Source organism: Roseofilum reptotaenium CS-1145 (genome assembly GCF_028330985.1).
GTDB lineage: Bacteria > Cyanobacteriota > Cyanobacteriia > Cyanobacteriales > Desertifilaceae > Roseofilum > Roseofilum reptotaenium.
On the sequence record NZ_JAQMUE010000098.1, the window covers coordinates 57,672 to 115,342 of the forward strand.

A 57,671-nucleotide genomic window follows, 5' to 3' on the forward strand; every position below is an offset into this window, starting at 1 on the left:
TGTTGTTTGAGAAAATACACCCGTTTAGGATTAGCAACCTCAGCAGCTTGGGCAATTTGGCGATCATCACGTTCTCCGCTCTCAACCATCAATTTAACCCATAACCACGTGCGAAACTGACCCACTAAGGTAGCAACAATCCTTAAAGCGGGTTCATTTCTGTGTAATAAACCCTCAATCAAAGTTAAACTCCGATCTACCTGGCCTTTAGCGATCGCCTGCGCCAATTCTAAACTCGTTTGCGTATTGGAGACCACCAACTGCTCCACATCCTGGTCATTCAAAACCTCACCATCTGGATGATATAACACCAACTTCTGCAACTCATTTACCAACCGACGAGTATCATTACCTACAGACTGACTCAAAACTTCCGCTCCTCGTTTGGTTAATTTCACCCCCTGTTGACTCGCCACTTCCTCAACCCGTTGCAAGAGTAAATCAGTCTTCCAAGGTGGAATTAAAGAAAATTCCCGGAATTCAGCATACTTTTGCATCAGCTTCGTCACTTTCAATCGTTGATCGAGTTTTCCGGCTACCGTTAGTAATAGCACTGATGAGGTTAACAGAACCGGTAAAGTCCGCTCTAACTCAGCCAATAGACTACCAGATGCCTGCTGAAATAGACCTGTATTCACCAACCAAACCAACCGATTTCCAGAACCAAATGGAGGAGTCATCGCTTCGTTTAAAGCTTCCATAACACTCCCCGGCTGATCCGGTAAGACCTCAGTATAATTAAACGAAATCCAATTGGGATCGAGGAGGCGATCGCGTAACTGCTTAACCCCCTGCTGCATAGCAAACTCATCATCTCCCCAATACACATAAATTGGCATTAACCTAAACCATGAAACGTCGAAACCTACTCCATAAAATCGCCTTAGGCGCAGCCAGCACCTATAGTATCACCGCCTGTCAATCCCCGAACCCTCCTCAACCTAACCCCGAACCCACTCCCAGCCAACCCCTCATTCGCTGGCGCATGGCCACCAGTTGGCCCAAATCCCTAGATATCATCTTTGGAGCCGCAGAAATCCTTTGTCGGCGCGTCGAACAAATGACTGAAGGTCGCTTCACGATTACCCCCTATCCTGCCAATGAAATTATTTCTCCCCTACAAATTCTCGATGGTGTAATTGCAGGAACCGTAGAATGTGGCCATAGCAATCTTCTCTTTTCCTTTGAGCGAAATCCGGCTCTGGGACTCCTTTCGGGTGTCCCTTTTGGCATGAACACTCAACAGCATAATGCCTGGTTTTATTATGGGGGAGGACTAGAGGCCATGGAAAAAATTTATCAAGATTTTGGCGTGAATGTGTTTCCCGCTGGTAACACTGGACTACAAATGGGCGGATGGTTTAGTCGCCAGATTAATAGCATCAATGACCTCAAAGGCCTAAAAATGCGAATTCCTGGACTGGGCGGTAAGATACTGGAACGACTCGGCTGTGAAGTCCAAGTTTTGCCTGGGGATCAAATTTTTCCAGCATTGGAACAAGGTACAATAGATGCTGCTGAGTGGATTGGGCCCTATGATGATGAAAAGCTTGGACTCAACCGCATTGCTCCTTATTATTACTATCCGGGTTGGTGGGAACCTTCATCTGTACTGATTGCCTTAGTTAATCGAAGGCAATGGGATCAGCTTCCCAAAACATACCAAGAAATTTTTCGTTCTGCTGCTCTTGAAGCTTATTTTTTAACCATCAGTCGATATGATGCCGCTAATGGAGAAGCCTTAGAGCGAATGATGTTAAGTGGTACCGAGTTACGTCCCTACAGCCAAGACATTTTACAAAATGCCTACCAAGTGGCCTTAGAACTCTATGAAGAGTATGCCTCAGAAAGTGATGACTTTGCTAGAATCTATCAACAAGGGAAACAGTTTCAATCTCGTATTTATAAATGGTATCCAATTAATGACCTAACTTATTCTGATTTTATCTCTGGAATTTCCCCAATCAATTAACTATCTATACCTTCTTATTTTTAGGAAAATTCTGAATGAGCAGTATAAAATAGATACAATCAGGTACATTGCCATCCCCTTCAATCGATCATGTTTAATCCAATTGTCCGATCTATCAATTTATCAATATCCAATATCCTGAAGATTACAAAAAACAGGAAAATTACCATCAAAAACAAGCTGAACTTAGCTTTTGGTAGTTTGATTGGAGTTACCTTTTTAATTATGGGAGTTAATTATTGGAGTAGTGTCCAAGCCACTTTGAATATTAATCGGACTGAAGAATTGCGAATGCCGATCGCTCTATCGTCTTCAGAAGCACAAAGCAATTTGCTAAAAATGCTCTCTAATGTACGCGGTTATTTGGTAACGGGAGATGCTGTATTTCGACAACAATATCAGGAATCTCGACATGCTTTTGAAGAAAATCTTCATGAAATGGAGCAGCTATTTCAACAATGGAACGTGCCGATACAACTAGAACAGTTGAAAAACTTGCGCCGATTTTATGAAATTTGGTCAGAGTTGCCTCCCTACCTCTTTGACTTAAAAGATGATCGCCTGAAGAGTGAGCCAGGATTTCGTCTTTGGGAACAAGAAGGAGAACTATTAGCGATTCATATTTTAGCCAATATTGATAAAATAAGCCAAGAGCAAAATCCGAGATTGTTATCAGATCTTGAGTTATTCCAAGAGACGATTAATCTTAAAAGTTTATTTTCCTTATTGGTAGCTGATATGAGGAATTACATTAGTACACGAGAGGATAAATATCGCTTCGATTATACAGCACATTATCGGAAGAGTAAAGCTAGCTTAGAAAATATTCAATCTAGGTTGTATTCCTTGACCCAAAGTCAGCAAGAAGCTTTGAATGATATTATTGAAGATTTTGCTGAAATAGAAATTATTATAGAAAATACTGTTGAAATTATCGAGAGCGATCGCTATCGAGAAGATCTGCATATATATCAAAGCAAAGCTGAACCGATTGCCAAAGAAATGCTGATTATATTAAATTATATTGTCGAGACGCAAAAACAACAATTTAGATCCGAATTAACATCCGGTGTCTCCAGATTGAATTCGGCTCAACTACAAACCTTAATAGGTTCCCTATTGATCCTAATTTTAGGGTGTATTATGACTCTAGTATTGCAACGTAAAATCTCCGATCCGATCCAAAGATTAACAGAAGTGACAAATTCAGTAATATCGGGAAATCTTGAAGTCAAATCTTCAGTGGAGTCTGGGGACGAAATTGGGATTTTAGCCCAGACATTTAATGAGATGACGGATTCTCTTAAGCTTTCTCTAGACACATTAGAAATGTATAACAAAAACCTGGAATCACTGGTAGCAGAAAGAACTGAAGAACTCCACGTAAAAAACAAAGAGCTGCAATTAACTTTGCATAACTTGAAACAAACTCAGTCCCATCTCATTCAAGCAGAAAAAATGTCAAGCCTGGGACAAATGGTGGCTGGAATTGCCCATGAAATTAATAATCCCATTAGTTTTATTCAATGCAACCTTTCTCCCTTGACTACCTATTGTCAAGATTTACTCGATTTAGTGCAATCTTATCAAGAATTGTATCCAGATGATATGAATATGGCTAAAAAGATAGAGGAGATTGATTTAGAATACATTGAGGAAGATTTGCCGAAGCTAGTTGAATCTATGGATATGGGGGCTAATCGGATTTATAACATTGTCTTATCTTTGAAGAATTTTTCGAGAAGCGATCAAGCAAACTTAAAAGAAGCGGATATTCATGAAGGTGTTGAAAGCACATTGTTGATTTTACAACATCGCTTAAAATCAGCTAGCAATCAAGGAAGAACAATTCAGATCAACAAAGAATATGGTGATTTACCTTTGGTGGAATGTTACCCAGGGGAACTCAATCAAGTCTTTATGAATATTTTAGCTAATGGCATAGATATTTTAGAGTCTATGGTGGAAGGAGACAATAGGAATGCAGACTTGGAGGATGGAGTCTTAACAATTCATACTGAATATCAGGCAGAAACGGACAGGATATCCATTCAAATTCAGGATAATGGCCCAGGTATAGATGCCGAAATTACAAATAAAATTTTCGATCCTTTTTTCACAACTAAACCTGTGGGTGAAGGAACTGGTTTGGGACTATCGATTAGTTATAAAATCATTACAGAGCATCATCAGGGGATGTTAAAATGTTATTCAAAACCGGGTGAAGGCGCTAGGTTTGAAATTGAAATTCCAGCTCATCAAAGCTGGACATCATTACCCCATGAAGATCAGAGATTGAGTGCATGAAGCCTAGCTGAAAAGGGTTATAGAGAATAGAGGATTAAGATTTAAGTTTATGGTTACTTTTCTCTCAAGAACAACTCCTGAACAGCCGGTTTCCGATCGCTTGCAAACCGGATTAAACTCGATCCGCAACCAGTTACGAGACGGGCAAAGACAGATGGCGGACTGGGAAGGGGGAGAGTTGGCGGTTTCGGCTGTGCCGGGATCGGGGAAGTCTACGGGGATGGCAGGTGCAGCGGCGATCGCCATTGCCCAAAATCGTCTCCATATCCATCATCAACTGGTGGTGGTGACGTTTACTCGTTCGGCTGCGGCGAGTCTGAAGGGCAAAATTCGCCGCCATCTGCAAACCCTGGGTTTACCGTCCACGGGTTTTGTGGTGCATACGCTCCATGGGTTGGCTCTACAAATTGCAACGCGCCATCCAGAGTTGTCCACCTTGAGTTTAGATGCACTCACACTGATTTCTCCCAACCGATCGCACCAACTGCTGCGCCAAAGTGTCGAACACTGGGCTAATAGCCACCCCAGACTGTACAAAAGACTCTTGGAGGGCAACCAGTCGGACGGAGAAGAAACGGAACGGTTGCGCCGTCAAGGCGTGCTGCGTACTGAAGTTTTACCCCACTTAGGTTATACGGCGATCCACGAAGCTAAAAGCTCTGGTTTATTGCCCTCCGATCTCTTTGAACTAGCACAAATTCAAGAGAGTCAAACGTCTGGAGAGCATTACCCGATTTTACGCATTGCGGCGGGACTCTACGAAACCTATCAACAGCAACTGCGATCGCGCTCTTTGATCGACTATGATGACATGATCCTCGGAGCCTTGCGGGTTCTGGAGGATGTGGGCGCAAGACGGTTATGGCAAAATCAAGTCTTTGCCGTCTTTGAAGATGAAGCCCAGGACTCGAGTCCCCTACAGGCGAAATTGCTAGAAATTTTAGCCCAAAAGGAGCAGGATTCTGTAGGGGCGGGTTTACCCAGCTCTGGGCTGATAGACAAAAATTTCGATAAACCCGCCCCTAACTCTGACAAAAATGCCAATAAATCCACCATCAACCTGATCCGAGTGGGAGATCCCAACCAAGCCATTAACTCCACCTTTACCCCAGCCGACCCCATTTATTTTCGTCAATTTTGCGATCGCCTGCGAACCCAAAACCAACTGATCTCCCTTGACTGTGCCGGGCGCTCTAGTCCCATTATTCTCCAAGCAGCTAATTTCATGCTGCAATGGGTAAACCGGCATATTCAACAGCAAAATCAACCCGCCCCCTTACCCTTCAGCGTGCAACGGATTAAACCTGTACCTTCGGAAGACCCGCAACCGGACGCAAATCCAGCCCCAGAAGGTAACGGTTTAGAACTCTATGCTCCCCGTGATGTCTTCCAAAGTGTAGACTTAATTGGCGATCGCATTAAAACCCTATTTACCCAAGACCCCTATCGCAGTGCCGCTGTCCTAGTACGCACGAACGATCAAGGGCGATTTGTTGCCCATCAACTGCGGGAGAAATACGGAACCGAAATTAACCTATTTGAAGTCGCAGAAAGCGATCGCCACTCCCACGTTCCCGCCGAAATTCTCAACCTGCTCAACTTCCTCGAACGTCCCCATTCTCCTGACGCTCTCAAAGCAGCCCTCACCGTTCTCGCCAACCGCCGCCTCATTCCTCCCCAAGACCTCAACGCCCTTGCCAGCTTACCCGAAGTTTTCCTCTATCCCGGGCCTCTGGACTCTCCTGGAAGCCAAACCAGCAAAAGCGCCCAGCGTTACTGTCGCGCCCTCCTGCGGGCTAGATTAGATCTACCCCCTTACCAACTCATTCCCTTTCTCGGTCTTGCCCTACGCTATACGCAAAACGAACTCGCTACGGCTGATAAATTAGCAGAACGAGTCACCCAGCAAACCCTAGGCGACTCGTCCCTGTCGGCTCTGTTGAGAGTTCTAACTGAAATTGTACAATCAGAACGATTTGAGCCAGTTCAAGTAGATACTGCCGATGATTCCCCTTATATGCGGCTCAATCAGCTTACCATTATTACCATGCATAAAGCCAAGGGATTGGACTGGGATTATGTCTTTTTGCCGTTTTTACACAAAAATATGATTCCTGGGAGTTTTTGGACTCCTCCCCAAACCCGATTTCTAGGAGAATTTAGTTTAGCGGAAGTCGCTCGTGCCCAAATTCGCGCTTATTTACACGACGATCCGATTCCAGAGGGCGATGAAGCTTGGCAAGAAGCCGAACAGTTAAAAACCGCTGAAGAATATCGCCTACTCTATGTGGCCATGACTCGTGCTAAACGCCTCTTATGGATGTCTGCTGCCAACAAAGCGCCGTTTACTTGGAGTAAGTTTAATGTCAATCGCCAGATGACGCTTCAATCTCAATCTGTCTGTCCTGTTTTTCCTGCCTTAAAACGTCAATTCCCTGAATCCGCGATCTCAATTAGAGGTTGTGAAAATTAAGGGCATTATAAGGAGTGCGCCTTATAATGAAGCGCTATAATAACTGTTATTTAGAATAAGTGCCATGGTAGAAAAGCAAGACTTTTTCAGAGCTGATGTCAACAAAGGATATTTTAAACGCGGATTTCAAGACTGATTTAATCAGACAGGGAGCAATATTTTGATGACCCATCTTTAAATATTTTTAAAATATTTTTTCTCTATTGAGTCGGAAAATGTGCTAGAATTTCGTTCGCTACTCTAGAGAGCGAAACCCTTCTTCACTGGTTCGCTTTCGATAAAAACTCACGGTTTCTGTGCAACCTACTTGACGGGCGATCGCACCAATCAAATAATCCGCAAAATCTGCTCTTCCTTGTTTATAGCGTTGTATGGCTTGAGCGATCGTAGAACGGTTTTCAAATTCAAAAGCTGCACTGTGTAACATGGATTCTAGAGCCTGAATAATCTCATCCTTAGTTAACCCATAGTTTTGTCCCCTCAGAACCCAAACCAATTCGCAAAGAACAATGTTAGCAATAAAGCAAGGCTGGTTTTGCCCAATAAGTTCAACGGCTTTTTGCCACTGTTTTTCATCATCTTTAGTGAGATAGCGAACCAGGATATTGGTATCAAGTCCAATCATTAGCTCCCTCAGAAATTGCCCTATCCATTTCTTCAAGGGTTGTTTTTTTCATCCCTGGCCGGTGCAACATTCCTGAGAGTTCTTCCACTGGCACATTGAGGGGAAAAAGTTTGACCTGACCCTCTTCATCAATGATAAAACTAATTTGACTGCCACTGACAAGTTTTAGGCGATCGCGGATTTCTTGAGGAAGAGTAATTTGTCCGGTATCGGTGACGGTTGCACTAAACATAGCTTTTTTGTTTACTAGATCGACACTACCTCTATTTTACAGGGGCGCTTGAGAAAGGGCGATCGCCTGACTGTTTTGGGGTTTTATTGAGCCGGAAAACGGGCTAAGACTTCCTCACGGGATAATTGTAAAAGAAGAGGGGTAAATTCTTCAGGGGGCAGGGAGGCGATCGCCTCTACTCGACTAGCCAGGTCTTCATCTAACGTGCCAAAGCGCGATCGCAGTAAGGTTTCTACAAAATGACGAGTGGCTCGTTGTTCTGCTTCAGCTTTGGCTTGTTCGCGATCTTCGCTCATTGCTTCTTCATACATTTCCATCAGATTCATAATTAACTCCCCATCTTCTGGTTCTATATCCTGTTCTCGATTTTGTCGTTTATTTAAGAGGGCGACAAGTGCTTTTACTAATTTTAGGACATTTTTTCGCTGGGGGTTGTCTCTGGGTAAGGCTTCTAATTCTTGAATCGCTTGCTTTTGCACTTGTCCTCGCCCTAGTAATCTCAGCCACAGAGTTTCTGGAGTTTGGGGGAGTTGATGAATAACAATCACAGCCGTTTTAAAAGTGTCTGGGCAAAAATACAGGCCACTCCCCCAGTTTTCTTCATCCGAAGTGGCATGACAACTGTTGAGAAAATCAACTGAGGCTGTGGGGGTTAATATCCACAGATGAGGTAGGTCACTTTCCTTATAGTTCTGCCGTTCCCATTGTGCTTGCAGGGTAAACAGTTTGATCATGCAGGTGCGGAGTTCGCTTTTGTTAATGGGGTTGCGGAAGGGTTCAATTAAGGCAGTTGTGGCGATCAGTCGTCCGAGGAGTCCTAAGTTTTCCCGTTCTGGATTTGCATCTGAGGCAGGAATAAACAAGAGATCGATATAGCGAACTTGGGAGGCGATTTCTTTATTTGTTTCTACCGTTCCCAAGGGAGAGAGAAGTTCAGTGAGATATTGTTTGGCAAATTGGTCGTGGATAAAACGGGTCACGGTTAATCTTTGAGGAGGAATGCGGTTATTTTATCAAACGAAATTCCTTTTTGCTCGTCAGCTTTGTTGACTAGAATCTCGACACTACCTCTATTTTACAGAAGCGCTTGAGAAAGGGCGATCGCCTCTACTCGACTAGCAAGACGTTCTAGATCATCCGCGATAACATGGTAAACTCCCTAGTCAAGGGGAGAGTCAAGACCAGGATTAAAGCCTATGTTGTCATCCCAATCTAAGCACTTGTTGATTGGACAAGTGAAAGCCCAAAGCGGGGTTCCGATCAAGACTATTCGCTATTATGAACAGTTGGGATTGATTGCAGCAGTCGATCGCACAGAGGGAGGATTTCGCCTATTTTCGCCCCAGGTTCTATCTCGGTTGGCATTTATCCGGCGATCGCAACACTTAGGCTTTAGTCTTCAAGAAATTAAGCAGATTTTACAGATTCATGACCAAGGTGAACTGCCCTGCAAGCAAGTACGGCAGAATATCGATCTCAAAGTCGCCGAGATTGACCGTCGCATTGCCGAGTTAACGCAGTTAAAACAAGAATTACTCGATTTAGTCCAAACCTCTCCCCACGTCAATCCATCAGAAGAGCCAATTATTTGCCCCATTATCCAACAATCCCATCTGACATCTGGCTAAGACTCATGACTCATTTCAAGGTCGCTGAATATGGATTAAATTCGACATATTTTCAAACGTATCATCATGGCTAATCACAAACAATTGCCGGAACGATTTGAGATTGCCAATAGCCTCCGCTAACTGTTGTCGTCGTAGGCGATCCATGTTCGTCGTCGGTTCATCAAAAAAGGCAATATCTAAATCCGATAACGTCCGCAAAATCGCCAATCTCACCGCCAGAGCTGCACACATTTGCTCCCCTCCTGACAAACTCTTAAAGTTGCGCTTATAGCCATCTTCTTGCACCACAATATCATAATCTTCGGTCCATTCTAGTGCCACATTTTGCCGGTTCATCAGTTCCCGAAAAATCGAATCTGCTTCTTGGGAAATCTCGGCTAAATAGAACTTCGTAATTCGGGGTGAAGCTTGATTAAAGAAAAATCGAGCATCTTTAATAAATTGCCCGTTTCGTTTGGCTCTTTGTAATTCGACTACGGTTTGCTCTCGTTTCTTAGCAATTTCTCCTTTTTTGACTAAGGATTGACAAATTTCGGTTAATTCTTTGCGCTGGAATGAAAGGGTCGCTTCCAGTTGTGCCAAGCGATTATTCATATTTTGTAGCTCTTGCTCGACTTGTTGGATTTCTGCTAAACTATAGGTAGAATTAAGCCGATTCAACTCAGTTTGTTGTTTCTGTTTAGAGATTTCCAGTTCTTCCAACTTTGCCCTAGTTTCCGCCAGTTTTTGTTGTCGCTCTTCTAGGGTTTGTGCTTCTTTTTGCGATTGCAGATAGAGCAAATAGCCAGCAGAATGCTCTTGTTTTAGCTGTTCTACTTGGGCGATCTCTGCTTCAAGGGTTTCAAAATTAGCCAGTTGCGCCTTGAGTCCATCAATAGCGTGCTGAATCTCTTGTTTTTGCTCTGTCAATTTCTGCCATTGCTGTTCAAAATTGGGGGAATTTGCAAGTTGTTGTTCGAGAATATGACGTTGCGCTCTAGGGTTGGCAAGCTCTTGCAGGCGATCGCCAATTTCATGTGATTCTACATTTAACGCTTCTTCCCCGTCCATTTTACCCTCTAAGGCGATTAAGCGCGATCGCAGTTCCTGCCCTTCCTCCTTCAGTTCCTCTTCCTGTTTGCGCTTATGGGGTAAATTTTTGACTTCAGCCCGACATTGATACGCCAGTTCCAACTGCAATCTTAACTGCTCGCACATTGCCGTTAATTCCTGCTCGTTCACCTGTTGCTTTAAGTCAGCACTCATCTGATGAAGGCGCTCTAAACTCTGATCCTGGCAATGTTTCCCCGCATCAATTAGGGTTTGCACGTCTGGATCTAGGGAGGATAAAATGGGCTGAAGTTGCTGATAATACGATTGCTGTTGTTCCCCTAAATCGATTAACGTCTCAATTTCCTGGGCAAACTGCTCGGCAGCCGCCACCCTACTGAGTTGAGCTTGATACTTTTGCAACCGTGCCTCTAACTGCGGAATTTGAGCCACAGAAGGTTCTAAGGCTTCCAGGCGATCGCCTTCCTGTTTCACCTCATTTAACCGCTCTAAACACTCATATAACTGCCGCTCCGTGCCCTCTTGCTCCCGCCTCCAATCCCGTATCGCTTGCAGTTGAGTGTTCAGGTTTTCCTGTTTCTCTTCTAATCGACTTTGCTCTTCTACCGCAGGCACTAACTCTTCAATTTTCCGTTCGGCAACCTGACAACTCTCCCGTTGCATCTCCACTTTCGTTAACTGAGTCTGGACTTTGTGCAAACCTTGTCCTTGTTTCTCTTTGTCTCGCAACAGTTTCTGTTGCAGTTTCTGCGTTTTAACCCGTTCCTTTAACTGAGCTTCTGCTTGTTCATAAGCGCGATAATTGGCTTGATTTTCCTCACATTTTTGGGCGCTCTCTTGGGCTTGCTGATAAGCTTTTTCTCGATGATAGCAATCTTGATTGATCCCTTGATACTCTGCCTCTAACTGTTGGAGATCCCGTGTACAGTGTTCCACCTGTTGCTGATGTTGCTTAAACTCGCGTTGTTGTTGCTCTAGAGTTTTCAGTCGCTTAATAACTGTCTCTTTCTCTGCGTCCCCTTGTTCTAGCCATTCATTGATCTCTTGATGGCGATCTTGGAGTGTTTGCCAATCTTCCAATTGCAGATCGAATCGCTCTAAATGCTGTTCGCAGGTTGTAACTTCATCCTGTGCAAATTGTTCTAAATCCCGCGAAGCTTGATAAGCCTTTTTGTACTCTTCAACTCGTAAAATAGGATCAAATACAGTTTTTCGCTCTCCTGGATTTTTGAGAAAATCACTGGTAAACGTTCCTTGGGGAATCCCAATTGCTTCTGAAAAGAGTTTTGCTAAATCCGTATCTTTCGGAACGCCCAAATGGTCCTGTAACCAGAGCAGCACATCATTCACTTTAGTCGGATCGAGCTTACAGTCAATCTGTGGATCGTAAAGCTCATATCCGCGACGGGTACAGCGTTTTACTTGATAGGTTCTGCCATCGCGATTAGAAATGAAGTGTACCGTTGCTTGGGCACTTTTAGCTCCTTTGCGAATCAACTCTTCTCGCTGATATTGACAAGAGTTAAATAGTACCCAAGCAATCGCTTCTAAAATCGACGTTTTCCCTGCGCCATTTTCTCCACAAATAGCATTACTTCCCACTTCAAACTCTAAATAGAGATCGGCGTGGGACTTAAAGTTTTTCAGACTGACAGATAGAATTTCCATGGATAATTTATTTAACTTAAGTTGGGTTAGCAATAACCCAACCACAATCATCAGTCAAAATTGGGTATATCTAAACGTCTTCAGCCGCTTGCAGGAATAATTTACGAGCAACGGTTTGAATTCCGGTATGGCGATAATAGTCTGTCGATTGGTCAAGAAAAGCCCCGACTAAATCTAAAGCATCATCCGAGAAGTCAATAAATCCTCCGATGTGGTCAAAAACGCTTTCAGGGGTTAAGCCAACGGAACCAACTAAATTCCCCATCCATCCTTCAACAGCACCAAACGTCTCGTTAATAAACCCTAATTTATCATCACCCGGAATGAAGTTAGCAATGGCTCCAAAAACCGGATTCCTGGTCAAAACACTGCCACCTTGCTCATCTAAGGTTGAGTGAACTTTTTGTAAGAAATTTGGTCCCAAAGGGAGTAAACCATCGACGGAGACTAATGCTGCCATCCGCATGAGGGATGCTCCGTGATAATGTTCCGTCAGTTCAGTAACAAATTGACCTGGATTGAGAACAGGCAGTCCATTCAGCTTGCTGTACGCAATCAATTCTGTGACTAATTTTAAGCATAAATCCACCGATTGGGTCGTATCGGCTTTGGGAGTTAATCGATTTAAAAATCCTAATAAGCCAATTTTTTCGCCCACTTTATTCGCCATGGCAGCCGCACCGAGTGCTTTGTCTGCATTATCGATGGTTTTATAAAACCAAATAGCCCCTTGATAGCCATTATTGGTATCATTGTACAGCTCGATCGCCCGATTGCGGATATCCCGGATGCGATCGCTGTCTGTTTCCCCGGTTACGACTTCAATCGTGCGATCGCATCCGACCACATTTTCCCACTCTCCAGGGACGACAAAATCCAGAGCGTTGAGCATCTTTACCGTCAGATTATCCGACGGTAATTCATCAAGTAACTCAATAATTGAATCAGCCATCTTTAGTTCCTAACTTGAAGACTTTCTCTATTCTGAAGTCTATCCCTACGATGCGTCAATATAGGACTACGGGCTAGGCAAGAGGCAATTCTAACGACAAGAACTTATAACTTTTGCAAAGGAACCACTTTCGGATTCAGAATTTTGCGCCCTAAACCAGTAAATTGAACCGCTACAGATTGCTGTTCTCCCTTGCCAAAAACATGGGTCACTTGTCCAACTCCAAAACTGCGATGAAGGACGCGATCTCCAACTTGCCAACCCTTATTTTTTCCCTTAGGAGTTTTAGCCTTTGTTGCCACCTTAGCTTCAGATTTCTTAACCGGCTTTTTCACCGTTTTCTGGGGTGCGGGACTTGGGGAAGTTACTCTTGCCTGATATTGGGTCGTCCCCTTTAATAACTCGCGGGGTAATTCGCCTAAAAACTGAGAGGCAGTTGCCGGTTCCCGGTTGCCCCATAACCGTCTTTCTTGGGCATGGGTTAAAAACAATTGTTCCTGAGCGCGGGTAATACCCACATAACATAAGCGTCGCTCTTCTTCCAAGGCTGCAGGGTCATCCATACTGCGGAAATTAGGAAATAAACCATCTTCTAATCCCACTAAAAACACAATTGGAAATTCTAAGCCTTTCGCTGCATGAAGGGTCATCAAGGTAACGGCATTTTCTCCTTCTTCCAGCTTATCTAACTCCGATTGTAAGGGGGCATAATTGAGATAACTGGATAAATGGGTATCGCCAGTTTCTTCTTCATATTGGATAATGGCACTAAATAACTCTTGCAGGTTTTGTAAGCGGTTTTCAGATTCATCAGTTCCTTGATATTTTAAATCTTTGAGATATTCAGAGTCGGTTAAAATCCCTTGGGCAATGGTAGAAGCTTTTTCCGTTTCGAGACGTTCTTGCCAACGAGTAATCAGCTTATAAAAGCCCATCACTGCTTTAGTTGAGCGTCCGGCTAATGTACGCACGGAAGTTTCATCACTGATAATTTCCCATAGGGGAATCCCCAGTTCTGAGGATGCACCTAGCAGCCGATCTAAGGTGGATTTGCCAATACCACGACGAGGAACATTAATAATGCGTAATAAACTGACGGTATCAGCCGGATTGATCAATAATCTGAGATAACAAATGGCATCTTTTATTTCCTTGCGATCGTAAAACTTTAATCCCCCAACCATCCGATATTTAATATTTTGTCTTACCAATACTTCCTCAAAGGCACGAGACTGGGCATTGGTACGATACAAAATGGAAAAGCTGCCCCAATTGACATCCGGATACTTTTGTTCCAGTTGGCGCATCTGACGGATCACAAACTCCGCCTCGTCAATTTCATTATCAGCTTGGTAACAAGTAATTGGCACTCCAGAATCACGAGTGGGGCGTAATACCTTATCAATTCGCTCTTTATTATTTTGAATCAACTCATTCGCTGCTTGTAGAATATTTTCTCGCGAGCGATAGTTTTCTTCTAATTTAATCATGGTCTCGCTTTTCTGGTCTGATAAACCATCGCCAAAATCTTGTTGAAAATCCATCAAAATGGTAAAGTCAGCCATGCGGAAGCTATAAATCGATTGATCGGCATCTCCAACGACAAAAATGGAGCGACTTTGCCAATCTTTGTAGTCACGGCTTTGGACTCCTCCCGTGGCTAACAAACGAATTAAATCATATTGGGTGCGGTTTGTATCTTGATATTCATCGACTAAGATATGATGAAAGCGGTTATGCCAATAGGCTAATACTTGCTCGTTTTTTCGTAGCAAGTTCACCGGGACTAAAATTAAGTCATCAAAATCGAGGGCATTATTTTCAGCTAACCGCTTTTGATAGAGTTCATAAACTTCGGAAATTACCCGTCCCCGATAATTCGGTTGTTCTCGCTGAAAATCTTGGGGCGATAATCCCTGATTTTTGGCATTGCTAATGGCGTAACGAACGGACTTGTGATTAAACTTTTTGTCATCTAGATTTAAGTCTTTGGTGACAATTTCTTTCACCAGTCCCTGTACATCCGATTCATCAAAGATAGAAAACTGTTTATCCCATTTTCTGCCTGCTTCATCCTGATATTTATCGATGTCGTAGCGTAAAATTCGAGCGCAGGACGCGTGAAATGTTCCCACCCATAGGGGCTTAATATAATCTTGATAGATGCGCGATCGCAACCGCATCTGTTCGGCATCCCCCAAATCATCCCAATCTCGACCCGTAGAACTCGGAGCTAACTGCTGGGCAAACAAGCTCTCAATGCGCTCCTTCATTTCCCGCGCCGCCTTATTCGTAAACGTGACCGCCAGAATCTGTTCTGGATTCACCCGATGCTGTAGAATCAGATTAGCAATCCGATAGGTAAGGGCACGAGTCTTCCCGGAACCTGCACCTGCAACCACCAACATCGGGCCGCACAGATGCTCCACCGCCTTTCGTTGCGAAGGGTTGAGAACACTGAGAAAATCTGAAGTTTGGGTCATGAGTTGGAACAAGGCTGAATCTACGGCAAATCAAAGAGGACATTATAACATTACTTGTGTGACCCAGGGAAATCAGAACTAAATTAGAGTGTGAATTATTTGTAATAAGTCAGTTGAGTTTTGATGTGTTCTCTTGAAGTAATGTGAAGTTCGCGATCGCCTGTTTCTTCGCTGTATATTGGCAAAATCTATACCTTGTGCTATCATCAATTGCGGTATTCAGAGATGAAGGGAGATCTAGACCGTCTCAGATTATCCAGATTGTTCTCTACCGCTTCAAATTCACTCTTTAAACACTCCTAATGTTTACCAATATTCGTCTTTTATTGGAAGCTTGTAACTCCTTAAACCTGGATTATGAGATCGTTCATCCTAACGAAAATGTAATCCAAGTTAATCTCGATAAGCCCCATTTGTTTGTCAATGGATTTACTCCGATTTTAACTGGGGCTATCCTAAAAGTAGTAAAAGATAAAGACTATACTTATCATTTGCTCAAAGATTGGGTATTAATGCCGAAAACTGTTGCCTATGTTGATCCCTATGTTTCTACTTATGAAAACTATTCTATCCATAAGAGTATTCCAGAAATAGTTGCGGCAATTGAAGACACGTTTAGCTTACCGGTAATTGTCAAGAAAAACACTGGATCGGGGGGAGACAATGTATTTCTCTGTGATAAAACAGCTCAGATTGAAGAGTCCTTACAGACTATTTTTAATCTGCATGACAAAGATTATGACTATATGGCCTTAGCCCAAGAAGTGATTGAAATTGAGAGGGAATATCGGGCTATTTTTCTGAATCAATCTTTGGTCTTACTCTACGAAAAAAACATCCAAAATGCAACCTTTACAGGCAATTTAAGTCCTCTCCATTGGGATGGTGCTCAAGCCATTCATGTGACGGATGAAGATACGATCAGCAAACTAGAAGAGTTTATTCAACCTATCTTTGAGCGATTACCGATTGAGTATGGAGGATTTGATATTGCGGTGGATAAGTCTGGACAGTTATGGTTAATAGAAATCAACTCTAATCCAAATTATAAGATTTTCATTCGCGATAATCCAGAGAGGCTTGCTGTAGAAGTATTTGAGAAGCTTTTAAAATCTCTGATGAAGTCAGATTAAAGGACATAAATTATGCCATTACCCTATACTCGAACGGTTCGCTTTTCAGAAACAGACGCTGCTGGAGTTGTGTATTTCGCCAATCTATTTCAGTTTTGTCATGAAGCCTATGAAGCCTCTTTAGATGAGGCAGGAATTGATTTAAAAGAATTCTTTTGTCAGCCGAAAATAGCTTTTCCCATTATTCATAGTGAAGCCGATTTTTATCGACCTCTAACTTGTGGAGATTGTTTTGATATTGAGTTAGTGCCGATACTTTTATCATCCAATCAATATGAAATAAACTATCAAATTAAACTAGGAGATCTTCTTGCGGCTAAAGCCATGACTCGTCATATCTGTATCGATGCTCACCAGCGCACCAAGCAACCTCTACCAAAAGTTTTGCTGAACTGGCTTCATCAATGGTCTAACGAATCACTGCAAAGATGATTTTAGTGGGTAGGGTGGGGAGGAGAATTAAGCCATGTTTTTCAACTTCTATAGCAGTGAAAGAGGTGATTAGGACAGTGAGGTTATGGTTTAAGGCAATAGGCACGAATCGCAATAGAAAATGTCCTAACTCTCCCTTTCTCTGCTATAGAACTCCAGCTCAATACTGAAACCTAGCCCCCATAACCTATTCCCTAGCGCGTAGCGCTATAGCTTATCGCAACTTCAGAATCTGGGCAGTTACAGCCAAACTTTCCTCGTATAAAACATCTCGTCCCCAGCGTTGTAGCTGTTGACTCATCATTTCTTCTGCCTTTTGATCGGAAACCGCAGTCACCTGTTCAGTGCGACTATTACTGGCACTTCCTCCTGCTTCCATCCGCATACATCCGGTGGTTTCTGAACATAAAATCGTACAACAATTAGCCTCAGGATTGCTCGAATTCAGCAAAACCCCGACTAAATCCCCTGGAATTTCTCCCCAGTCCGCAGTCGGAATGCCAGCTAATTCAGCCTGAATTGTTTTATTTTCGGGGCCAGAAAATTCAATCCGTTTAATATCATAATCTCCCCCTTCATCCTGATAACCAATCGGTTGCCAACCGAGACGACTGGCTAACCATCCCAAAAACATAAAGGCTTGAGCATCATTGCCTTTTTCATAGTCAATTGTGACCTGATCAATATCGCCTAGGGAATCTCGACGTTCTGGGGGATCGAAGGTGGCGGCAGTTAATTCTTGCCAGGGATACAAGCGATGCCAATTGAGATCGGCAATATAGGTTTCTGACTCAATAAGATCGTGAATTTTCAGAAGTTCCGAATCCGGGTCACTAAAATAGCAGGAATCGACGACAATACAATTGGCTTGTTGAGCTAAATGTTGAAACAATAATTGTTCGGGATTGGGAGTGGCTTTCCACCAAACAAACTTGGGTAAATCGGGGATTAATAGGGAAGAAATTAGGTCTTTGACTCGCTCTAGGGCTTCCTTTGTCCCTCGCAGAGTAATGTATTCACAACAGATGAGGGTGCTGTTGCTACTGCTTTTTTGAATGGGACAATAGGCAGAAACTTGGGCGCTTACCCCTCGATCTTCGCCTAAAACAGGACAAAGGGTAATCACTCTACAAGGATTTTGGGAGGCGATCGCCTCACTGACACTCGATCCCCTCAAATCTACATTACTAATATCAGCAACTTGGGAAGGCGAGATCTTCCCATAATTCTCCCGCAAACCGTGCAGCGTCTGCCCATCAATGCGTCCCGTAATCCTCAGACCATAACTCATCTGAGCCTCACGAACCGCCTCCTTCATCATCGGGCCATTAATACCATCAATGCAGCCACTATAGAAGCCCAAACCAGCCAACAACTGTTGGAATTCTTCCGGCTCATAAATCACCATACTAAACGTCGCCGCTCGCGTGGCCACTGGGCTAGCCTTGCCCGTATTTTGGCTCAACCAAATCTTATTCAGTTCCGCCTCAATCTCACCTAAAGAGATATCCTTCGGCTTTTGTAATGCAACAATAGGAGTAGTAGTCATGACGAGTAATGAGTAATAGGGAATAGGGAATAGGGAATAGGGAATAGGGAATAGGGAATAGGGAATAGGGAATAGGGAATTTCTCCGTGTCTCCGCGTCTCCGTGTCCCCCTCTCCCCGCGTCAAAGCCTCCGCCAGCGGCGACCATCTCGATTCAGTAACAACTCTGCCTCAACCGGTTCCCAGGTTCCCGCCTCATAGAGAGGAATCACCTCTGGAGGAGCAGGGGCATCCCAAACATCCAACACTGGGGTTAATACTTGCCAAGAGGCTTCCACCTCATCCCCACGGGTAAACAGAGTTTGGTCGCCTAACATACAATCAATCAACAACCGGCTATAGGCATCCGTATTCGCTTGACCGAAGGCGCGATCGTAGCGAAAATCCATATCAACCGATCGCGTCCGCAAAGAACTCCCTGGCGTTTTCACCTCAAACCGCATCGAAATCCCCTCATTCGGCTGAATTCGCATCGCCAGCACATTCGGGTTCGCCTGTTTCGCCGCCGACTGGAACATCAAATACGGCACTTCCTTAAACTGAATCGCAATCTCCGAAACCTTTTTCGGCATCCGTTTCCCCGTCCTCAAATAGAACGGAACCCCCTTCCAGCGCCAATTATCAATATTCAACTTCAGCGCCGCATAGGTCGGCGTAACCGACTCCGGACTCGCACCCTCCTCATCTCGGTATCCCGGAACCTGCTTACCCTTACTCCAGCCCGACGTATATTGACCCCGAACCGCACATCGATCCAAATTGCTCAAATCCGCCAAATGGGTCGCCTGCACCACCTTTACCTTCTCATTACGAATACTATCAGCATCCAAAGAATTCGGCGGTTCCATCGCCGTCAACGAAAACAACTGCATCAAATGGTTCTGCACCATATCCCGGAGCGCCCCAGACGTTTCATAATAACCCGCCCGTCCTTCCAAACCCACCATTTCCGCCACTGTAATTTGCACATGGTCGATAAACTGGCGATTCCACAAGGGTTCAAAAATAGCATTAGCAAACCGAAACACCAACAGATTTTGTACCGTTTCCTTACCCAAATAATGGTCAATACGGTACACCTGCTTTTCATCACAGACTTGAGTCACCACCCGATTCAACGTCCGAGCGCTACCCAAATCTCGGCCAAACGGTTTTTCAATGACCAACCGTTGCTTAGTGGGATCGTCTAACATCCCCGCATTGCCCAACTGTTGGGTTGCTTCTCCAAAGAACCGAGGGGCAACGGACAGATAAAAGACCCGGTTACCACGAGTTCCTCGTTTTGTATCTAATTCCGCTAGAAAGCTTTTGAGTTTTTGATAACTTTCCGGATTGTCAATATCTCCAGGGCAGTAAAATAGACCTTCAGCAAACTCTTTCCACAATTGCTCAGACTGAAGTCCCCCTCCAAATTCTTCCACGCCTTCGCGCATATGTTCCCGAAAAAAGTCATGGCTCCACTGACGACGAGCAACCCCCACAATGGTTAATTCTGGGGGTAGTCGTCTCTCCAATTTCATTTGGTAGAGCGCCGGGACTAATTTGCGTTGGGTGAGGTCTCCAGATGCACCAAAAATAATTAAAATCTGGGGTTCAGGAATGCGGTCTTGTTGCAGTCCAACGCGCAGAGGATTTTCTGTGAGTGTAACCATAGAGAATTAACTAGCAATAGTTGGGTGTAAGTCTAGATCTACAAAAGGTTGGTGTGGGGTTATTTGCTCTCTGAGGCATTCTTCAGGAAAGATTCGGCCAAAGCCACATTTTCTGGAGAGCCAATAATCAGAGGCGTTCTGGCGTGTAGCTCTTTGGGGATCACTTCCAAGATATCTTGAGTACCTGTACTTGCCCGGCCTCCTGCTTGTTGGGCAAGAAAACCTAAGGGCGCTGATTCATACAGTAATCGTAGTTTACCCTCTGGTTTTTTCAGCGTGCCAGGATACAAAAAGACCCCTCCCTGGAATAAAATGCGGTGAAAATCACCCACTAAGGCTCCACCATAGCGGGCGGTGTATCCTTCGTGGCGGTGAACATAACGCACATACTCGCGGATGGATTCGTCCCATTGCCAAAAATTTCCTTCATTGACGCTGTAGATTGCTCCATGGCTGGGGATTTGGATATTTTCTCGGCTGAGGATGAATTCTCCTAAGCTGGGGTCTAGATTGAAAGAATGGACTCCGTTGCCCACAGAATAGACCAGCATAGTACTAGGGCCATAGAGGATGTAGCCAGCAGCAATTTGTTTGTGTCCATTTTGGAGCAGGTCGGAGGCGCTCAAATCTAAGTCCATGCCTTCTTGTTTGCGGATGGAGAAGATAGAGCCGACGTTGAGGTTAGTATCCACATTCGATGAGCCATCGATAGGGTCGTAAATCAGGGTTTGGCGACCGATGGGACAGTTTTCGGGGATGTAGTATGGCTCTTCCATTTCCTCAGAGGCGAGGCGACAGACGAGGCCACTTTGTTTGAAGACACTGATGAATACGTCATTGGCGTAGACATCCATTTTTTTGACTGATTCACCTTGGATGTTGGTCTCTCCAGTAAAGCCTAAAACGTTCTCCATCAGTCCAGCTCTGGACAGGCGACGGGAAATGAGTTTTCCGGCTAGGGCAATGCGATTCATAATCGCACTGAGGTCTTGAGCATCTGGGGAAAAGCTTTGCAGTTGTTGGAGAACATGACGAGATAGGGTTGTACAATCCCGGTCAAGGGCATGTTCTTGGGCAACTTCGACATGGGCATCAGCCATGGATTAGGTTCCTCCTAGAGCAACGGACAGGGGTGACCGCAAGGGTCTTAATGGATTGAGATGGGCTTGTTGATCATGTTAAGGAATGGGGTTACGCAATGGCTCTAAGCTTAAGGTGAACTATAGAAATGACGGCTCCAGAAGCTGGAGAGCTAATCAACTCTAGGGAGGGTTGTCCGAGGGAAGTCGGTGTAAACTTTGGGGTAAAGATTGGGAGAATTGAGGATTAAAAAAGACGATCAATTCTAGACTCAAAAGCTTAATCGTGTCCCGATCTCTAAGAAGGGAAGATGAGGGGGCGGGGAGTTGATGGAGTTGAAAACGCTCTCACCGGTATTTGAAGTTATCCTTTATAATTTATAATTAAGAAGATCCAACACCAGATGAAGGCACCTCCTCAAAGACTCTAATGTTAAATTTGACTTCTGTTGTCATTAATGAATTTTTGGTGAAGATCCGGGATGGTTATCGCCGAACGTATGGTGGCTATAAACCGGATTATGCGGATATTATCGTTTGGGCTGGGAGTATGGCCCTAGAGAATATCGCCAATAGTGATGCCCTTTATCATAATGTGGAACATACGATTTTTGTGACGTTGGTGGGGCAAGAAATTCTTCGTGGAAAACATATTCGTGAGGGTGGAGTTTCGGCAGAAGATTGGCTTCATTTTATGATTTCTTTGCTCTGTCATGATATTGGGTATATTAAGGGGGTTTGTCGTGATGATAAGCATTCAGATCGCTTATATGATTCGGGGATTGACAACAGTATGGTTGAGTTACTTCCCGGGGCAACGGATGCGGCACTTACGCCTTATCATGTAGACCGGGGTAAGCGGTTTATTGAGGAGCGCTTTGGAGGTCATAAATTAATTGATGCAGAGGAAATTAAGCGCAATATTGAGTTAACTCGTTTTCCGGTTCCTAAGGATGATGATCATGCGGATACGATGAATTATCCGGGTTTGATTCGAGGGGCGGATTTGATTGGGCAGTTGAGCGATCCGCAGTATTTACAGAAGATTCCGGCTCTGTTTTATGAGTTTGAGGAAAATGGGGCGAATAAACAGTTAGGGTATGAAAATCCTGGGGATTTACGGAATAATTATCCGGCGTTTTTCTGGAATGTGGTTTCTCATTATATTCAGCCTTCGTTGAATCATTTGAAGTTGACTCAGGAAGGAAAGCAGGTGATTGCAAATTTGTATGCGAATGTTTTTCGAGTTGAACATGAGGCGCAAACGGATCGCTTTGTTTGAGGAAAGGCAAGAGGCAGTAGGTAGTAGGGGCAAAAAGTTTTTCGCCCCTACTTGTTGGGGTAGGATAGAGGGGATTTAAGGTGTTAGGAGAATACGGGTTATGGATGTGATTCCAGCGATTGATTTGCTCCAGGGGAATTGTGTGCGCTTGTATCAGGGAGATTATGAGCAAAGTCAGGTGTTTGATGAAGACCCGGTGGCGATCGCCCAACAATGGGTTGCTCAAGGAGCGACGCGCTTGCATGTGGTGGATCTCGATGGCGCAAAGTCAGGACAGTCGGTGAATTTAGAGGTGATTCGGGCGATCGCCCAATCCATCCCCATTCCGGTACAAGTGGGGGGAGGCTTGCGCGACTATGCAGGAGGGGCAAATTTGCTCTCTACCGGTGTCCAACAGGCGATTCTAGGGACGGTGGCAGTGGAAAATCCCGAACTTGTCCAACAGCTCTGTCAGGAGTTTCCAGGGCAAATTATGGTGGGTATTGATGCCCGCGATGGTAAGGTGGCGACGCGGGGATGGTTGGAAACCTCCAAAATTTCTGGGATTGAATTGGCCCAACAGTGCGCTCAGATGGGGGTTTATGGGATTATTTATACTGATATTCATCGGGATGGAACCCTGAAGGGCCCCAATATTTCAGCCTTGCGAGAAGTTGCCGAAGCGGTGGATGTACCGGTAATTGCCTCTGGTGGAGTCAGTAGCGTTACGGATTTACTCAGTTTGTTGTCCCTAGAGCGTTTGGGGGTAACTGGAGTGATTGTGGGTAAGGCGCTCTATACGGGGGATGTGGTGTTAAAAGAAGCGCTACAGGCGATCGGGCCGGGTCGTTTACAGGATGTTCCCCCGGATTTTGATTCGTCAGCGATGGCGTAGTGGATTTGTTCAGCTCTTATAGCGCTTTGCGCTAGGGAATAGGGAATAGAAAATGTCCTGACTATCCTTACCACTGCTATAGTTCCCATTTTCAAGGCATTTTATAGGAATGCTCTCAAAGGAAAAATTTAGGCGATCGTACCCCATAACAGCACAAAGTGCTGTAGTCATTGATTCATACACGAGACGGTTACACTGTACTCTAATAACAGCGCAAAGCACTGTATTCCCTATTCCCTATTTATTCCTCTTCTACGGGACGTAAGGGAATTTCCACGATAAACTTAGCTCCCTCTCCCGGTTCAGAAACACAACTGAGATTGCCGCTATGTTTTTCCACCACAATTTGATAACTGATAGATAACCCTAAACCGGTTCCAGAGCCAACGGGTTTAGTCGTATAGAAAGGATTAAAGATTTTTTGGATCGTTTCCTCACTCATCCCTGGGCCATTATCAGCGATAATGACTTCCACAGATTGGCGATCTGTTACGTGAGTCCGGACTGTAATCGAGGGTTGTTGATCTTTGGAAAGTTCAGTACTGCGCTGATCTTGCATTGCATCACACGCATTGGTTAATAAATTCATGAACACTTGATTCAGTTGGGAGGCGTAGCAATTGACCTGGGGTAAATTGCCATACTCTTTAAGAATTTTAATTTCTTTCTCATTCCCCGACTCTTTGAAACGATTTTGCAAAATCAACAGGGTACTATCTAATCCATCATGAAGATTAACTGGTTTTTTATCCGCTTCATCCAGTCGGGAGAAGTTTCGTAGAGAAAGGATGATTTTACGGATACGTTCGGCTCCCACCTGCATAGAATTGAGGAGATTCTTCAAATCTTCACTCATAAAGTCGAGATCGATATCCTCAATCATATCTTCAATTTCTTCATCTGGTTTAGGGTAATGGGTTTGATAGAGATCGATCAGATCCAGTAAAGCGTCAACATATTCTGTCGCAGGGGCTAGGTTACCATAGATAAAACTAACGGGATTATTAATTTCATGGGCTACTCCAGCCACCATTTGACCTAAACCGGACATTTTTTCCGTTTGGATCAGTTGGGTTTGAGTTCGTTTTAGCTCTTCTAGTGTTTGGGATAAATCTTGATTTTTCTGGTTTAATTCTTGGGTGCGCTCTTGTACTTTTTGCTCAACAGATGCATAGAGGAGGGCGTTATCCAGGGCGATTGCTGCTTGAGAGGATAAGACTTGCAGTACTTCAATGCGATCGGCAGTGAAGGCATCAGTCGTTAGGTTGTTTTCTAAATACAGGATACTAATCAGTTGTCCTTGGTTAACGATGGGGATACACAGGAGCGATTTAACCTGACGTTTAATAATGTAAGGGTCGTTAGTAAATTGTCCATTTCGACAGGCATGGCTTAAGACCACATCGGAGAGAGAGCGTTCCACATAGTTAATGACTGTAATGGGTAATTCCTCACTGGTTTCAACGGCTGTTGATTCCTCGTTAATAATCGCTTCCTCATCTACAAAAGCAGAGGCGGAAATCAGTAACTTCCCCTCTTTAGGAAGCAATAAAAATCCCGATTGTGCTCCGGCATTTTCAATCAAGCTTTTCATTAAAGTCCCCAAGAGCTTATCGAAAACAATTTCACTAGAAATGGCTTGAGACGCTTTGAGAACTGTATTTAAATCCAGACTATTGGAAATCGAATTGGTAGAGGTATGAATTGTGGTATTCACATCCAATTTATCGGTTAGTTGGTTAAATTTAGCCTCTAATTGGGGATGGGCTAATTTCAGAGATGCAACTTTGCGCTTTATTCCCCATTTCTCGTAATGATAGTAAGCCTCTCGCAAATGGACTAGAGCATAGGAAAGTTTCTGTTTTTGCAGCCAAAAATCAGCCGCCCGTTCATTGGCGATCGCCTGAACAGAAATCAAGTCATGTTCTGTGGCTACGGCGATCGCGCGATCGTAGAAATCAATCGCTAATTCCAGTTTATTTTGTACACGAGCTAATTCTGCTTCTACCAGTAAATACTTAGGCAAGAAATTGGCTACACAGTTTTCAGACCAAATCTTTAATTGACTTTGATTCGCTCTAACCTTGTCTAATAAGACTTCTCTTTGAGTCTCTTCTGTCATCCCATAAGCGGATAGACAGATCAAAGAGGTGTAGAAATTATACTCAGGTACAGGTGCAGTCCCCAGTATGAACTGGAGCTTATCCGCGATCGTCTCACTTAGGGCTAATGCGGCCTCTAGATTCCCATACAAATATAACGTTTGCATTTTGAAAATCTGATAAATACACAGAGCAAAAATATTCTGATTTTGCTGACAAAGCTCAACATATTCCGCTTCAGTTAAACTTGGCCCATCAAAATTTAATGGCTCATTCGTTTGATCGTCTAAATTCAACAGAACCAACTGTAAACCCAGTAAAACATAAGTTACCAATTGATTCTCCGTTTTCTGAGCAAACGGTAAATATTTAAGAATCTCTTCTAAAATCTGTTCAATCGGTTTTCCTTGGACAAAGAAATTAACCGATTGATTATTCAGCACATAACCCGCATAGAGCAAATCTCCCGAATCTAGAGCCGATTGATACGCCTCATTTCCTAGCCATGTTGAATCTTTCATGGGATTAAACCAATAATTCAAAGTGCTAATTAAACAAATACCCGCCTTATAGGTTGGATGTCCCCACTTTTGATTAAGTTTATAAGCCACCCTTCCCAGATCATAGGCATTTCGGTACTGTCCAAAAATATTCACCAATAAAATGCCATAGGTGGGCAAAAAGAACGCCACTTCTGGAGCATATCCTTCCTCCAAAACCAACGTTGCCCCCTTCAGAATAATCAGCGTCCACAACTGGATATTGAGCATATAAGCCGGGGGCGCTAAATTATGCAATAACTTCACTTTGATTTCGCTGAGGGAATTCTCCATTTTGGGTTGATCCAGCAATGATAAAATGGGGCGATTTCCTAAAGCTTTACCCGCCTTATCTAATTCCTGGGGAATTATGCTATCTAAATCTTCTGTTGGCAAACTAATCCCTAATATATCTAGGGCAGTACGCCCAATGTCCACCGCCTTTTGATACTGCCCTCTCAAAGTGTTTTGAATTAACAGAATATTATAAATCTCAGCTTTCTCAAAATCCGAATCAATCTGAGATAAAACCTCAGCAATCAAAGCTTCTGATTCAGCAAAGTTTCCATTCAAATATTCCACATCTGCCCGCTCTCTATACAGGGAAAATGCAAACTCATGATCGAGATCCCAAATATTTTCTGGCAGATAACTCATTGCCTCTTTTAAATATTGAAGAGCTGCCACAAAAGCAGTGGCATCTTTAGCGCGTTTTCCTGCCTCCAAATTTAGGTGAGCTAATTCCAAGATTTCATTCTGTTCTGTTATCAAAGATCGACCAACATTCATGTGATCGACCAATTCAAAAATTCGTTCACTACGATATTCAATCGGTGTTCTTTCCAATAGCATCCTGCCAATTTCCAGATGAACCGACTTTTTATTTGACTCATCAATTAGAGCATAGGCTGCTTGCTGTACTCGGTCATGGGAAAATTTATAATTTAAGATCAATAACGGAGCCGTAACTAAATCCAGATCGACCAATTCTTTCCCAGAATTGGGGCGAATCATTTTTTCTTGAATTGCAGGCAAGAGATCTTGAAAGGTTCCAGAGGATTCTTTTTCATAAATTAAAGACAGAGTATTTAAATCAAACTGATTCCCTAAACAAGCCGATAACCGTAAAACTTCTTGCGTTTCTTCTGGCAGTTTTCGCAACTTACCAATCATTAAATCCACTACATTTTCCGTAATACTCATGGACTCAATTTCTTCTAAATCCCAAGACCATCCACCCATAATATCAGGTTGAGGCGGTACAAACGTTAGTAGGTTTTCCTGGTACAGGGTCTTGAGAAATTCATTCACAAAAAATGGATTTCCTGCGGTTTTATTTTGAACCAGTTCTGCCAAAGGCTTCACGAATCGTTGCCCTTGATGTAAAGTCTCAGAAATCAATTGGCTAATTTGATTGAGCTTCAGATTTTCCAAATGGATATGATTAATAATCACAGACTGAATCCGCAGGGAGTCAACCACCATCATCAGTGGATGACTAGGACTCACTTCATTATCTCGATAAGCTCCAATTAAGAAAAAATACTGAACATCTGCTTCCGTTAGCATAAGTTCAATCAATTTCAGAGTTGCAGAATCAGCCCATTGTAAATCATCTAAAAAGATCACTAATGGATGTTCGGGGCGGCAAAAAATACGAATAAAATTTTGAAAAACCAAATTAAACCGATTTTGAGATTCTGTTGGCCCTAGCTCTATAACGGCAGGTTGGGGGCCAACAATATATTCTACTTCCGGAATCACATCAATAATGATTTGACCATTCGGGCCAAAGGCTTCTAATAGCTTTTTTTTCCATTGTCTTAAGTTCTCTTCACTTTCAGTCAGCAATAAATTGACTAACTCAGAAAACGCTTTTACAATAGCAAAATAAGGAATACTCCGTTGGAACTGATCGAATTTACCTAAGATAAAATAGCCATTTCTATGGGTAATAGGATTATAGATTTCTTGAACTAAAGCAGATTTACCGATTCCGGAATATCCACTAATGAGCATAAATTCTTTATGACCATCAGCGACTCGCTCAAAAGCGGCTAACAACGTATCGACTTCCTTATCTCGTCCATAGAGTTTTTCTGGGATTTTAAATGTATCCGAAATATCTTGTTCCCCTAAGGGAAATGGATCGATCTGGTCATTATCTTTCAGATTGACTAAACATTGTTCTAAATCTGCGAGTAATCCCCAACTGCTTTGATAGCGCTCTTCTGCATTTTTGGCTAATAGCTTCAGCACTAAGTCAGAGACAACTTGGGGAATTTCAGCATTAACGATATGGGGAGCAATGGGTTGCTTGGCAATGTGACAATGGATGAGTTCCATTGTTTCCTTGCTTTCAAAGGGAAGCTTGTGGGTGAGCAACTCATAAAAGGTGGCTCCCAATGAATAGAAATCTGTGCGATAGTCTAAGCTCCGATTGAGTCTTCCGGTTTGCTCAGGAGACATATAGGCTAAGGTTCCTTCAATCGTCGGAGCATGACCGGATGATGAAGATTCTCGATTAAAGGTGACAGATATACTTAAATCGACCAGTTTGACTTCTCCTGTGGCGGGATTAAAGATAATATTGCCTGGATTGATATCTTTATGAATAATACTCGCTTGATGTAAATCGCCTAAGCTTTTGACAATCCGAATGGCTAAGTTGAGAAATCCTAAAAGCGTAAATTTCTGAGACGCTAATAACTGTTTTAAGGATTCTCCTCCAAAATCCTCTAAGACCATCACTAAAGCGTTTTGATAGCTTTCTAGAGTATAAGCCTTAACTAGACTTTCTCGATTGAGCTGATTGAGGAGTTGAAACTCTTGCTGGTATCGATTGCGCTCCTCTACTGTGGGATAATCTGCTTTGAGTACCTTCAAAATGACGGGCAGATTCGTTTTTTGTTGACAACCCCGATAGACTACTGTTTTGTCACTTTCGTAGATCTTAGCAAGAATTTGGTAGCCGCTTAGATTGATCATAATCAAAAACTCTAAATCGCTTTGGGGAAGTACGGATAAGATACCCTGGGTAAAGAAGAAGCGGACGACCCGAAGCGATCGCCTCCACTCTAGATCAAGATTACCTCACCAATTTAGCAAAATATAGTCCTGCACGCTGGTAATAGGAATGAGTTACCCGTTAAGCTTGTAAAGTTGGTTGGTAAGAGGGAGGGAATAGGGAATAGGGAATGGCTGGTTTTGCTCTTTCCTTGAACCATTCATAAATTTAGACATGATGTAGGGACAAACGGCCGTTCGCCCCTACAAGAGGGTTCTAGCTCATCCACTGACTATGGAAAAACTCTCCTCTCGGACGGTCAATCCGCTCATAAGTATGAGCGCCAAAGAAATCCCGTTGTGCTTGAGTCAAATTCTGGGGTAAAGTCGCACGACGATAACTATCAAAGTAATCCAAAGACGCACTAAATGCTGGTACTGGAATCCCCAACTGACAAGCCAGACCCAACACTTCCCGCCAAGCTTGCTGACGGTCTAAAATAGTTTGCTTGAACTCAGGAGCAAGCAACAAATTGGGCAAACTAGGATTATCCTTAAATGCCACCTTAATCTTATCCAAGAAGCCCGCGCGAATAATACACCCGCCTTTCCAAATACGGGAAATTTCGCTCAGATTCAACTCATAGCCAAACTCTTGAGAAGCCTTACTCAGTAGAGCCATCCCTTGAGCATAGGAACAAATTTTAGAGCAATAGAGAGCATCTCGAATTTTAGGAATAAATGCTTTGAGATCTCCATCGTACTGACCACTTGGCCCGGTTAATTCCTGAGACGCAGCTACCCGTTCTTCCTTATAAGAAGACATAATGCGGGCATTCACGGCTGCGGTAATTGTGGGAATACTCACCCCCAACTCTAAAGAAGTGACGACAGTCCACCGTCCCGTTCCTTTTTGACCGGCTGCATCTACAATTAGATCGATCAGATGCTGGTTGGTTTCCGAGTCAATTTGTTTAAAGATATCCCGGGTAATCTCAATTAAAAAGGAATTGAGTTCCTCCGTTTCATTCCACTCCTTAAACACTTCATGGAGTTCAGGATTGGTTAAACCTACCGCATTTTTCAGCAAATCATAGGCTTCAGCGATTAATTGCATATCGCCATACTCAATGCCATTGTGAACCATTTTCACATAATGACCTGCGCCCCCTTTGCCAATAAAAGTGACACAGGGACCATCATCCACTTGAGCCGCAATTTTGGTCACAATGGATTCCAACTCTTGGTAAGCGGTTGGAGTTCCCCCTGGCATTAAGCTAGGACCATTGAGTGCTCCTTCTTCACCGCCACTGACTCCCATGCCTACAAACCCTAATTTCGAGGCTTCGAGATCTTTGGTGCGGCGTTCGGTATCTTCATAAAGGGAGTTTCCGCCATCGATAATCATATCCCCTTCATCCAGTAAAGGCTTGAGGCTATCAATTACGGCATCAACTGGTTTACCCGCTTTCACCATAATCAAAATTTTGCGGGGGCGATCGAGTTTTTGTACAAATTCTTCCAGAGTTTGGGCAGCTAAGAAATTTTTCCCCTTGGCTCTGGTGGCCATAAACTCTTCAGTTTTGGCATAAGTTCGGTTATAAACCGTTACCGGAAACCCATTCCGTTCCACATTCAGGGCCAGGTTTTCACCCATAACCGCAAGGCCAATTAGACCAAAACTTGGCTGTGTCATAAGATTATGTACTCACGTAACCAACAATTGCTTGCCATAACAGCAAATTACCTACAAGGTTAGCCCGATCTTTAAAATTGTCCCGTAAAGAAGAGATTAAGTCTGGGCCGTCACGGTAAAATGACCCTATAGGCTGTAGACAAAGAATTTAGAAACAGAGGGTTCAGCAGACATGGCACGAATTCTGGCATTAGCCGTTGGCTTAGGAAGTTTCGCCTTTTATATGGCATTCTTCTTTTTTCCAGAGGTTTATCGGCGTAAAAGTGATTTTATCTGGAGTGGGTTAGGCTTTCTCTATGCTCTAACCCTATGGTTTTGTGCCGGACGGTTTACGGGTGCGGTGATGCTCGGCCAAATGGCTGCTGTTCCCCTGTTGTTGTATCTAGGTTGGGAAACTTTAACCTTACGTCGCCAATTAACCCCTGCTGGTCAACAAACTCCTGTGGAGGGGGAACAGTTAAAGCAGAATGGCTTAGGCGCTTTAAATCGTTTCTTGAAGAGGTCTCCTGCTCCAGAGGTTGCTGTCCCTACCCCTGAAACACCAGAACCGGAAACTCCTGTTACTGAAGAAGAAACGTCTCCAGAGACTCCTATTTCTGTAGGAGGCTCCGAAACGGTGAGTGAACCAGAACTGAGTGTGGAGGAATTGCCCGTTTCGGAGCCAGAACCTGCCGAATTACCGGTTTCGCCTGAACCTGAATCTCAGCCAGAACCAGAGGTGGTGCAAGGGGGAGCTGAATCGAAAGATGAAGAGATAGGGGAGATAGAAACAATTGAGGAAATCGAGGATCAAGGGGCGATCGCCCCAGATGCTCCGGATGAGAGTACGATAGAGTCGGAGCCTGAGCCTGATGAATTTGAGGAATTCTCTGAACCCGTTGTTCCACCAACGCCCGTTCCTTCATCATCTCCGACTCCTCCACAACCGAAATCGAAAACTCTATCGGGGTTATTCGGTTTCTTTGATAGTCTCAAAAGTCGATTCCAAAAGTCGAAGCCTTCGGAAATGTCTTCTTCAGATGCAGAAACTTGGGCTGAAGAAGAGCCAGAGTTATCAACGCCAATGCCAGAAGCCTCAGAAGCCGAAAGTGTAGAGGAACCCGTCGCTGAAGCGCCAGAAACGCCAGAAGCCGAAAGTGTAGAGGAAACTATCGCTGAAGTGCCAGAACCTCCCGAAGCCGAAAGTGTAGAGGAACCCGTCGCTGAAGCGCCAGAAACGCCAGAAGCCGAAAGTGCAGAGGAACCCGTCGCTGAAGCGCCAGAACCTCCCGAAGCCGAAAGTGCAGAGGAACCCGTCGCTGAAGCGCCAGAACCTCCCGAAGCCGAAAGTGCAGAGGAACCCGTTGCTGAAGCACCGGAAACCCCAGAACCTCCCAGCCCAGAAGAAGCGCAAGCACCAGAAAAACAGCCCACAGAAGAGACTGACGCATCCGTTGCACCTGCTGAACCGGAGACCGTGCCAGACGAGGAAATTCCCTCAGAAGAGCTTTCTGAACCGGAAAATGACGAAATTCCACCTCCTTCAGGTTCGGACTTGCCGGAGACTGTTTCAGAGTCTTCTGAGGAGACGAAAGAAGAGGGAGTGGAGTCCTCTATAGAAGCGGAAACTGAAGCAGTGTCAGAAAACAATGAAGAGACCGAACCTGAATCGACAGACTCTCAGGAGAGCAAACCCTCTCATTCTCGGTCTTCAAGACGTAAAAAACGCAGATAACGGCTGATAAACTTTTAATTCGGGGAACACTATTGTAGTGCAAACTCGATAAACTTCCCTGTTAAAATCTGACTACAGACTCAGAACCCTTTTGTCCCTAACCCTTCCCAATAGCACCGTGACAGCAGCAAAAGACTATAAAACTACCGTCCATTTGCCCCAAACTGGCTTTGATATGCGGGCAAATGCACCGAAAAAAGAACCTGAACTGCAAAAATTTTGGGCAGAACATCAGATTTATGAAAAGCTTTCCCAGGAGAATCCAGGGGATGTGTTTATTCTCCATGATGGGCCGCCCTACGCTAATGGTTCTCTGCATATGGGCCATGCTTTGAATAAAATCCTGAAGGATATTATTAATAAATACAAGTTGCTACAAGGCCATAAAGTCCGGTATGTACCGGGGTGGGACTGTCATGGGCTGCCCATTGAACTGAAGGTGCTTCAAGCGATGAAAGGGGAGGAGCGCAAGCAGTTGACTCCTATTACATTACGGCAAAAAGCGGCTGAGTTTGCCCAAAAAACGGTTGATGAACAACGGGAAAGTTTTAAACGCTACGGGGTTTGGGGGAATTGGGAGAATCCTTATTTAACGTTGACTCCCGAATATGAGGCGGCCCAAATTGAGGTGTTTGGGCAAATGGTACTCAAGGGCTATATTTATCGAGGTCTCAAACCGGTACATTGGAGTCCGAGTTCTCGCACAGCTCTGGCTGAGGCAGAGTTGGAGTATCCAGAGGGGCATACGTCCGATAGTATTTATGGGGCGTTCCGGATGGTGCATCTGAATGATGGGGTGTTTTCGGAACTCAATCCGTTTATGCCGGATCTGGGGGTAGCGATTTGGACAACGACACCTTGGACAATTCCCGGAAATTTGGCAGTAGCGGTGAATCCAGGGTTGACCTATGCGGTAGTAGAAACGCCTTGGGGTGAAGCTCCAACGAGCAAGACTCGGAGTAAGGGGTTTGGGAAAGGGAGTGATGCAGAACCGGAATCTACGGGTAAGGGGACGCTGCCGAAGTATATTTTGGTGGCAGAAGGGGCGATCGCCCGCCTCTGTGAAGAACTAGAGATTAAACTGACGCTGAAGGCAACGGTGAAAGGGAAAGATTTGGAGCATTGCACCTATCAACATCCTTTGTTTAATCGCGAGTCACCGGTTGTGATGGGTGGCGATTATGTGACGACGGAGTCTGGAACAGGCTTAGTTCATACAGCTCCCGGCCATGGTCAAGATGACTTTATTGTCGGTCAGCGCTATGGTTTGCCAGTGTTGTCGCCAGTGAATGACGCGGGTGATTTGACCCAATTGGCGGGTAAGTTTGCGGGATTAAATGTGCTAAAGGATGCGAATCCAGCGATTATTGAAGCGCTGACTGAAGCGGGTGCATTAATCAAACAATCGCCCTATGTACATAAGTATCCTTACGATTGGCGCACCAAAAAACCAACGATTTTCCGGGCAACTGAGCAATGGTTTGCGTCGGTGGATAAGTTCCGGGAAACGGCTTTAGAGGCGATCGCGTCGGTGAAATGGATTCCGTCTTCTGGCGAAAACCGGATTACATCCATGGTGCAAGAGAGATCGGACTGGTGTATTTCCAGACAGCGGAGTTGGGGATTGCCCATTCCCGTGTTCTACCATCAGGAAACCAGAGAAGCTCTGTTAACGGAAGAAACGATCGCTCATGTGAAGGATATTATCCGCGAGCAGGGTTCCGATGCCTGGTGGACTCTTTCCGTAGAAGAGTTATTACCGCCCAAATACCAGAAAGAGGCGAAGAACTATCGCAAAGGCATGGATACCATGGATGTGTGGTTTGACTCTGGCTGTTCCTGGGCAGGTGTGGCAGCGGCACGGCAAGAGTTGAAGTATCCCGTGGATTTGTATTTGGAAGGCTCCGATCAACACCGGGGCTGGTTCCAGTCCAGTTTGCTCACCAGTGTGGCAACTCAGGGAATGGCTCCCTATAAAAGTGTTCTCACCCATGGGTTTGCTTTGGATGAACAGGGACGGAAAATGAGTAAGTCTCTGGGGAATGTGGTCGATCCGTTCGACATTATTAACGGCGGTAAGAATAAGAAGGAGGCTCCTCCCTATGGAGCGGATGTGCTGCGTCTGTGGGTGTCCTCGGTGGACTATTCTTCCGATGTCCCCATTGGTAAAACAATTCTGAAACAGTTGGCGGATGTCTATCGCAAGATTCGTAATACCTCCCGGTTCCTGTTGGGGAATTTATATGATTTCGATCCAGAGCGCGATCGCGTCCCCTATGAGGAAATGCCAGAATTAGACCAGTATATGTTGCATCGCATGGGGGAAGTGTTCGCCCAAGTCACTGAAGCGTTTGAAAGTTATCAGTTTTTCCGCTTCTTCCAAACGGTGCAGAATTTCTGCGTAGTGGACTTGTCCAACTTCTATCTGGATATTGCTAAAGATCGGCTCTATATCAGTGCCGAAAATGGCAAACGTCGCCGCAGTTGCCAGACGGTATTGGCGATCTCTATCGAAAATCTAGCACGGGCGATCGCTCCGGTACTCTCCCACATGGCAGAAGACATCTGGCAAAATCTACCCTACAAAACGTCCCATGAGTCCGTATTCCAGTCTGGATGGTTGGTGACGGAACCCTATTGGCACAATCCTCCATTAGCCGAAAAATGGACAAAACTGCGTCAAATTCGTACAGAAGTTAATAAGGTGTTAGAAGGGGCACGGAATGCCAAGGCGATCGGCTCGGCTCTAGAAGCTAAAGTCTTGCTCTATGTGTCGGATGCCAAGATCAAGGAAGACTTAGAAGCCTTTAATCCTCAATTATCCGTCGCCCTCAAACCCCAACCGCAACCGGTGGCAGAAATCCCAGAGAGCGCGCTAGGGGAAGGTTCACCAAGATCTAGCTTGGAAGACCAAACCTTTCATCAACCTGCCCCTACAGAACCTGTCGGATCGGATGCTTCCTCTGCCACCCCTCCAGCAGAGGGATCGTTGGGCGAATTCCTGCAACTTGCTATCCAATGGTGGAATCAATGGCGGCAATGGGTAAAAGATTACCCCCGCGCCTTTTTAACCCTATTCACCTTACTCGGTGGCGCAGCAACCTTAAATGTGGGCTGGACAACGGCTCACACCATGCTTAAATTACCTATTGTCTCCTTACTACTCGAATTGGTCGGTATTATCTATACCATCTGGTTTGTACGTCAACGGTTGTTCTATGCACAAGAGCGCTCTGCTCTCTTGAGTCAGGTGAATACCGCAGTACAAGAGTTTATAGGAACTCAAACACCTCCGAAACCGATGGATGAGGGTTCACCCGTTGCAGAACAAGTCACTTCGACTCCAGTCAGTGATCCCACAACTTCGCTCCGTAAGGACACTGTAGAAAAACCATCCAAGACTCCAGAAGCAGTCACCATTGGTAATGGAGTGGATGAATTGCGCTATCTGTTCATCACTTCTCAGGTGGAACTGGTGGACAATATCAAGGCTGTAGAAGGGCTAGAGCATAAAGCAGTCGTCGATAATCTGGGCATTGGAGTCGTGAAAGCAGAGGGCGAAAAATGCGATCGCTGCTGGAACTATTCCACCCATGTCGGCGAAAGTGCCGAGCATCCTACTTTATGCGAACGGTGTGTTTCTGCCCTAGATGGGGAATTTTAAGGCACGCCTAAATCTAGGAGATGAGGGAGAATCGATTGTACTCTCCCTCTTTTATGGGTTGGATATATAGCCGTGAAAGAGTTGATTAGGACAGTGAGGTTATGGTTTGAGGCAAGAGGCAATAGAAAATGTCCAAGAAATCATTTCTCAAGGACAGGACATGCTAGATTTTGCCAAGAATTACAGTAATTGCCTTTGCTATAGCGTGAAAAATGGTTTTCCATTACCCATTACCTATTACCCTTCTGCCGCGCGAAGCGCTGTAACTTGTCCAACCCATCAACGGTTCTTCTCCTAAATTCCAGAATCTAGTGCGTTCTGTTCCTAGCTTTAGAATCAATTCCTGACTTTGATTAATAGAACCAATTGCCTCACAAGATAATCCCCGCTCGTGAAAAGCGTTCTGAATGAAAGGCACATATTGCGATCGCGCGCTTAATAAAAACCCGTAACTGGGAAAACTCTGTAACCAAGCCATGCGATCGCAGTTTATCGGTTGGACAATTGCGTCTAAGTCAATCACTGCACCACATCCAGAGGTTTCTAATAACATCAGCGCTGTTCCCAATACGCCCCCCATACTAATATCTTTGCCAGCATCGCACCAGCCAGAATGGGCAATTTGCGGCAGAATAGCCAGATCGTCGCGAAGGCGTTGGCGATCGCTTTTTGTGGCAGCATTCCAGAAGAGATAATCTTGATAAAATTCGCCTCGTAAGTCAATTACCATCAACAAGACATCTCCTTCTTGGGCATTAAAACTCGTTATTAGATGTTGAGCTTGTCCTAAAATAGCCACAGAGAGCGCGCTATAAGGACTATTTCCATTCGTATGTCCTCCCACGATAGGCACATGATACGCCTCTGCTGCGGCTTGCATCCCTTCCCAAAGTTGACGACTCTCGCTGGTTGAAGGCAACCACAACGTATCGACAACAGCAAGGGGTTCGCCTCCCATGGCATAGATATCGCTCACATTCACCATCACAGCACACCAGCCGGCAAACCAAGGCTCTTGTGTGACTAAAGAAGGGAGCATTCCCTCAGTAGCCAATAACAGATAGCGATCGCCTTGCCAAATCGCCGCACAGTCATCTCCGAGTAAAATAGATTGCGGATCTTTATCCGGATTTCCACCAAGATATCGGGCGGCAAGCTGGATATCTTGCTTCTGTCGAATACCCACAGAACGACGCAACTGGGCGACGAAGTCTGATAATGCCACCATAACTTAAGCAACCTCTAACCACTGAGGGATTCCCTGGGGGCGCAGTTCGCCATTGGGAGGATAATAAGCAAGATTTGCTTGCATCAGATAGTGAGGGCGATCGCAAATCGTCAACTCTTGCAATGAATCCCAATGCAGCCGTTGAAAGAAGCGCACATTTTGTAATTGTACGGTTGCCAAAAACTGCGAGCAGCCCCAAGTCTGAGCCGTTTGCACAGCCTTTTCGATTAAACCTTTGCCAATGCGCCAACCGCGCCGGTGCTGCCGATGTACACCCAAGCGTCCCCCATACCAAACACCCGGCTGAGACTCATAAATCCGTACAACTCCCACCACTCGTTCCCAAGCCGCAATATCCGGTTGATAGATACTCTGGGGAGCGGTGAGCGCAACAATTGGATAAGCTATATCATCAATAGCATCGCGATCGCTCCAGCGAAATAAATCCTGTTCCTGGCAAAAAATCTCATAGCGCAGCCCATAGTATTCTCTCACCTCTGTTGCTGTTTGTGCTAATTCAAATCGATAGGAATGTCGCATAATTTTATGATTCTCATGATATTTTTTATTGGGATTAAGATAGCAAATACTTGCCTCTTGAATTTGACGATTTCGATACCAATTTCATTTTTTTCTAGGTGTTCTCCTTAAATTCTGTCTTCTATTCCTTGCTCCCCACACTGAAGCACTCCATATCACCTACCCAGATCGACTCTTCATATTCTTTTTATAAAGCGACTCCGATCGCGAACAACAATGGTGGTAGACTATCCTTGACAAGACCTAACCAATGGAATCAAACACTATGTCAGATGATGTGGCAGCAATAGTCATTGACAATGGCTCAGGAATGGTCAAAGCTGGCTTTGCTGGAGACAATGCCCCAAGAGCCATCTTTCCCAGTATTGTGGGGAGACCTCGCCATCAAGGAGTGAACATAGGAACGGGGCAACCAGACTCTTATATTGGGGACGAAGCCCAGAGCAAACGAGGAATTCTGACCCTCAAAAATCCCATCGAACATGGAATTGTTACCAACTGGGATGATATGGAGAAGATATGGCATCATACCTTCTATAACGAACTGAAAATCGATCCCTCCCAACACCCGGTTTTACTCACTGAAGCCCCATTAAATCCCAAGGCAAACCGCGAGAAAATGACGCAAATTATGTTCGAGACATTTAAAGTCCCGGCCATGTATGTTGCCATTCAAGCCGTTCTCTCACTCTACGCCAGCGGGCGCACCACTGGAATTGTTTTAGACTCTGGCGATGGAGTCAGTCATACAGTTCCAATTTATGAAGGATATGCCCTCCCTCATGCCATTATTCGCCTCGATTTAGCCGGCCGAGATTTAACCGACTATCTAGTGAAAATCTTGGCCGAGCGGGGATATAGTTTAAACACGACCGCAGAACGGGAAATTGTCCGCGATATTAAAGAAAAATTATGCTATGTTGCTCTCGATTTCGAGCAGGAGATGCAAACAGCAGCCAGTAGCCGTTCTTTAGAAAAATCTTATGAGCTACCGGATGGTCAAGTCATCACCCTGGGCAACGAGCGATTCCGGTGTCCGGAAACCTTGTTCCAACCTGCCTTTATTGGCATGGAATCAGCGGGAATTCACGAAACCACATACAATTCGATTATGAAATGCGATGTGGATATTCGTAAAGATCTGTATGCCAACACGGTTCTGAGTGGGGGAACAACAATGTTCCCAGGAATTGCCGATCGGATGCAGAAAGAAATTTCGGCTCTGGCTCCTCCCACCATGAAGATTAAGATTATTGCACCTCCGGAACGCAAATATAGTGTTTGGATTGGTGGCTCTATTCTGGCTTCTTTGTCTACCTTCCAACAGATGTGGATTAGCCGGCAAGAATACGAGGAAAGCGGCCCATCAATTGTCCATCGTAAGTGTTTCTAAAGCTGGTGGCATTGTTCACTTCTTTATCGTTCCTATCATTTTAACCAGGAGGTCTATTCCTATGACAGATAAACCCGATATCTCGGAAGTGGCTAAGTTTGATAAATCGAAACTGAAGAACACTGAAACTCAAGAAAAAAATACGCTTCCGACTAAAGAACAGATCGAGCAAGAAAAAGCTGAAGCCAAACCGGAATAGGGTATCTTTAGTCTTCTAAGAAACCTCAGTTTTGGATAAGTCAGGTATTTAAACGCAAAGAGGTAGGGCCATTTCAAGTGGTCGGCAAGTTACGATGATTCCAAAATGGCGATCGCCCTTCCTCTCTTGTGTCTTTGCCCGTATTGTTTATCCAAAACTGATTTTAGAAAACAGCTCGGTGACTGAGGAGAAATACCGACACGCGATCGCGCAACATTAGGATTCAAAGGTCGATAGCGCCGAACATGCACCGCATTTGGCACAACCGGCTTGCATGTTTTGAGATGACATTCCCGCTTTTCGTAACAAATCCCCGATCGCTTGGTACAAACGGTACATAAATTCGCTATCCGGTGCGGGAGTATGCTCCAAAGGCGTTCCCGTAATCGGGACAAAAGGGACAACAAAGGGATAAACGCCGGTTTGGATCAGGCGATCGCTCGCTGCTATCAATGCCTCTAAACTGTCACCTAAACCAGCTAGCAAATAGGTACTCACCTGCCCCCAACCAAACACCTCGACTGCTGCGGCAAACGCCTCAAAGTAGTATTCTAAGGAAACTTCTGCCTTACCCGGCATGATTTTGGCGCGCACTTCTGGGGTGACGGCTTCCAGATGCATCCCCAAATTTTCAATCCCCGCATCCCGCATTCGCTGGAACCAGATAAAATCTGCGGGAGGTTCGCATTGAGCTTGAATAGGAATCTTCACCCGTTGTTTAATCGCCCGCGCGCACTCTGCCAAATAAGCCGCCCCGCGATCGCTCGTATTCGGTGTTCCCGTCGTCATGACTATCTGCTTGACTCCATCCAAACGCACGGCTGCTTCTGCCACCTCTGCTAATTGGGCGGGCGTTTTGCGAGCAATAGTTTGCCCCGCTGCTAACGACTGCCCGATCGCACAAAATTGACAGGCGCTCTCGCGATCGCCATAACGCATACAGGTTTGCAAAACCGTTGTCGCCAAAACATCATGACTGTGCAGCAATGCAATCTGTTTGTAAGGAATCCCCTCCGCCGTTTTCAGGTCATAAAACCGAGGTTGTCGGGGAAACGAAATCGAAGCAACGGTTTCCCCGCGATGGGCTAGGGTACTCTCGATTGCCTCCGTATGAGATGAGGCCAGGCTGTAAGGAGAATCAGCGGCCGTCCCCGTATAGACTGGAACCATAACCGTCGTCCCATTAACGGCGATCGCCTTATGATCCGAGGGACCCGCACCGCCTTGACGACCCGATGCTCCTCCATTTTGCCCGGTCAGTTGCAATCCTTGCGATTGCAGTTCGACAATTAACCGTTGTTTATTCATAATTTCATATCTAAAGATTCCGGGACAGATTCCGCACCCCCACCATTCGACGAACCAGCGATCGACTCAAACGATAGAGGGTTGCGATCGCGCATGATTTCGCGCATCATCGCTTTCGGTTCGCGATCGATCTGCAACTGCAACAACTCCGGGCGAGCATAATGTCCGACAGAATCCATCATGCGCTTGCGCTTCGTCAACAGTGAAAAATCTAAATCGGCAATCACCAACCCTTCGCCTTCTGTTAAAGGCGTAGCTAAATGATTCCCTTCCGGCCCGATAATGGCGGTATTGCATCCCCCTTGCAACACCTTTTGCAAGCGCTCATCTGTCGTAATTTGTTGCACTTGTTCCGGAGATAACCAACTGGTGGCATTGACCACAAAAGAACCGGACTCGAGAGCATGATGGCGAATGGTCACCTCAATTTGCTCTGTGAAGATATCGCCAACGAGAGAACCGGGAAATTGAGAACAATGAATCTGCTCGTGCTGCGCCATCAACGCATAGCGGGCGAGAGGATTGTAATGTTCCCAACAGGCGAGTGCGCCCACTTTACCAATGGCTGTATCGACCACTTGTAAGCCCGATCCATCTCCTTGACCCCAAACCATGCGTTCGTGATAAGTGGGGGTAATTTTCCGCCGTTTTAGAGCCAAAGTGCCATCGGCATCAAAGATCAGTTGCGTGTTATAGAGTGACCCCGCATCTCGTTCGTTGATCCCTAAAACCACCACCATGCCATACTGACTAGCAGCTTGAGCTACAGCCTCTACCGCAGGCCCCGGAATGGTTACGGCCTCCTCATAAAGGCGCATATGTTCCTTTCCCATCAGAACTGGAGGTTGAATGAAGGAAAAATAGGGATAGTAGGGAACGAAAGTCTCTGGAAAAACGATTAAGCGCGCATCCTGTTGGGCGGCTTGTGCGATCGCCTCAAGGACTTTGTTTAATGTTCCGTCCCGACTGAATAAAACGGGAGAAATTTGAGCGGCAGCCGCACGAATTGTGCCAGTATAGTCGAGCATCATAGAACGCTTTAGATGAGGGAATAAGGAACAAGCGATGGGGAATTGATTACATAGTCCAAGAATCCAAGATCAAGGCCCCTTCTTTGCGATGAACTAAAACAATATCGAGGACATCGAGAGGATTAATGGGAATAATTCCAGGGATTAAAGAGGGTTCACCGTGACCGTAAAGGGCTTGTAGAGCAAAGCGACAAGCGTAAACTTTACCGCCTTCTTCCATGATTTTGACCAACTGATTATTCATGGCCATATGTCCGGGAAAAGCTTCATCCCCAAGTTTGGGAAAACCGCGTTGAATACCTAGGGTAACACCTGGGCCATAAAGAAGAACTGAGGTTTCAAATCCTTTACGAATCAGGCGCGTCGCTTGCAATAGATTTACTAAACCAATGGAACCTTCAAAAGCAACCGTGTGGAAGGTAACCAGGGCTTTTTCACCAGGTTCGGCTTTAACATCTGGAAAAACTTTCTCTTCGTAATCAACAAAAAAGTCACCGGCTTGGTGTTTGGGGGTAGTTACTTCTGGCACGACAATTCCTCAATTTTTTTTGTAGATTCAGCATGATTTGGCATAACGTGATGCCTTGCTCTCGAAGGTAGATTAATGCCCTCCACAATTTGATTTTTGTATGTCTAGCTACATAAAATCTAAGTCTAGTGAGATGGATAGGAACAACCGGATAAATTGATTGCCAGTCAGGAAAATTGCGATCCCACCCTAGCGAAATCGATAGTGGTCAGATAAATTGATTCTTTTTCAGATAGGCTTGGCGATCTTCCTGTTACAATCCAAGGCGATGGTTGTCCTTGTTATTTCAAATCGCAATTGATCCATGCCAGAAATACGCTTTGAGATTGAGTGGCCCGATGGAATCCGAGAAGTTTGCTATTCTCCTTCTTTAGTGGTACAAAAGCATTTAACTGCCCAAACCGAGTACGAGGTGGCCAATTTTATGCTGCGATCGCGCACGGCTCTGCAAGAAGGCAGCGATCGCGTGAAAGCCAAATATGGGTTTGCCTGTAGTTTGGCGTTGGGACAGTTAAAGAAGTTAGAAACCGCTTCAACTCGCTATTCCTCTGATGCTAAGGTGAAGGTCTTACAGTTTATTGAATAATAGATTAAGCGTTCAGAACTAAAAAATACAGCAGTTCCCGCTCTTATGAAGTACAGTTGACGCTCAAATAACGATAAGCCATCTCTTTTTGAGCGATCTATGGGCAGGAAAAATCGATGTGCAACAAAGCTTTGCTAATCATATCGGCTTAAATCAAATTTAAACCTTCTAGCTACCTTGGTAAGGATATTTTCTGCTCGATTGTAATCATCATTAATTAACCAACCAGTATCTGATTGATATAGACCTCGCTTAATTCGTTTTCCAGATGGCTTCCAGTTGTTTAATTCTATTTTTAAGTCTAGATGTAGGGCTTAAGACAAACTCCTGATTCACCTTATTCCCTAATTTAATTTATTGTTTTTGTCCCTCATTCTAACCCAATACTATTCTCCCGATTTTATATTTTAGACAATAATCAATGGTTATCTTTGCTGCTTTATTAATGGTATAGCAGTGAAAGAGTTGATTAGGACAGTGAGGTTATGGTTTGAGGTAAGAGGCAAGAGGCAAGAGGCAATAGAATTGGTTTATCGATTGAATCATAGTGGAATCGACGTAGATATATCCACATTTTCCAAGGCATGTAAATCGAGACAAGACCATTATTTATATCGAATATATTATCAGTTAACTCAGAAGTTGAAAAAAAGAATAAGGTAGAGTTACTGATGTTATTGACCATAGATTCGACTGTGATCACTCTCACCAGTAAACTCTTCTGGAAACAAAATTACCGTCAAGTAAAGTTACTCAACGGTATCAAAATAAGTCAGGGTAATCCCACAGAGTTTGTCATCGCCGCTTAGTAGCCCCATAACTTTAGTTACGGGGCTACTAAGCTCCCGTGCTATTCGTGTGTGCGATCGCAAGTTCCCAACTAGGTCAGAGTACTGCGATCGCTAACATATGATCAATAATTAGAATTTCATCCCCCTTTGTCCCAAAGTGACAGAAGAGAGTGAAGCAAGAACGAGGAGCTAATTAGCCAGAACAGCATTTTCCTGTTGCTTGCGCTCAATATCTTGATCCGAAGGGAATTTAACATCCCAGACTAAACCTAGGCGTTGCAGCAGGGCAATCACCCACCAAGAAAAATCGACTTGCCACCAATTCATGCTAAACCGGGCAGAGTAAGGAAAAGCATGATGGTTATTGTGCCAACCTTCCCCTAAAGTAATAATGGCAATCAGGGGATTATTGCGGCTGAAATCTCCAGTCTTGAAGGGTTGAGTCCCCCACAAATGGCAAATCGAGTTAACGGAGAGGGTTCCTTGGAAACTGAGCATAATTCGTAAAGCTCCGCCCCAGATCAGGCCTCGCAGAGCGCCTTCCCAAGATCCACAAATGGCTCCTTCAATAGCAGCCGGGAGCGCTAAACCCAGTACAATCCAGAGTAAACACCAGCGATCGACGAATTCTACAGTGCGATCGCTCTTTAAGTCATTGATATAGGGTAAGGGTTCCACCCAAGTTGCACCAACCATCCAACCAAAATGGCCATGCCAAAATCCTTGCACTTGTCCCCAGAAGCTTTTTCCATGTAGGTGGGGCGAATGAACATCTCCAGGTTGATCGCTGTATAGGTGATGCTGGCGATGATGGCTGACCCAACTGGCGATCGTTCCTTGAGTCGATATACAAGCAGCAATACCGATCAGGGCTTTCAGAATTGGCCCAGTCTTAAACGCTTTATGGGAAAATAAGCGATGATATCCTACACTCACCCCTAGAATAGTGAGGATGTAAAAACCGACGAGTAAGGCGATATCAAGGGGAGTCACCCCTTTTTCCCACCAGATTACTGCGGCGATCGCCACAATGAACCCTATTCTAGGCAGGGTTAAGGTGATCGTGTTAATCACTCTTCGGCGATTAAGATCGGCTATGGCTTCAGAACTACTGTAGTTGGTCATCCAGGAACCTTTTATCAAATTACTTAAGCACTTTGAAGGATTGTATCAGCTTTTTGACCTTTGCAGGGCAATCTTAGGCTCTTTTAAGGATCTATTAATGCCTCAAAGCCTGACTGAGCAAGAGTTTATTGTCTGAAGTCAATGGCGATTCTATAGAGTGGCGATCGCTCAGGAAGATTCATCGCCCTATGGAGTTATTCGCCCTTCCAGAAAATAGGTAGTCATTTTTCCTTTGCCTTTGACCTCAATCTCACCTCGTTTTTCTAACTGATAGTAATCCCTTAATGTATTATATGTTTTTTTTGTGACTTGTATTTTCCCGGGTAGACAATGGGATTCCATTCGGCTGGCAATATTCACTGCATCTCCCCAAAGGTCATAAATGAACTTTTTCTTACCAATCACCCCAGCCACGACCGGCCCGGTATTGATCCCAATGCGGATAGTGAGCAGGGTTTGGTGTTTCAGATTAAACTTAAACACCTCTTCTTGGATTTTCAGCGCCATTTCTGCCACAGCGATCGCCACATTTGGTCGATTAGTGGGTACACCTCCCACGACCATATAATTATCCCCAATGGTTTTAATTTTTTCCAACTGATACTCATCTGCCCAATAATCAAAAGACGAAAAAATTTCATTGAGATAATTGACTAATGTAGGTGCAGAAATCGACGAGGCTAACTTCGTAAATCCCACAATATCCGCAAATAAAATTGTAACTTCAGGAAACCATTCGGCGATCGGATTATGACCCTGCTTCAATTGGTCAGCGATCGGTTTGGGAAGTATATTGAGCAAGAGGCGATCGGATTTTTGCTGTTCACTTTCGAGTTCTTGATTCGCTTCTTGGAGTTGAGCGGTTCGTTCAACCACCCGCCGTTCCAGCTCTTTCGACGTTTGGCGCAACCGATTAATCACGACAGCAATCGCTGAAAGAGCCAAAATCGAGTGAACTAACAGCATCATCAATGTTTCCTTTAAATGCTCATGAGTTTCTTCAATAAACTCATCTAAAGGTAAAATAATCTCTACAATCCCACGTACATCTCCTATTTTCCAATCTGTTTTTGGGCTATCTGGATGGGTATTATGACAAGCGACACAAGTTGGCTCCATAATTTCTGCTTGGGCATATCGTAAAGATGAATATCCGGCTCTCTTTTCAAATCGGTAATAGGGTTCATTCGGACTCTTTCTTAGTGCGGATAAAGCATCTTGCTCAAATTGATCGCTAATGGTTTGTTTGATCATCGCTTGGCCACCTCGAAAAGGATAGTCACTATAGAGCTTAACCATCATCCCTGTATTTTGTTCGCGAATCTTCCATCCTAACTTCATCAAGAATGTTGCGGGTAAAGGAATTGCGCCTGTAATATTGAGATAATTATGAGAAACAGAAATGCCATCAACCTCTTGGGCGCGATCGACCACTTCAGAGCTATACAGATTTCTCGCTTCTTGGATTAAATTAGAATAGGAAATTGCTGTTGATATTGCTTGATATTTAATTAAATTTGATGACATTTGATAGGTGTTTGCTAAACCGATACCAATACTAAAACAAAATAATATAATCAGGAACAAAATAGTATGTTTATAAGAAAATGAGTTTAATTTTTGAAGTAATTTATGAATGAAGTTATCCATCCTGTTATCGATCAACTCTAGTAGGTCTGTTTTAACATATAATTAAGTTTCGTCAATGAGTAGTTGTTGTATAATTGACTATTACCCGATCTCCAATACTGAACGAGGAGGAAGATTCATGAGTCGCAACTACCCCACAGAGGCCATTGAAAACTTAGCGGCAGAAATCGGTGAAAATGTTTATATAGATATTGCCAAATGGCATCTTTATCTTAATGATGCCCATCTTCATACCCCTTTAGCCGAGCGTCTCTATCCTTTATTAGCAGAAGATAGTCTCGAAGAAAACAAAGTGTTGGAAATTTTGCAAGAAATAACTGTAAAATTAGGGGGAGGACGCAGACAAATTGCCCTGTTAAATTTAATGCCCATGCAGGCACAGCTAAATTTAATGGATTTACTTGAAGAATTTCAAAGTAACCTTTAATGCTATATTATACGGCGATTGTTCTCGATCCCTCTTCTGTCAAAGACAGGAAAGGAAATGTTCAGGGGTGGAAGATTATCGACATTTACGGAGGAAAATACCACTGTCGCCTACTTGGGCTGAAGGAGAGGACGGTTGTATCGGTTAGTGATGTCGCCATAGCCCACCTGCTCTTCCCACAACCGGAAGAAGACTAATGAAAAAATTACAAGTTGTCAAGACAGCCACCGGTAAATTTGACCGGGTGGCCAAAACCGTGACGCTTGAAAACCGGGAAGGAAGAGTCTGGTTACGGTGGACCTTTGGGGGCAAGCGTTACTCATTGACCATCCCAGGGGGAATTACCCAAGCGGCGATCGCCTCAGCTTACGCTAGAGCCAATGCGATCGCCGCCGATATCGCCCTCGGTAAGTTCGACCCAAGCCTGATCGCCTACGACCCCAACCGAGAAGCGCGGGCCGAACAACTGCGGCTGAAGAACCAACCCACCATTCGGGAACTGTGGGAGAAGTACAAAATCAAGCAGTTAAAACTGACCTCCAAAACCACCCAGAAAAGCGTTTGGGTAGAGATTGACCGGGCACTGGATGCCTTATCCAGTAATGCCTTGAAGCTTGAGAGTCTGGATAATCTAGGCGATGAGTATATGAAGCTCTACGCGATCGCCACCTGCCACCGTCATTTCGAGTCACTGCAACCAGCCATCCGGTTGCACCTTCCCAACATTAAACTCAAGCCCCAACTTCCCAAGAGGGTAAAACGCCCTATCGAATGGTTCCCCCCGGATGAAGTCAAAGTCATATTACAAGCGTTCAAAACCGACCGTTTTTCCTCTCCCTTTGCCCCAGTTCCCCACAGCTACTACTACCCCTATGTCTGTTTCCTCGCTCATACCGGGTGCAGACCCGAAGAAGCGATCGCCCTGCTGTGGTCAGATTTGTTCTGGCTGCGCGATCGGGCCGGTTGCGAAGCCTCCATCACCAAAGTCTTCTCCAAAAAGGTCCTCAAACCCTACACCAAGAACCACCTCATCCGAAACATCCCCATCTCCCTAGCCCTTCAAGACATATTAGAGGAGCGAAAGAAGCGATCGGGCTTAGTCTTCCCCTCTCCCCAAAAAAAGCACATCGATCAGAGCAACTTCTCCAGTCGCGTCTGGAACTGCGTCCTCCACTCCCTAGTTGCAGAGGGAGAAATCCGCAAGCGACTACGCCCCTACTGCCTACGTCACTCCTTCGTCACCAATATCCACCATGAGCATGGAGTTCCCTTCCCCACCATTGCCCACCTGATTGGCGACAAAATTGAAACCGTCATCCGGTTTTACTCAGGAACCAAACCCCTTACCACCCAAACCTTCCCCAACCTCTATTAAAACCCCTTCAAACTGGTACGATTTTGGATCGAAAATTCCCCACCCGATTCCCCACCCTGTAAGGGGTCGCCAGTCCTGTCCTCAGAAAAAAACTGCCCCAAAGTGGTACGATTTTGGTACAGGGGTATTTTTAGAGAAAAATTTCAAACGGCTGAAACCCTTGCTGTGACTGGGATGGACGTAACGGGACTCGAACCTGTGACTTCCACGATGTCAACGTGGCGCTCTAACCAACTGAGCTATACGTCCTTAGGACAATTAGGATAGCACAATTTGAAATATCGATCAAGCATCTCAACTGTTATACACAACCAGCCACAGATCCCGAATTCAAAGTATCACCCTAGCAAAATCGACAAAACTTAAGATAAGGTAAGTCAAGAGTAGACCCCAAGAAACTCCACCATGGAATCTAAAATTGATTGCGCCAAAGCCTGTATCAACGGATGTGTCCTAGGTGACCAATGCCCAAACCAAGAATATGCTCAACAAGCCTCAAACTTCATCCAAGAAACTTCCCTTGATCAAATGCTGGCCATAGCAGATGAGGCTCTACGAAAAAAAAGAATGGCTCCTCCCCAATGGATTATCCCTGAATCTATAGATTCGGCAGATTCCTAGACTGATCTGCTATTCCCAGGATGCCCTGAATATGAGACGCTATTGATAGCCTTTCCATCCGTTGGAGTGTTTATGCAAACTCTACCGAATCCTATCCAAACTCAATCCCCATCTTCACCAACAGTCTCCACTACCATTGAGCGCCGGAAAACTCGGCCGGTCAAAGTGGGCAATATTACGATTGGGGGAGGGCATCCTGTTGTTGTGCAATCGATGATCAATGAAGATACCCTAGATATTGAAGGGTCAGTTGCTGCTATCCGTAGATTGCATGAAATTGGCTGTGAAATAGTGCGGGTCACGGTTCCCAGTCTGGCTCATGCGAAAGCGCTCAATGATATTAAACAAAAACTCAACAATACCTATCAACCGGTTCCTTTGGTTGCTGATGTTCACCACAATGGCATGAAAATTGCCCTGGAAGTAGCCAAGCATGTAGATAAGGTGCGGATTAACCCAGGGTTATATGTGTTTGAAAAACCCAAAGCTGACCGCACTGAGTATACAGAAGCTGAATTTGCAGATATTGGGGATCAAATTCGCCAAACCTTAGAACCCCTAGTGATTTCGCTGCGAGACCAAGGAAAAGCGATGCGTATTGGGGTTAATCATGGGTCATTGGCCGAGCGGATGCTGTTTACCTATGGGGATACGCCAGAAGGGATGGTGGAATCTGCTCTAGAATTTATCCATATTTGTGAATCTCTAGACTTTTATAATATTGTCATTTCTCTGAAAGCTTCACGAGTCCCGGTGATGTTGGCGGCCTATCGCTTAATGGCCAAGCGGATGGATGAACTGGGAATGAGTTATCCTTTGCACTTGGGAGTGACAGAAGCAGGAGATGGGGAGTATGGCCGGATTAAGTCCACCGCAGGTATTGCGACTCTTCTTGCTGATGGTATTGGGGATACGATTCGAGTTTCTTTGACGGAAGCGCCAGAAAAAGAAATTCCGGTGTGTTATAGCATCCTTCAAGCTCTGGGACTGCGTAAAACGATGGTTGAATATGTGGCCTGTCCCTCCTGTGGGCGGACTCTGTTTAATCTGGAAGAGGTGCTGCATAAAGTCCGGGAAGCGACGAACCATTTAACGGGTTTAGATATTGCGGTGATGGGGTGTATCGTTAATGGGCCAGGAGAAATGGCTGATGCAGATTATGGTTATGTGGGTAGACAACCTGGATATATTTCTCTTTATCGAGGTCGGGAAGAGATTAAGAAGGTTCCAGAAGACCAAGGGGTGGAAGAATTAATTAATTTAATTAAAGCGGATGGACGCTGGGTCGATCCGTAACACAATTAAGAAGGGAGAGAACACTTTAATCTCCGGAAGGGGCTCACAAGCGATCGCATAAGGGAACCATAACGTGAAGAATCACTTCTCTATAGATCGGTATAGAGTGGCATGTGTTAGATTGGGCTTAACTCCCCCTAAAGTAATATCCCCGGTTCAGTAAGCTTATGACCAAAACCACACGCGGACTTGTTTTAGGTGCAACGGCAGTTATGCTGACCGCTGTAACCGTTGCTGGTGCAGGCATCCATTTAAGAGGCCAAGCATTTTTCCAAGATGGCCCTAAAGAATTAGTGGATGAAGTCTGGCAAATTATCAACAATCGATATGTTGATGGCACGTTTAATCAGGTTGATTGGCAAGAGGTGCGTCAGGACTACCTGGGTCGCAAATATACCTCGGATCAAGAAGCCTATGGGGCCATCCGGGAAATGTTGAAGCAACTCAACGACCCCTATACCCGGTTTATGGACCCGGAAGAGTTCAAAAATATGCAAATTGATACTTCTGGGGAACTGACAGGGGTAGGGATTCAGATTACCATAGATGAAGAAACCAATCGATTAGTTGTGGTTGCTCCCATTGAAGATTCTCCCGCGTTTGAGGCTGGAATTCAGGCCAGAGATTTTATCATAAAAATTGATGGTCAGGATACGGCAGGGATGGATAGCAATGATGCGGTAAAATTGATTCGAGGGCCAATTGATTCTCAGGTGGTGCTAACCATTTTGCGTGGCCAAGAGGAAATTGATTTTCCGATTCAGCGTCAGCGAATTGAAATCCATCCGGTTCGTTATAGCTATCGTCAGGAAGGGTTGGGTAATGATATCGGCTATATTCGATTGACCCAGTTTAGCGCTCCAGCGGCTGAAGAGATGCGCGAAGCGATTGATGATTTAGAGTCCCAAGGGGTATCGGGTTATATTTTGGATTTGCGATCGAATCCTGGGGGATTGCTCTATTCTAGTGTGGCGATCGCCCGGATGTGGTTACCAGGTCGAGAGGCGATCGTTTCTACGGTTAACCGACAAGGGGAAACGGAACGGCAACGGGCCAATAATCGCTCTCTCACGGATAAGCCTCTGGTGGTTTTGGTTGATGGGGGTTCAGCAAGTGCCAGTGAGATTCTTTCTGGAGCCTTGCAGGATAACGAACGAGCAGTGATTGTGGGAACTAAAACCTTTGGCAAAGGGTTGGTGCAGTCTGTGCAACCCTTAGCCCATGGATCGGGGTTAGCAGTGACAATTGCTAAATATTTAACGCCTAATGGTCGTGATATTAACAAGTTAGGTATTGAACCTGATGTGATCGTGGAATTGACGGAAGACCAGCAAAATCACTTGGTGAAACATCGCGACCAAATTGGTACGAAGTCCGATCCGCAGTACGCTGAAGCACTGAAAGTTCTGACTCAAGAAATCGCTCAACAGTAGATTTTGTGGCTTGACGATGATTTGAGTGTGGTGGAAAAGGTTGCACTGATGTCCAGCAACCTGTTTTACAGATGCTTCTGAACTGAATAAAAAGGGGCCTAATCTTGAGGCACTGATCCGGGTTTTGGGTCAGTGCTTTTTAGTTGAGGACTTTTGGTTAAAATAGGCGTATCCCATTGGCATCCAAATCTTGAACCATGATGAGTCCTGAAGAAATGGAAGATCTCCTTGATGAGATGTACAACAATTTTGCGCCTACGCCTCTGCAACCGGGAGATCCAAGATATGTGGACTGTCGAGCGGTGCGGGGGGATGAGGATGTAGTGCAGGACTTGGGGAGGACCATGCGGCGATCGCAAGCTTTCACGTATCAGCTCTACTCTGGTCATCGTGGCTCCGGCAAAACCACGGAACTCCTGAGACTGAAGAAATACTTGGAAGATCGGGGACATAAGGTCGTTTATTTTGCGGCCGATGAGGAAGATCTTAGCGTTCAGGATGCCCAGTATACCGATATTTTACTCGCTTGCACCCGTCATCTGTTGCAAGAGTTAAAAAACGCAGACTCTAAGCCGATACTGAGTTGGTTGCAAGATCGATTACAGGATTTGCAAGATGTGATGTTGACCGAGATTAAGATCGATCAGCTTAACTTAGAAGTGGGATTACAAGAGTTTACTAAGTTAACGGCAGCAGTACGGACAGAACCCAGGCAACGGCAGAAAATTCGCGAGCGGGTTGAACCGCACACAGAAACGCTGATTGAAGCATTGAATGCTTTCATTGCAGATGGAAAAAAGAATTTACCAGAGAACACGAAACTGCTGGTGATTGCTGATAGCTTGGATCGGATTGTCCCTATTTTTCGAGACAATGGGCGCAGTAACCATGAGGAAATTTTTCTGGACCGTAACGAACAACTGAAGGCACTGAATTGCCATATTGTTTACACTGTGCCCATTTCCTTCATCTATTCTCGTTGGTCAACGGAACTCAAGGTGAATTATGGCATTCCCCAGGTGTTACCCTCGATTATGGTGCGCCAGAAAAATGACCAACTTTACAATAAAGGCTTGGAGATTCTGCGAAATATTATTCAACTGCGGGTTCCGTTAAGTTTGCGCGATACCTTGGTTCCACAGGTATTTGAGTCTGAGGAAGTTTTGCAGGATTTGTGTTTAATGAGCGGTGGCTATGTGCGAGATTTAGTGCAATTAATCCAGGCAGTGATTACTAAAACCGATACTCTACCCATTCAAGCGCGGGCAGTGCAACGGGCGGTGGATAATTTACGAGATGTCTATCGCAGAGCAGTGGAGGAAAATCAATGGGAGATACTGCGAGAGGTACATCAGTCAAAAGATATTGAAAATGACCCAATTCAGCGCAGTTTGTTGTTTAGTCGCTGTCTGTTGGAATATGGCTATTTTGACGATAATGGAGATAAGCAGACTTGGTATGATGTGCATCCCGTACTGTGGAAGGAGTTGTGATGACTAAATCCTGGACAGATTTTCAAGAGTTAGGTCGTTGGAGCGGAGAAAATGTGGAGGTCATTGCCGATCTCTTGCGTGCTTTGCGACGGAAAAAGGGGTTTCGTTTGTTTTTTGTCCAATGCAGTCCAGCTAAGGGAAGACGAGTTATCCGTGATCTTCGGGAGCGTTTCTCCCAGAAACGGATAGTAGAAATTGAGTTAAGTCGGGAAAGTGAAACACTTTATCCAGAGTTGCGAGAACGACATCAGACAGAAAGGTTTGAAATTGCCTGTATTACTGGAGTTGAGCAAACTCTATACAGCTATGAAGATACCAAGCGTCTGGCAGGTTGGACTACTGAGGAAATCTATAACTACAGTTGGAAGGGAGTGCCACCGCTCCTGAGTCATTTGAATCGGCAACGGGAGATGTTTGAAGCACATTTACCGATTGGTCTGGTGTTTCTAGTTCCCCACTTCGTCATTGATTATTTGATTCAAAGAGCGCCCGATTTTTTTGACTGGAGATCGGGCTTCTTAAAATTGGTTGAGAGTCCAGATGAGCTAGAACAAGCTTGTCAAGAGCTAGTCGGTGCAGATTATCAAGAATATCTCAATTTCACCCCAGAGCAAGAGATAGCCAGAATTTTAGAAATAAAAGACAAGTTTACTCAGCTCAGTCCATGGAATTATGAACAAAAATCAAAATTATTGACAGAGCAAGGACTTATCTTCCAAAGCAACCAGGATTATAAAAAAGCCCTAGAAAGCTATGATCACGCCCTACAACTGCAACCAGACAATCAATTGGCTTGGAATCGTCAAGGTAGTGCCTTGAGTCAGTTACAGCGCTATGAGGAAGCTGTAAAAAGCTATAATCGCGCCTTACAACTGCAAGCGGACTTTCAGTCGGCTTGGCATAACCAAGGTGTTGGCCTGAGTAAGTTACAGCGATATGAAGAAGCTCTAGAGAGTGGTTCTCTCGCCCGACAACGGCCTATGAATGAAATTCTGCAAGCTCATAAACGGGAAATATTGGCGATCGCCTCTCAACATGGAGCCTATAATATTCGAGTATTCGGATCGGTGGCGCGTAATGAAGCGAATGCCGATAGCGATATCGATTTTCTGGTAGACTACGACTCCACAAAACGGAGTCCTTGGTTTCCTTGTGGACTGCAACAAGATTTAGAAGCACTGTTACAGTGTCCTGTCGATATCGCTACTCCGGCAATGCTCAAACCCCGCATCCGAGAGCGCGTTTTACAAGAAGCCATCCCCCTAGAATCGGCAACCGATCGTCATCTCGATAGACTATGAGAGAAGATCCCGAACGAGTACAAGATATGCTCGATGCGATCGCAGCTATTGAACGCTATATTCAACAAGATCGGCAAGCCTTTGAAGAGCAAGAGCTAATTCAGGTTTGGGTTGCCCATCATTTGCAAATTATTGGAGAGGCTACCAGCGCTTTATCTGATACCCTCAAAGCCAATTATCCACAAATCCCTTGGATACAAGTTGTTGGATTAAGAAATATGCTAGTTCACGAATACTTTCGCATCGATCCTCAAATCCTCTGGGATATTACACAATATGATTTACCAGCACTTCAGCAAACCCTGCAAACAATGCAGCAAGATTTAGATATTTAATTTTTAGTTGATAACAGGTGTAGCATGGCATCAAGTCCATAAACGGAAAATAGTGGCGATCGCCTCTCAACCTGGAACCGATAATATTCGATAATCTTATGATCATTACTCCAACCCAACTTTCTCTAGAAGAATTTCTGCAACTGCCTGAAACCGAACCGAGCAGTGAATATATTGATGGACACATTTACACCAAACCCATGCCAAAAGGAAGACACAGTGCCATTCAAACCAGTTTAGTCACTGCCATTAATCAAGTGGGAAGTCCCGGAAAAATCGCCCGTGCCTTTACCGAATTACGCTGTACGTTTGCTAGACGTTCCCTTGTTCCGGATATTAGTATCTTTGCCTGGCCAAGAATTCCCTTAAATCCTCAAGGGGAAATTGAGGATTTGTTTACCTTAGCGCCGGATTGGACGATTGAAATTCTCTCACCAGAACAACCGTCCACACGGGTAATCGATAAAATCCTCTTTTGTTTAGATGAAGGCACAGAACTGGGTTGGTTAATCGATCCTCAAGAGCGGTTAGTGATGTCTTTTTCTCCAGGACAACAACCGCGAATTTATCGAGGTGATACGGTGCTTCCCTGTCTAGACATTTTGCCCGATTTCCAGAGTTCTCCGCAAACCATTTTCAGTTATTTAACTTTAAATTAGTTCATATAGCGCTGCGTGCTAGGGAATAGGGAATAGGTTTCAGTATTGAACCGGAGTCCTAACTTACTCTTTCTCTGCTATACCATTTTTCTTGGTTGATAATAGGTGTAACATTGCGTCCACGAGCCGATCGCGCTCCATCGGCATAATGTCCTTACCGTGGAGCATCTCCTGCACAAGCATATAGTGTACCAATGCGCCGATCCAAATGCGGGCGGTGGCTTCGGGATCGGGTAAATTGAGTTCCTTAAAACTGGATAAATGGCACGTGAGAGTTTCGATTCCGGGTTTGGCTAAGTGACGGGCAAAGGTTTGGGCTAATTCGGGAAAGCGCCCAGACTCGGCAATCATGAGGCGGATAAAGTTCTGATAGTCGGTGTCTTCGATTAAATTATCCAGCATATTATTGGCCATATTTTGCAGGACTTCCCGTAAATCATGGGTGGGGAGGCGATCGGATGGGGTAAAGATTGTTGGAAATTTCTTTTGCGCTAATCGTTGCACCAGCGCCGCAAATAATCCTTCTTTATCCCCGAAATGACTGTATACCGTGGCTTTCGAGACTCCCGCCGTTGCTGCCACCCGATCCATACTGGTTCCTGCATAGCCATGGGCTAAAAATTCTTGCATCGCTCCGTTGAGAATCTGCTGCGCCTTGTCGGATAAGGGTTTGGCTTCAGGGGAATCGGTAGACATTATAAAGTTTTTCTCCAATTTGGGGTCTTAGACTTGATTATACTACTCCGTTTAGTCTATACTAAAAGCAAGCTAAACTAAACCGTTTAATCTAGGAGCTAGGATCGTGGTACGCACTGCAATGGGAACGGAATGGAAATCATCCAAAACAGTGGCTCTACTGGCTACTACCCTCCTCGCTGTGGGAGGAGTCACCGCCTATTCCTTGGTTTCGCCAAAATCCCTTTTTTCCGAGCCGGAAACGCCTCCAGTGGTGGAACTGCCCCAAATGGAAACGGTAACTGCGGTGGGTTGGCTCGAACCCAAGGGGGAAGTGATTCAACTCGCGGCTTCTGAGGCAGCCCAAAGCAGCCGAGTGGCGCAACTGCTGGTGAACGAAGGAGACTGGGTAAAGGCTGGGGATGCGATCGCCATTTTAGATAGCCGCGATCGCCTGCAAGCTGCCGTAGAACAAGCCAGAGCGCAAGTCCAAGTTGCCGAAGCTGGACTCGCCCAAGTCAAAGCCGGAGCCAAAACTGGCGATATCAGTGCCGCATCTGCTCGGTTTAGCCGCACTCAAGCAGAACTTGAAGGACAAATCATTACCCAACGGGCGGCGATCGCCACCTTAGAAGCCCAACTGCAAGGCGAAACACAAGCCCAAGAAGCCACCCTCAACCGCATCGCCGCCGAACTCAAAGACGCTCAAACCAACTGCCAGCGCTACCAAACCCTGCAAGCCGAAGGAGCCATATCCGCCCAAGATCGCGATACCATCTGCCTCCAAGCCGACACCACCCAACAAAGACTCGAAGAAGCGCAAGCCAACCTCAACCGCATCGTCACCAGTCGCAGCGAACAAATCAACGAAGCGCAAGCCAACCTCAACCGCACCATCAACACCGTAGAACGGCAAATTGAAGAATCCCAAGCCAGTTTAGAAGCCATTTCCGAAGTCCGTCCCGTAGACATCCAACTCGCCCAAGCCGAACTCACCAGCGCCCAAGCCGCCCTTCGCCAAGCCGAAGCCGACTTAGAGCTTGCCTATATCAAAGCGCCCCAAGAAGGACGAGTGATGGAAATTCACACTTATCCCGGTGAAATTATCAACTCCGAAGGCATTGTCGAACTCGGACAAACTCAAGAAATGACAGTCATTGCCGAAGTTTACGATAGCGATGTCGTGAAAATTCGCCCAGGACAAATCGTTCAAGTTACCAGCGACGCATTGCCTGAGAACTTAACAGGAACCGTTGCCCAAATCGGCTTGAAAGTAAAGCAACAAAGCGCTTTAGAAATCGATCCCACTCAAAACGTTGATGCCAGAGTTGTAGAAGTACAAATTGCTTTAGATCCAGCGTCCAGTGAGTTGGCTGCTGGTTTAAGTAACTTGCAAGTTCTGGTGGAAATTGAACTATAACTGCACTTCGTGCGGTGGGGGAGTGGGGGAATGGGGGGAATTTTATGGAAGAAAATCGCAAACCTTTAATTAAAACTCATGAAAATTTGGAGGTTTATCAAATGGCATTTGATAGTGCTATGACTATTTTTGAAGTATCTAA

At 45.0% G+C, this 57,671-nt stretch carries 47 protein-coding genes, 1 tRNA gene and 1 pseudogene (2 of these 49 cut by a window edge); 28 read left to right on the forward strand and 21 right to left on the reverse strand.

The annotated features are described in order from the left end of the window. On the reverse strand, positions 1–839 hold the 5' portion of the coding sequence (gene holA / locus PN466_RS21875; RefSeq protein WP_271943961.1) for a DNA polymerase III subunit delta. It extends 145 nt beyond the left edge of the window; only the first 839 of its 984 coding nucleotides appear in the window; it begins with the start codon at positions 837–839; the stop codon falls past the left edge of the window. 11 nt (positions 840–850) lie between these two features. Between holA and PN466_RS21880 the strand changes: the two genes are divergently transcribed. The 3 genes from PN466_RS21880 to PN466_RS21890 all read left to right on the forward strand — a co-directional run bounded on the left by PN466_RS21880 (position 851) and on the right by PN466_RS21890 (position 6,752). Continuing rightward, on the forward strand, positions 851–1,972 hold the full coding sequence (locus PN466_RS21880; protein ID WP_271943964.1) for a TRAP transporter substrate-binding protein: 1,122 nt from the start codon (positions 851–853) through the stop codon (positions 1,970–1,972). Between the two features lie 225 nt (positions 1,973–2,197). Next, the gene (locus PN466_RS21885) at positions 2,198–4,279 is read left to right on the forward strand and encodes an ATP-binding protein (protein WP_271943966.1); all 2,082 of its coding nucleotides are present in this window, start codon (positions 2,198–2,200) and stop codon (positions 4,277–4,279) included. A gap of 49 nt (positions 4,280–4,328) precedes the next feature. Next, positions 4,329–6,752, forward strand: coding sequence for an ATP-dependent helicase (locus tag PN466_RS21890; protein ID WP_271943968.1), 2,424 nt, complete (start codon positions 4,329–4,331; stop codon positions 6,750–6,752). Positions 6,753–6,987: 235 nt separating this feature from the next. Here PN466_RS21890 and PN466_RS21895 read toward each other — a convergent pair whose 3' ends face one another. The 3 genes from PN466_RS21895 to PN466_RS21905 all read right to left on the reverse strand — a co-directional run bounded on the left by PN466_RS21895 (position 6,988) and on the right by PN466_RS21905 (position 8,589). Beyond that, positions 6,988–7,377, reverse strand: coding sequence for a PIN domain-containing protein (locus PN466_RS21895; RefSeq protein WP_271943972.1), 390 nt, complete (start codon positions 7,375–7,377; stop codon positions 6,988–6,990). Next, a complete protein-coding gene (locus tag PN466_RS21900; RefSeq protein ID WP_271943973.1) occupies positions 7,364–7,609 on the reverse strand; it encodes an AbrB/MazE/SpoVT family DNA-binding domain-containing protein in 246 nt (81 codons plus the stop codon). The genes PN466_RS21895 and PN466_RS21900 overlap by 14 nt, the downstream gene beginning before the upstream one ends. Before the next feature lie 83 nt (positions 7,610–7,692). After that, the gene (locus PN466_RS21905) at positions 7,693–8,589 is read right to left on the reverse strand and encodes a hypothetical protein (RefSeq protein WP_271943976.1); all 897 of its coding nucleotides are present in this window, start codon (positions 8,587–8,589) and stop codon (positions 7,693–7,695) included. A gap of 216 nt (positions 8,590–8,805) precedes the next feature. On the opposite strand from PN466_RS21905, the gene PN466_RS21910 reads away from it, so the two are divergent. Further along, the gene (locus PN466_RS21910; RefSeq protein ID WP_271943979.1) at positions 8,806–9,237 is read left to right on the forward strand and encodes a heavy metal-responsive transcriptional regulator; all 432 of its coding nucleotides are present in this window, start codon (positions 8,806–8,808) and stop codon (positions 9,235–9,237) included. Between the two features lie 15 nt (positions 9,238–9,252). Here the strand turns inward: PN466_RS21910 and PN466_RS21915 are convergent, their stop codons facing one another. The 3 genes from PN466_RS21915 to pcrA form a co-directional block, all read right to left on the reverse strand. Beyond that, on the reverse strand, positions 9,253–11,958 hold the full coding sequence (locus PN466_RS21915; RefSeq protein ID WP_271943981.1) for an AAA family ATPase: 2,706 nt from the start codon (positions 11,956–11,958) through the stop codon (positions 9,253–9,255). Positions 11,959–12,028: 70 nt separating this feature from the next. Beyond that, a complete protein-coding gene (locus PN466_RS21920; RefSeq protein WP_271943984.1) occupies positions 12,029–12,910 on the reverse strand; it encodes a hypothetical protein in 882 nt (293 codons plus the stop codon). 104 nt (positions 12,911–13,014) lie between these two features. Next, complete coding sequence (gene pcrA, locus PN466_RS21925; RefSeq protein WP_271943986.1) at positions 13,015–15,393, reverse strand: DNA helicase PcrA; 2,379 nt, start codon at positions 15,391–15,393, stop codon at positions 13,015–13,017. 302 nt (positions 15,394–15,695) lie between these two features. Between pcrA and PN466_RS21930 the strand changes: the two genes are divergently transcribed. Both PN466_RS21930 and PN466_RS21935 read left to right on the forward strand, forming a co-directional pair. After that, entirely contained in the window at positions 15,696–16,526 is an 831-nt protein-coding gene (locus PN466_RS21930) for an ATP-grasp domain-containing protein (RefSeq protein ID WP_271943988.1), read from the forward strand. A gap of 12 nt (positions 16,527–16,538) precedes the next feature. Further along, positions 16,539–16,958 (forward strand): acyl-CoA thioesterase, encoded by a 420-nt coding sequence (locus PN466_RS21935; protein WP_271943991.1) that lies wholly within the window; start codon positions 16,539–16,541, stop codon positions 16,956–16,958. Positions 16,959–17,172: 214 nt separating this feature from the next. On the opposite strand, the gene opcA is transcribed toward PN466_RS21935, so the two are convergent. From opcA to fbp, 3 genes are all read right to left on the reverse strand, one after another. After that, positions 17,173–18,507: a glucose-6-phosphate dehydrogenase assembly protein OpcA gene (gene opcA, locus PN466_RS21940; protein WP_271943994.1), complete on the reverse strand. Its 1,335-nt coding sequence runs from the start codon at positions 18,505–18,507 to the stop codon at positions 17,173–17,175. 121 nt (positions 18,508–18,628) lie between these two features. Beyond that, a complete protein-coding gene (gene zwf, locus PN466_RS21945) occupies positions 18,629–20,158 on the reverse strand; it encodes a glucose-6-phosphate dehydrogenase (RefSeq protein WP_271943997.1) in 1,530 nt (509 codons plus the stop codon). A gap of 59 nt (positions 20,159–20,217) precedes the next feature. Continuing rightward, entirely contained in the window at positions 20,218–21,258 is a 1,041-nt protein-coding gene (gene fbp / locus PN466_RS21950) for a class 1 fructose-bisphosphatase (protein WP_271943998.1), read from the reverse strand. Positions 21,259–21,667: 409 nt separating this feature from the next. On the opposite strand from fbp, the gene PN466_RS21955 reads away from it, so the two are divergent. Continuing rightward, entirely contained in the window at positions 21,668–22,519 is an 852-nt protein-coding gene (locus PN466_RS21955; protein ID WP_271944001.1) for an Npun_R2479 family HD domain-containing metalloprotein, read from the forward strand. Positions 22,520–22,619: 100 nt separating this feature from the next. Next, positions 22,620–23,393, forward strand: a complete 774-nt coding sequence (gene hisA, locus PN466_RS21960; protein WP_271944002.1) for a 1-(5-phosphoribosyl)-5-[(5-phosphoribosylamino)methylideneamino]imidazole-4-carboxamide isomerase — start codon at positions 22,620–22,622, stop codon at positions 23,391–23,393. A gap of 241 nt (positions 23,394–23,634) precedes the next feature. Here hisA and PN466_RS21965 read toward each other — a convergent pair whose 3' ends face one another. Continuing rightward, entirely contained in the window at positions 23,635–29,022 is a 5,388-nt protein-coding gene (locus PN466_RS21965) for a trifunctional serine/threonine-protein kinase/ATP-binding protein/sensor histidine kinase (RefSeq protein ID WP_271944004.1), read from the reverse strand. 295 nt (positions 29,023–29,317) lie between these two features. Then, a complete protein-coding gene (gnd, locus tag PN466_RS21970; protein ID WP_271944006.1) occupies positions 29,318–30,736 on the reverse strand; it encodes a decarboxylating NADP(+)-dependent phosphogluconate dehydrogenase in 1,419 nt (472 codons plus the stop codon). A gap of 172 nt (positions 30,737–30,908) precedes the next feature. On the opposite strand from gnd, the gene PN466_RS21975 reads away from it, so the two are divergent. Both PN466_RS21975 and ileS read left to right on the forward strand, forming a co-directional pair. After that, positions 30,909–32,450, forward strand: a complete 1,542-nt coding sequence (locus PN466_RS21975; RefSeq protein ID WP_271944008.1) for a Ycf66 family protein — start codon at positions 30,909–30,911, stop codon at positions 32,448–32,450. Positions 32,451–32,568: 118 nt separating this feature from the next. Next, a complete protein-coding gene (gene ileS, locus PN466_RS21980; RefSeq protein WP_271944011.1) occupies positions 32,569–36,114 on the forward strand; it encodes an isoleucine--tRNA ligase in 3,546 nt (1,181 codons plus the stop codon). Between the two features lie 223 nt (positions 36,115–36,337). Here ileS and PN466_RS21985 read toward each other — a convergent pair whose 3' ends face one another. Together PN466_RS21985 and PN466_RS21990 are read right to left on the reverse strand one after the other, a co-directional pair. After that, a complete protein-coding gene (locus PN466_RS21985) occupies positions 36,338–37,342 on the reverse strand; it encodes a sll0787 family AIR synthase-like protein (RefSeq protein WP_271944013.1) in 1,005 nt (334 codons plus the stop codon). A gap of 3 nt (positions 37,343–37,345) precedes the next feature. After that, on the reverse strand, positions 37,346–37,882 hold the full coding sequence (locus tag PN466_RS21990; RefSeq protein ID WP_271944015.1) for an MSMEG_0567/Sll0786 family nitrogen starvation N-acetyltransferase: 537 nt from the start codon (positions 37,880–37,882) through the stop codon (positions 37,346–37,348). Positions 37,883–38,132: 250 nt separating this feature from the next. On the opposite strand from PN466_RS21990, the gene PN466_RS21995 reads away from it, so the two are divergent. The 3 genes from PN466_RS21995 (at position 38,133) to PN466_RS22005 (ending at position 39,694) form a co-directional block, all read left to right on the forward strand. Further along, entirely contained in the window at positions 38,133–39,275 is a 1,143-nt protein-coding gene (locus tag PN466_RS21995; protein ID WP_271944017.1) for an actin, read from the forward strand. A gap of 61 nt (positions 39,276–39,336) precedes the next feature. Continuing rightward, complete coding sequence (locus PN466_RS22000; RefSeq protein ID WP_271944019.1) at positions 39,337–39,474, forward strand: thymosin beta; 138 nt, start codon at positions 39,337–39,339, stop codon at positions 39,472–39,474. Between the two features lie 94 nt (positions 39,475–39,568). After that, entirely contained in the window at positions 39,569–39,694 is a 126-nt protein-coding gene (locus PN466_RS22005; protein WP_271944021.1) for a hypothetical protein, read from the forward strand. Here the strand turns inward: PN466_RS22005 and PN466_RS22010 are convergent. Genes PN466_RS22010 through PN466_RS22020 form a run of 3 tightly spaced genes read right to left on the reverse strand, consistent with a single transcriptional unit; the run spans position 39,691 to position 42,342 of the window. Beyond that, entirely contained in the window at positions 39,691–40,782 is a 1,092-nt protein-coding gene (locus PN466_RS22010) for an MSMEG_0568 family radical SAM protein (protein ID WP_271944023.1), read from the reverse strand. The genes PN466_RS22005 and PN466_RS22010 overlap by 4 nt on opposite strands. Further along, on the reverse strand, positions 40,779–41,810 hold the full coding sequence (locus PN466_RS22015) for a Nit6803 family nitrilase (protein ID WP_278003190.1): 1,032 nt from the start codon (positions 41,808–41,810) through the stop codon (positions 40,779–40,781). Before PN466_RS22015 ends, PN466_RS22010 begins: the two co-directional genes overlap by 4 nt. Before the next feature lie 49 nt (positions 41,811–41,859). Then, complete coding sequence (locus PN466_RS22020; protein WP_271944025.1) at positions 41,860–42,342, reverse strand: MSMEG_0572/Sll0783 family nitrogen starvation response protein; 483 nt, start codon at positions 42,340–42,342, stop codon at positions 41,860–41,862. Between the two features lie 304 nt (positions 42,343–42,646). On the opposite strand from PN466_RS22020, the gene PN466_RS22025 reads away from it, so the two are divergent. Together PN466_RS22025 and PN466_RS22030 are read left to right on the forward strand one after the other, a co-directional pair. Continuing rightward, entirely contained in the window at positions 42,647–42,928 is a 282-nt protein-coding gene (locus PN466_RS22025) for an MSMEG_0570 family nitrogen starvation response protein (protein WP_271944027.1), read from the forward strand. A 671-nt stretch (positions 42,929–43,599) separates the two neighbouring features. Beyond that, on the forward strand, positions 43,600–43,737 hold the full coding sequence (locus PN466_RS22030; RefSeq protein WP_271944029.1) for a hypothetical protein: 138 nt from the start codon (positions 43,600–43,602) through the stop codon (positions 43,735–43,737). A 171-nt stretch (positions 43,738–43,908) separates the two neighbouring features. Here PN466_RS22030 and PN466_RS22035 read toward each other — a convergent pair whose 3' ends face one another. Together PN466_RS22035 and PN466_RS22040 are read right to left on the reverse strand one after the other, a co-directional pair. Beyond that, positions 43,909–44,844 (reverse strand): acyl-CoA desaturase, encoded by a 936-nt coding sequence (locus PN466_RS22035; RefSeq protein WP_271944031.1) that lies wholly within the window; start codon positions 44,842–44,844, stop codon positions 43,909–43,911. Positions 44,845–45,030: 186 nt separating this feature from the next. After that, on the reverse strand, positions 45,031–46,371 hold the full coding sequence (locus PN466_RS22040) for an adenylate/guanylate cyclase domain-containing protein (RefSeq protein WP_271944033.1): 1,341 nt from the start codon (positions 46,369–46,371) through the stop codon (positions 45,031–45,033). Between the two features lie 241 nt (positions 46,372–46,612). On the opposite strand from PN466_RS22040, the gene PN466_RS22045 reads away from it, so the two are divergent. The 3 genes from PN466_RS22045 to PN466_RS22055 are packed head-to-tail and all read left to right on the forward strand — an operon-like array spanning position 46,613 to position 48,296. Further along, positions 46,613–46,921 carry a DUF3181 family protein gene (locus PN466_RS22045; RefSeq protein ID WP_271944034.1) on the forward strand — a complete coding sequence of 103 codons (309 nt, stop codon included), beginning with the start codon at positions 46,613–46,615 and terminating at the stop codon, positions 46,919–46,921. After that, positions 46,921–47,118, forward strand: coding sequence for a hypothetical protein (locus PN466_RS22050; RefSeq protein WP_271944036.1), 198 nt, complete (start codon positions 46,921–46,923; stop codon positions 47,116–47,118). Before PN466_RS22045 ends, PN466_RS22050 begins: the two co-directional genes overlap by 1 nt. After that, on the forward strand, positions 47,118–48,296 hold the full coding sequence (locus PN466_RS22055) for a tyrosine-type recombinase/integrase (protein ID WP_271944038.1): 1,179 nt from the start codon (positions 47,118–47,120) through the stop codon (positions 48,294–48,296). The genes PN466_RS22050 and PN466_RS22055 overlap by 1 nt, the downstream gene beginning before the upstream one ends. A gap of 175 nt (positions 48,297–48,471) precedes the next feature. Here the strand turns inward: PN466_RS22055 and PN466_RS22060 are convergent. Then, positions 48,472–48,545 (reverse strand) — tRNA-Val (locus PN466_RS22060). A 156-nt stretch (positions 48,546–48,701) separates the two neighbouring features. Here PN466_RS22060 and PN466_RS22065 point away from each other — a divergent pair. The 8 genes and pseudogenes from PN466_RS22065 to PN466_RS22100 all read left to right on the forward strand — a co-directional run bounded on the left by PN466_RS22065 (position 48,702) and on the right by PN466_RS22100 (position 55,434). Next, entirely contained in the window at positions 48,702–48,917 is a 216-nt protein-coding gene (locus PN466_RS22065) for a hypothetical protein (protein WP_271944040.1), read from the forward strand. A 72-nt stretch (positions 48,918–48,989) separates the two neighbouring features. Then, entirely contained in the window at positions 48,990–50,213 is a 1,224-nt protein-coding gene (gene ispG, locus PN466_RS22070) for a (E)-4-hydroxy-3-methylbut-2-enyl-diphosphate synthase (RefSeq protein ID WP_271944042.1), read from the forward strand. A 167-nt stretch (positions 50,214–50,380) separates the two neighbouring features. Further along, complete coding sequence (gene ctpC, locus PN466_RS22075; protein ID WP_271944044.1) at positions 50,381–51,646, forward strand: carboxyl-terminal processing protease CtpC; 1,266 nt, start codon at positions 50,381–50,383, stop codon at positions 51,644–51,646. 197 nt (positions 51,647–51,843) lie between these two features. Further along, positions 51,844–53,139: an AAA family ATPase gene (locus PN466_RS22080; RefSeq protein ID WP_278003186.1), complete on the forward strand. Its 1,296-nt coding sequence runs from the start codon at positions 51,844–51,846 to the stop codon at positions 53,137–53,139. 410 nt (positions 53,140–53,549) lie between these two features. Further along, positions 53,550–54,011 (forward strand): annotated as a pseudogene (locus tag PN466_RS26525) (tetratricopeptide repeat protein); the annotation flags it as partial. A gap of 108 nt (positions 54,012–54,119) precedes the next feature. Further along, positions 54,120–54,440 carry a nucleotidyltransferase family protein gene (locus tag PN466_RS26530; RefSeq protein ID WP_271944070.1) on the forward strand — a complete coding sequence of 107 codons (321 nt, stop codon included), beginning with the start codon at positions 54,120–54,122 and terminating at the stop codon, positions 54,438–54,440. Then, positions 54,437–54,775, forward strand: a complete 339-nt coding sequence (locus PN466_RS22095) for a HepT-like ribonuclease domain-containing protein (RefSeq protein ID WP_271944046.1) — start codon at positions 54,437–54,439, stop codon at positions 54,773–54,775. Before PN466_RS26530 ends, PN466_RS22095 begins: the two co-directional genes overlap by 4 nt. Before the next feature lie 98 nt (positions 54,776–54,873). Then, a complete protein-coding gene (locus PN466_RS22100) occupies positions 54,874–55,434 on the forward strand; it encodes a Uma2 family endonuclease (protein ID WP_271944048.1) in 561 nt (186 codons plus the stop codon). A 63-nt stretch (positions 55,435–55,497) separates the two neighbouring features. Here PN466_RS22100 and PN466_RS22105 read toward each other — a convergent pair whose 3' ends face one another. Beyond that, positions 55,498–56,130 (reverse strand): TetR/AcrR family transcriptional regulator, encoded by a 633-nt coding sequence (locus PN466_RS22105; protein ID WP_271944050.1) that lies wholly within the window; start codon positions 56,128–56,130, stop codon positions 55,498–55,500. A 106-nt stretch (positions 56,131–56,236) separates the two neighbouring features. On the opposite strand from PN466_RS22105, the gene PN466_RS22110 reads away from it, so the two are divergent. Both PN466_RS22110 and PN466_RS22115 read left to right on the forward strand, forming a co-directional pair. Then, a complete protein-coding gene (locus tag PN466_RS22110; protein ID WP_271944052.1) occupies positions 56,237–57,529 on the forward strand; it encodes an ABC exporter membrane fusion protein in 1,293 nt (430 codons plus the stop codon). A 44-nt stretch (positions 57,530–57,573) separates the two neighbouring features. Then, a protein-coding gene (locus tag PN466_RS22115) for a four helix bundle protein (protein WP_271944054.1) crosses the window boundary here: on the forward strand, positions 57,574–57,671 show its beginning. 301 nt of this gene lie beyond the right edge of the window; only the first 98 of its 399 coding nucleotides appear in the window; its start codon is at positions 57,574–57,576; the stop codon falls past the right edge of the window.

What these genes read in the sequence shown, in the direction of transcription:
- PN466_RS22055 (WP_271944038.1), top strand. Translation starts at nt 47,118, where the DNA reads ATGAAAAAATTACAAGTTGTCAAGACAGCCACCGGTAAATTTGACCGG.
- ctpC (WP_271944044.1), top strand. Translation starts at nt 50,381, where the DNA reads ATGACCAAAACCACACGCGGACTTGTTTTAGGTGCAACGGCAGTTATG.
- PN466_RS21975 (WP_271944008.1), top strand. Translation starts at nt 30,909, where the DNA reads ATGGCACGAATTCTGGCATTAGCCGTTGGCTTAGGAAGTTTCGCCTTT.
- zwf (WP_271943997.1), bottom strand. Translation starts at nt 20,158, where the DNA reads ATGGTTACACTCACAGAAAATCCTCTGCGCGTTGGACTGCAACAAGAC.
- PN466_RS21910 (WP_271943979.1), top strand. Translation starts at nt 8,806, where the DNA reads ATGTTGTCATCCCAATCTAAGCACTTGTTGATTGGACAAGTGAAAGCC.
- PN466_RS22005 (WP_271944021.1), top strand. Translation starts at nt 39,569, where the DNA reads ATGATTCCAAAATGGCGATCGCCCTTCCTCTCTTGTGTCTTTGCCCGT.
- opcA (WP_271943994.1), bottom strand. Translation starts at nt 18,507, where the DNA reads ATGACTACTACTCCTATTGTTGCATTACAAAAGCCGAAGGATATCTCT.
- PN466_RS21885 (WP_271943966.1), top strand. Translation starts at nt 2,198, where the DNA reads ATGGGAGTTAATTATTGGAGTAGTGTCCAAGCCACTTTGAATATTAAT.
- ispG (WP_271944042.1), top strand. Translation starts at nt 48,990, where the DNA reads ATGCAAACTCTACCGAATCCTATCCAAACTCAATCCCCATCTTCACCA.
- PN466_RS22065 (WP_271944040.1), top strand. Translation starts at nt 48,702, where the DNA reads ATGGAATCTAAAATTGATTGCGCCAAAGCCTGTATCAACGGATGTGTC.
- PN466_RS22025 (WP_271944027.1), top strand. Translation starts at nt 42,647, where the DNA reads ATGCCAGAAATACGCTTTGAGATTGAGTGGCCCGATGGAATCCGAGAA.
- fbp (WP_271943998.1), bottom strand. Translation starts at nt 21,258, where the DNA reads ATGGCTGATGCCCATGTCGAAGTTGCCCAAGAACATGCCCTTGACCGG.
- PN466_RS22080 (WP_278003186.1), top strand. Translation starts at nt 51,844, where the DNA reads ATGATGAGTCCTGAAGAAATGGAAGATCTCCTTGATGAGATGTACAAC.
- PN466_RS21880 (WP_271943964.1), top strand. Translation starts at nt 851, where the DNA reads ATGAAACGTCGAAACCTACTCCATAAAATCGCCTTAGGCGCAGCCAGC.
- PN466_RS26530 (WP_271944070.1), top strand. Translation starts at nt 54,120, where the DNA reads ATGAATGAAATTCTGCAAGCTCATAAACGGGAAATATTGGCGATCGCC.
- PN466_RS21920 (WP_271943984.1), bottom strand. Translation starts at nt 12,910, where the DNA reads ATGGCTGATTCAATTATTGAGTTACTTGATGAATTACCGTCGGATAAT.
- PN466_RS21995 (WP_271944017.1), top strand. Translation starts at nt 38,133, where the DNA reads ATGGAATCAAACACTATGTCAGATGATGTGGCAGCAATAGTCATTGAC.
- PN466_RS21935 (WP_271943991.1), top strand. Translation starts at nt 16,539, where the DNA reads ATGCCATTACCCTATACTCGAACGGTTCGCTTTTCAGAAACAGACGCT.
- PN466_RS21890 (WP_271943968.1), top strand. Translation starts at nt 4,329, where the DNA reads ATGGTTACTTTTCTCTCAAGAACAACTCCTGAACAGCCGGTTTCCGAT.
- gnd (WP_271944006.1), bottom strand. Translation starts at nt 30,736, where the DNA reads ATGACACAGCCAAGTTTTGGTCTAATTGGCCTTGCGGTTATGGGTGAA.
- PN466_RS21895 (WP_271943972.1), bottom strand. Translation starts at nt 7,377, where the DNA reads ATGATTGGACTTGATACCAATATCCTGGTTCGCTATCTCACTAAAGAT.
- PN466_RS22035 (WP_271944031.1), bottom strand. Translation starts at nt 44,844, where the DNA reads ATGACCAACTACAGTAGTTCTGAAGCCATAGCCGATCTTAATCGCCGA.
- PN466_RS21990 (WP_271944015.1), bottom strand. Translation starts at nt 37,882, where the DNA reads ATGCGACATTCCTATCGATTTGAATTAGCACAAACAGCAACAGAGGTG.
- PN466_RS21955 (WP_271944001.1), top strand. Translation starts at nt 21,668, where the DNA reads ATGTTAAATTTGACTTCTGTTGTCATTAATGAATTTTTGGTGAAGATC.
- pcrA (WP_271943986.1), bottom strand. Translation starts at nt 15,393, where the DNA reads ATGACCCAAACTTCAGATTTTCTCAGTGTTCTCAACCCTTCGCAACGA.
- PN466_RS22105 (WP_271944050.1), bottom strand. Translation starts at nt 56,130, where the DNA reads ATGTCTACCGATTCCCCTGAAGCCAAACCCTTATCCGACAAGGCGCAG.
- PN466_RS22030 (WP_271944029.1), top strand. Translation starts at nt 43,600, where the DNA reads ATGTTATTGACCATAGATTCGACTGTGATCACTCTCACCAGTAAACTC.
- PN466_RS22015 (WP_278003190.1), bottom strand. Translation starts at nt 41,810, where the DNA reads ATGCTCGACTATACTGGCACAATTCGTGCGGCTGCCGCTCAAATTTCT.
- PN466_RS21965 (WP_271944004.1), bottom strand. Translation starts at nt 29,022, where the DNA reads ATGATCAATCTAAGCGGCTACCAAATTCTTGCTAAGATCTACGAAAGT.
- PN466_RS21900 (WP_271943973.1), bottom strand. Translation starts at nt 7,609, where the DNA reads ATGTTTAGTGCAACCGTCACCGATACCGGACAAATTACTCTTCCTCAA.
- hisA (WP_271944002.1), top strand. Translation starts at nt 22,620, where the DNA reads ATGGATGTGATTCCAGCGATTGATTTGCTCCAGGGGAATTGTGTGCGC.
- PN466_RS22050 (WP_271944036.1), top strand. Translation starts at nt 46,921, where the DNA reads ATGCTATATTATACGGCGATTGTTCTCGATCCCTCTTCTGTCAAAGAC.
- PN466_RS22010 (WP_271944023.1), bottom strand. Translation starts at nt 40,782, where the DNA reads ATGAATAAACAACGGTTAATTGTCGAACTGCAATCGCAAGGATTGCAA.
- PN466_RS22040 (WP_271944033.1), bottom strand. Translation starts at nt 46,371, where the DNA reads ATGTCATCAAATTTAATTAAATATCAAGCAATATCAACAGCAATTTCC.
- PN466_RS22045 (WP_271944034.1), top strand. Translation starts at nt 46,613, where the DNA reads ATGAGTCGCAACTACCCCACAGAGGCCATTGAAAACTTAGCGGCAGAA.
- PN466_RS21985 (WP_271944013.1), bottom strand. Translation starts at nt 37,342, where the DNA reads ATGGTGGCATTATCAGACTTCGTCGCCCAGTTGCGTCGTTCTGTGGGT.
- PN466_RS22095 (WP_271944046.1), top strand. Translation starts at nt 54,437, where the DNA reads ATGAGAGAAGATCCCGAACGAGTACAAGATATGCTCGATGCGATCGCA.
- PN466_RS22000 (WP_271944019.1), top strand. Translation starts at nt 39,337, where the DNA reads ATGACAGATAAACCCGATATCTCGGAAGTGGCTAAGTTTGATAAATCG.
- PN466_RS21930 (WP_271943988.1), top strand. Translation starts at nt 15,696, where the DNA reads ATGTTTACCAATATTCGTCTTTTATTGGAAGCTTGTAACTCCTTAAAC.
- PN466_RS21915 (WP_271943981.1), bottom strand. Translation starts at nt 11,958, where the DNA reads ATGGAAATTCTATCTGTCAGTCTGAAAAACTTTAAGTCCCACGCCGAT.
- PN466_RS22100 (WP_271944048.1), top strand. Translation starts at nt 54,874, where the DNA reads ATGATCATTACTCCAACCCAACTTTCTCTAGAAGAATTTCTGCAACTG.